The sequence below is a fragment of the Pseudomonas sp. BAY1663 genome (assembly GCF_000582595.1).
GTDB lineage: Bacteria > Pseudomonadota > Gammaproteobacteria > Pseudomonadales > Pseudomonadaceae > Stutzerimonas > Stutzerimonas stutzeri_AF.
Map to the genome: position 1 here is coordinate 1 of NZ_AZSV01000002.1, position 57671 is coordinate 57671.

Annotated in this window: 43 protein-coding genes, 3 tRNA genes and 10 pseudogenes (1 of these 56 running past the window's edge); 32 read left to right on the plus strand and 24 right to left on the minus strand. The window is 62.9% G+C overall.

From position 1 onward, the window contains the following. Together BAY1663_RS01000 and BAY1663_RS01005 are read right to left on the minus strand one after the other, a co-directional pair. A partial coding sequence (locus BAY1663_RS01000; protein WP_037037436.1) for an ABC transporter permease occupies window positions 1–1127 on the minus strand: 1127 nt, incomplete at its 3' end. Next, on the minus strand, window positions 1118–1819 hold the full coding sequence (locus tag BAY1663_RS01005; RefSeq protein ID WP_037037226.1) for an ABC transporter ATP-binding protein: 702 nt from the start codon (window positions 1817–1819) through the stop codon (window positions 1118–1120). The genes BAY1663_RS01000 and BAY1663_RS01005, both read right to left, overlap by 10 nt. 11 nt (window positions 1820–1830) lie before the next feature. On the opposite strand from BAY1663_RS01005, the gene BAY1663_RS01010 reads away from it, so the two are divergent. The 3 genes from BAY1663_RS01010 (at window position 1831) to BAY1663_RS01020 (ending at window position 3794) form a co-directional block, all read left to right on the plus strand. After that, window positions 1831–2436, plus strand: coding sequence for an arylesterase (locus BAY1663_RS01010; protein WP_037037229.1), 606 nt, complete (start codon window positions 1831–1833; stop codon window positions 2434–2436). A gap of 43 nt (window positions 2437–2479) precedes the next feature. Beyond that, the gene (locus BAY1663_RS01015) at window positions 2480–2761 is read left to right on the plus strand and encodes a hypothetical protein (protein WP_037037230.1); all 282 of its coding nucleotides are present in this window, start codon (window positions 2480–2482) and stop codon (window positions 2759–2761) included. Window positions 2762–2828: 67 nt separating this feature from the next. Next, the gene (locus BAY1663_RS01020) at window positions 2829–3794 is read left to right on the plus strand and encodes a L,D-transpeptidase family protein (RefSeq protein WP_037037232.1); all 966 of its coding nucleotides are present in this window, start codon (window positions 2829–2831) and stop codon (window positions 3792–3794) included. 80 nt (window positions 3795–3874) lie between these two features. Here BAY1663_RS01020 and BAY1663_RS01025 read toward each other — a convergent pair whose 3' ends face one another. Both BAY1663_RS01025 and BAY1663_RS24370 read right to left on the minus strand, forming a co-directional pair. Next, window positions 3875–4129, minus strand: coding sequence for an Lpp/OprI family alanine-zipper lipoprotein (locus BAY1663_RS01025; RefSeq protein WP_003294452.1), 255 nt, complete (start codon window positions 4127–4129; stop codon window positions 3875–3877). A gap of 249 nt (window positions 4130–4378) precedes the next feature. Beyond that, complete coding sequence (locus tag BAY1663_RS24370; RefSeq protein WP_164838416.1) at window positions 4379–4603, minus strand: hypothetical protein; 225 nt, start codon at window positions 4601–4603, stop codon at window positions 4379–4381. Here BAY1663_RS24370 and BAY1663_RS01030 point away from each other — a divergent pair. Then, a pseudogene (locus tag BAY1663_RS01030) lies at window positions 4535–4814 on the plus strand (GNAT family N-acetyltransferase). The gene BAY1663_RS24370 and the pseudogene BAY1663_RS01030 sit on opposite strands and share 69 nt — an antisense overlap. Window positions 4815–4862: 48 nt before the next feature. Here the strand turns inward: BAY1663_RS01030 and BAY1663_RS01035 are convergent. Then, window positions 4863–5939 carry a 3-deoxy-7-phosphoheptulonate synthase gene (locus tag BAY1663_RS01035; protein WP_037037235.1) on the minus strand — a complete coding sequence of 359 codons (1077 nt, stop codon included), beginning with the start codon at window positions 5937–5939 and terminating at the stop codon, window positions 4863–4865. A gap of 277 nt (window positions 5940–6216) precedes the next feature. Here BAY1663_RS01035 and BAY1663_RS01040 point away from each other — a divergent pair, with 277 nt between their 5' ends. After that, a complete protein-coding gene (locus tag BAY1663_RS01040) occupies window positions 6217–7167 on the plus strand; it encodes a putative 2-dehydropantoate 2-reductase (protein ID WP_037037238.1) in 951 nt (316 codons plus the stop codon). A gap of 174 nt (window positions 7168–7341) precedes the next feature. Next, window positions 7342–8316, plus strand: a complete 975-nt coding sequence (gene cysB, locus BAY1663_RS01045) for an HTH-type transcriptional regulator CysB (protein WP_037037240.1) — start codon at window positions 7342–7344, stop codon at window positions 8314–8316. 227 nt (window positions 8317–8543) lie between these two features. Here cysB and BAY1663_RS01050 read toward each other — a convergent pair whose 3' ends face one another. After that, window positions 8544–9278, minus strand: a complete 735-nt coding sequence (locus BAY1663_RS01050) for a phosphoadenylyl-sulfate reductase (RefSeq protein ID WP_037037242.1) — start codon at window positions 9276–9278, stop codon at window positions 8544–8546. Between the two features lie 193 nt (window positions 9279–9471). Here BAY1663_RS01050 and thrH point away from each other — a divergent pair, with 193 nt between their 5' ends. Continuing rightward, on the plus strand, window positions 9472–10089 hold the full coding sequence (thrH, locus tag BAY1663_RS01055; protein WP_037037243.1) for a bifunctional phosphoserine phosphatase/homoserine phosphotransferase ThrH: 618 nt from the start codon (window positions 9472–9474) through the stop codon (window positions 10087–10089). Between the two features lie 155 nt (window positions 10090–10244). Here the strand turns inward: thrH and pabB are convergent. The 4 genes and pseudogenes from pabB to BAY1663_RS01075 all read right to left on the minus strand — a co-directional run bounded on the left by pabB (window position 10245) and on the right by BAY1663_RS01075 (window position 14814). Continuing rightward, window positions 10245–11758, minus strand: a pseudogene (gene pabB, locus BAY1663_RS01060) (aminodeoxychorismate synthase component I). Beyond that, complete coding sequence (locus BAY1663_RS01065) at window positions 11759–12742, minus strand: alpha-L-glutamate ligase-like protein (RefSeq protein WP_037037246.1); 984 nt, start codon at window positions 12740–12742, stop codon at window positions 11759–11761. A 3-nt stretch (window positions 12743–12745) separates the two neighbouring features. Continuing rightward, window positions 12746–14272, minus strand: a complete 1527-nt coding sequence (locus BAY1663_RS01070; RefSeq protein ID WP_037037248.1) for an inactive transglutaminase family protein — start codon at window positions 14270–14272, stop codon at window positions 12746–12748. Between the two features lie 5 nt (window positions 14273–14277). Then, on the minus strand, window positions 14278–14814 hold the full coding sequence (locus BAY1663_RS01075) for an ATP-dependent zinc protease (RefSeq protein ID WP_037037250.1): 537 nt from the start codon (window positions 14812–14814) through the stop codon (window positions 14278–14280). 280 nt (window positions 14815–15094) lie between these two features. On the opposite strand from BAY1663_RS01075, the gene BAY1663_RS01080 reads away from it, so the two are divergent. The 5 genes from BAY1663_RS01080 to prpF all read left to right on the plus strand — a co-directional run bounded on the left by BAY1663_RS01080 (window position 15095) and on the right by prpF (window position 21900). Then, window positions 15095–15814 (plus strand): GntR family transcriptional regulator, encoded by a 720-nt coding sequence (locus BAY1663_RS01080; RefSeq protein WP_037037253.1) that lies wholly within the window; start codon window positions 15095–15097, stop codon window positions 15812–15814. Between the two features lie 3 nt (window positions 15815–15817). Next, complete coding sequence (prpB, locus tag BAY1663_RS01085) at window positions 15818–16705, plus strand: methylisocitrate lyase (protein ID WP_037037256.1); 888 nt, start codon at window positions 15818–15820, stop codon at window positions 16703–16705. A 92-nt stretch (window positions 16706–16797) separates the two neighbouring features. Next, window positions 16798–17925, plus strand: coding sequence for a 2-methylcitrate synthase (gene prpC, locus BAY1663_RS01090; protein WP_037037259.1), 1128 nt, complete (start codon window positions 16798–16800; stop codon window positions 17923–17925). Window positions 17926–18000: 75 nt separating this feature from the next. Then, complete coding sequence (acnD, locus tag BAY1663_RS01095; protein WP_037037261.1) at window positions 18001–20604, plus strand: Fe/S-dependent 2-methylisocitrate dehydratase AcnD; 2604 nt, start codon at window positions 18001–18003, stop codon at window positions 20602–20604. A gap of 114 nt (window positions 20605–20718) precedes the next feature. After that, window positions 20719–21900: a 2-methylaconitate cis-trans isomerase PrpF gene (prpF, locus tag BAY1663_RS01100; RefSeq protein ID WP_037037439.1), complete on the plus strand. Its 1182-nt coding sequence runs from the start codon at window positions 20719–20721 to the stop codon at window positions 21898–21900. A gap of 106 nt (window positions 21901–22006) precedes the next feature. On the opposite strand, the gene BAY1663_RS01105 is transcribed toward prpF, so the two are convergent. Continuing rightward, window positions 22007–22825 (minus strand): pyruvate, water dikinase regulatory protein, encoded by an 819-nt coding sequence (locus tag BAY1663_RS01105; protein WP_037037264.1) that lies wholly within the window; start codon window positions 22823–22825, stop codon window positions 22007–22009. A gap of 154 nt (window positions 22826–22979) precedes the next feature. Between BAY1663_RS01105 and ppsA the strand changes: the two are divergent. The 7 genes and pseudogenes from ppsA (at window position 22980) to BAY1663_RS01140 (ending at window position 29956) form a co-directional block, all read left to right on the plus strand. Next, window positions 22980–25347 (plus strand): annotated as a pseudogene (gene ppsA / locus BAY1663_RS01110) (phosphoenolpyruvate synthase). Window positions 25348–25498: 151 nt separating this feature from the next. Beyond that, window positions 25499–25987, plus strand: coding sequence for a ribonuclease E activity regulator RraA (rraA, locus tag BAY1663_RS01115; protein ID WP_037037266.1), 489 nt, complete (start codon window positions 25499–25501; stop codon window positions 25985–25987). 85 nt (window positions 25988–26072) lie between these two features. Continuing rightward, window positions 26073–27067 (plus strand): annotated as a pseudogene (locus BAY1663_RS01120) (zinc transporter ZntB). 56 nt (window positions 27068–27123) lie between these two features. Beyond that, entirely contained in the window at window positions 27124–27366 is a 243-nt protein-coding gene (locus BAY1663_RS01125; RefSeq protein ID WP_037037268.1) for a hypothetical protein, read from the plus strand. Between the two features lie 2 nt (window positions 27367–27368). Beyond that, a pseudogene (locus BAY1663_RS01130) lies at window positions 27369–28192 on the plus strand (mechanosensitive ion channel domain-containing protein). Between the two features lie 84 nt (window positions 28193–28276). Continuing rightward, window positions 28277–28867, plus strand: coding sequence for an RNA polymerase sigma factor SigX (gene sigX / locus BAY1663_RS01135; RefSeq protein WP_037037271.1), 591 nt, complete (start codon window positions 28277–28279; stop codon window positions 28865–28867). A gap of 99 nt (window positions 28868–28966) precedes the next feature. Then, complete coding sequence (locus BAY1663_RS01140; protein WP_037037274.1) at window positions 28967–29956, plus strand: OmpA family protein; 990 nt, start codon at window positions 28967–28969, stop codon at window positions 29954–29956. Here the strand turns inward: BAY1663_RS01140 and BAY1663_RS23195 are convergent. Together BAY1663_RS23195 and acnB are read right to left on the minus strand one after the other, a co-directional pair. Beyond that, window positions 29950–30138 carry a hypothetical protein gene (locus tag BAY1663_RS23195; RefSeq protein WP_128576017.1) on the minus strand — a complete coding sequence of 63 codons (189 nt, stop codon included), beginning with the start codon at window positions 30136–30138 and terminating at the stop codon, window positions 29950–29952. The genes BAY1663_RS01140 and BAY1663_RS23195 overlap by 7 nt on opposite strands. Window positions 30139–30148: 10 nt before the next feature. Beyond that, on the minus strand, window positions 30149–32761 hold the full coding sequence (gene acnB / locus BAY1663_RS01145; protein WP_037037277.1) for a bifunctional aconitate hydratase 2/2-methylisocitrate dehydratase: 2613 nt from the start codon (window positions 32759–32761) through the stop codon (window positions 30149–30151). Between the two features lie 407 nt (window positions 32762–33168). Between acnB and BAY1663_RS01150 the strand changes: the two genes are divergently transcribed. Beyond that, window positions 33169–33645 carry a DUF1289 domain-containing protein gene (locus BAY1663_RS01150; protein ID WP_037037279.1) on the plus strand — a complete coding sequence of 159 codons (477 nt, stop codon included), beginning with the start codon at window positions 33169–33171 and terminating at the stop codon, window positions 33643–33645. A 34-nt stretch (window positions 33646–33679) separates the two neighbouring features. Here BAY1663_RS01150 and BAY1663_RS01155 read toward each other — a convergent pair whose 3' ends face one another. After that, window positions 33680–34540 carry a universal stress protein gene (locus tag BAY1663_RS01155; protein WP_037037441.1) on the minus strand — a complete coding sequence of 287 codons (861 nt, stop codon included), beginning with the start codon at window positions 34538–34540 and terminating at the stop codon, window positions 33680–33682. 174 nt (window positions 34541–34714) lie between these two features. Between BAY1663_RS01155 and BAY1663_RS01160 the strand changes: the two genes are divergently transcribed. Further along, entirely contained in the window at window positions 34715–35320 is a 606-nt protein-coding gene (locus BAY1663_RS01160; RefSeq protein ID WP_037037282.1) for a tRNA-(ms[2]io[6]A)-hydroxylase, read from the plus strand. Here the strand turns inward: BAY1663_RS01160 and lpxH are convergent. Further along, window positions 35317–36039 (minus strand): UDP-2,3-diacylglucosamine diphosphatase, encoded by a 723-nt coding sequence (gene lpxH, locus BAY1663_RS01165; protein WP_037037285.1) that lies wholly within the window; start codon window positions 36037–36039, stop codon window positions 35317–35319. The two genes, BAY1663_RS01160 and lpxH, sit on opposite strands and share 4 nt — an antisense overlap. A 7-nt stretch (window positions 36040–36046) precedes the next feature. Continuing rightward, window positions 36047–36541 (minus strand): peptidylprolyl isomerase, encoded by a 495-nt coding sequence (locus tag BAY1663_RS01170; protein WP_037037288.1) that lies wholly within the window; start codon window positions 36539–36541, stop codon window positions 36047–36049. Window positions 36542–36887: 346 nt separating this feature from the next. Here BAY1663_RS01170 and BAY1663_RS01175 point away from each other — a divergent pair. Together BAY1663_RS01175 and cysS are read left to right on the plus strand one after the other, a co-directional pair. Next, window positions 36888–38554 (plus strand): annotated as a pseudogene (locus BAY1663_RS01175) (glutamine--tRNA ligase/YqeY domain fusion protein). Next, window positions 38554–39938 (plus strand): annotated as a pseudogene (cysS, locus tag BAY1663_RS01180) (cysteine--tRNA ligase). Before BAY1663_RS01175 ends, cysS begins: the two co-directional pseudogenes overlap by 1 nt. Before the next feature lie 63 nt (window positions 39939–40001). On the opposite strand, the pseudogene folD reads toward cysS, so the two are convergent. Next, window positions 40002–40855, minus strand: a pseudogene (gene folD, locus BAY1663_RS01185) (bifunctional methylenetetrahydrofolate dehydrogenase/methenyltetrahydrofolate cyclohydrolase FolD). Next, entirely contained in the window at window positions 40852–41157 is a 306-nt protein-coding gene (locus tag BAY1663_RS24375; RefSeq protein WP_164838418.1) for a hypothetical protein, read from the minus strand. Before BAY1663_RS24375 ends, folD begins: the two are co-directional and overlap by 4 nt. On the opposite strand from BAY1663_RS24375, the gene BAY1663_RS01190 reads away from it, so the two are divergent. The 9 genes and pseudogenes from BAY1663_RS01190 to BAY1663_RS01225 all read left to right on the plus strand — a co-directional run bounded on the left by BAY1663_RS01190 (window position 41130) and on the right by BAY1663_RS01225 (window position 50107). Beyond that, window positions 41130–41206, plus strand: a tRNA-Arg gene (locus tag BAY1663_RS01190). The genes BAY1663_RS24375 and BAY1663_RS01190 overlap by 28 nt on opposite strands. A gap of 33 nt (window positions 41207–41239) precedes the next feature. Continuing rightward, window positions 41240–41315 (plus strand) — tRNA-His (locus tag BAY1663_RS01195). A gap of 53 nt (window positions 41316–41368) precedes the next feature. Then, window positions 41369–41453: transfer RNA gene (locus BAY1663_RS01200), tRNA-Leu, on the plus strand. Between the two features lie 254 nt (window positions 41454–41707). Next, window positions 41708–43018 (plus strand): trigger factor, encoded by a 1311-nt coding sequence (gene tig / locus BAY1663_RS01205; RefSeq protein ID WP_037037291.1) that lies wholly within the window; start codon window positions 41708–41710, stop codon window positions 43016–43018. 89 nt (window positions 43019–43107) lie between these two features. Beyond that, window positions 43108–43746 (plus strand): ATP-dependent Clp endopeptidase proteolytic subunit ClpP, encoded by a 639-nt coding sequence (gene clpP, locus BAY1663_RS01210; protein ID WP_037037294.1) that lies wholly within the window; start codon window positions 43108–43110, stop codon window positions 43744–43746. A gap of 97 nt (window positions 43747–43843) precedes the next feature. Then, a pseudogene (gene clpX, locus BAY1663_RS23200) lies at window positions 43844–45123 on the plus strand (ATP-dependent Clp protease ATP-binding subunit ClpX). Between the two features lie 130 nt (window positions 45124–45253). Beyond that, complete coding sequence (gene lon, locus BAY1663_RS01215) at window positions 45254–47650, plus strand: endopeptidase La (protein ID WP_037037444.1); 2397 nt, start codon at window positions 45254–45256, stop codon at window positions 47648–47650. Window positions 47651–47782: 132 nt separating this feature from the next. Beyond that, window positions 47783–48055 (plus strand): nucleoid-associated protein HU-beta, encoded by a 273-nt coding sequence (gene hupB, locus BAY1663_RS01220; RefSeq protein ID WP_003282502.1) that lies wholly within the window; start codon window positions 47783–47785, stop codon window positions 48053–48055. Between the two features lie 195 nt (window positions 48056–48250). Then, window positions 48251–50107 (plus strand): SurA N-terminal domain-containing protein, encoded by a 1857-nt coding sequence (locus BAY1663_RS01225; RefSeq protein WP_037037297.1) that lies wholly within the window; start codon window positions 48251–48253, stop codon window positions 50105–50107. Window positions 50108–50337: 230 nt separating this feature from the next. On the opposite strand, the gene fabI is transcribed toward BAY1663_RS01225, so the two are convergent. From fabI to BAY1663_RS01255, 6 genes and pseudogenes are all read right to left on the minus strand, one after another. After that, on the minus strand, window positions 50338–51132 hold the full coding sequence (fabI, locus tag BAY1663_RS01230) for an enoyl-ACP reductase FabI (protein ID WP_037037299.1): 795 nt from the start codon (window positions 51130–51132) through the stop codon (window positions 50338–50340). Next, window positions 51113–52759 (minus strand): ABC transporter ATP-binding protein, encoded by a 1647-nt coding sequence (locus BAY1663_RS01235; protein WP_164838420.1) that lies wholly within the window; start codon window positions 52757–52759, stop codon window positions 51113–51115. The genes fabI and BAY1663_RS01235 overlap by 20 nt, the downstream gene beginning before the upstream one ends. A gap of 16 nt (window positions 52760–52775) precedes the next feature. Beyond that, window positions 52776–53794, minus strand: a pseudogene (locus tag BAY1663_RS01240) (ABC transporter permease). Between the two features lies 1 nt (window position 53795). Then, window positions 53796–54869 (minus strand): microcin C ABC transporter permease YejB, encoded by a 1074-nt coding sequence (locus BAY1663_RS01245; RefSeq protein WP_037037305.1) that lies wholly within the window; start codon window positions 54867–54869, stop codon window positions 53796–53798. Window positions 54870–54871: 2 nt separating this feature from the next. Beyond that, window positions 54872–56767, minus strand: a complete 1896-nt coding sequence (locus BAY1663_RS01250) for an extracellular solute-binding protein (RefSeq protein ID WP_037037306.1) — start codon at window positions 56765–56767, stop codon at window positions 54872–54874. Continuing rightward, a protein-coding gene (locus BAY1663_RS01255) for an extracellular solute-binding protein (RefSeq protein ID WP_037037446.1) crosses the window boundary here: on the minus strand, window positions 56764–57671 show its end. 919 nt of this gene lie beyond the right edge of the window; only the last 908 of its 1827 coding nucleotides appear in the window; its start codon lies beyond the right edge, outside the window; the stop codon is at window positions 56764–56766. Before BAY1663_RS01255 ends, BAY1663_RS01250 begins: the two co-directional genes overlap by 4 nt.

The following is a 57671-nucleotide window of genomic DNA, read 5'->3' on the forward strand; positions in this document are numbered from 1 at the left end:
CGGCCGAGGGCGGCGAGCGGCGGCAAGGCGAAGCCCGCCAGGGCCACCAGGCCGGTGGCGATGCCCGCGACGGCCGGCCAGAGCCCGCTTGGGGGGATTTCCTGGTTCAGCAGGTCGCGCAAGAGAAAGAACAGGCCATGCTGGGCGATCCAGCCGAGCAGCGCGCCGGCCAAGCTGGCCAGCAGGCCGAGCATGGCCAGTTGCAGAGCATACAGCAGCAGGGTGTCGCGTCGGGAGAGTCCGAGGCAACGCAGCAGGGCGCTGGCATCGAAACGGCGGGCGGCGAAGCGGGCGGCCGAGAGGGCGACGGCAACCCCGGCCAGGAGGATCGCTGCCAGACTGGCCAGGTTCAGGTAGCGTTCGGCGCGGCCCAGGGCGCCGCCGATCTGGCGGTTGCTGTCGCTGGCGGTCTCGATGCGCTGGTGCGCCTGCAGGTCGGTTTTCAATTCGCGCTGGTAGGCGGCCAGCGCCTCGCCTTCGCCGCGCCAGAGTTCGCGGTAGCGCACCCGGCTGCCGGGCTGGACGACGCCGGTGGCGGCCAGGTCGTCGAGGTGCATCAGTACCCGCGGTGTGAGGCTGTAGAAGTCGCCGACCCGGTCCGGCTCGTAGGTCAGCACGCGGGTCAGGCGCAGCACCTTGCTGCCGACCTCGATGCGGTCGCCGATCGCCAGGCCGAGGGCGGCGAACAGCCGGGCTTCGGCCCAGGCTTCGCCCGGACCGGGGCCGGCGCTGGCTTCTTCGGCCTGGTAGGGCTGGGCTGCGCTGCGCAGCGAGCCGCGCAACGGGTAGCGGCTGTCGGCCGCCTTGACGCTGGCGAGCTGTAGCGCCTCGTCGGTGGCGATCACGCTGGAAAATTCCACCACCTGCGCATGTTCGAGTTCGCGGCGCAGGCCGGCTTCGAGCTGCCCGGGTGCGGCGGGGGCGCTGCCGCTGAGGACCAGATCCGCACCGAGGAATTCGCTGGCGCGCAGTAGCATGGCGCCGTTCAGCCGTGCGCTGAAATAGCCGATGGCGGTACTGGCCGCCACCGCGACCAGCAGGGCGAAGAACAGTACCCGCAACTCGCCGGCGCGGGCATCGCGCAGCAGTTGCCGCAGGGCCAGGAGCGGCAGGCGGGTCATTGGCATACGGCTCGTTCGGCAGGCCTGGTGTCGACCTGCCGGCCGCCTTCCAGGCGCAGCAGGCGATGGCAGCGCTGCGCCAGCCGCTCGTCGTGGGTGACCAGGACCAGGGTGGTGCCACGCTCGCGATTGAGTTCGAACAGCAGTTCGGTGATGTGCGCGCCGGTGTGGCTGTCCAGATTGCCGGTGGGCTCGTCGGCGAACAGGACGTCAGGCTCCGCGGCGAACGCGCGTGCCAGGGCGACGCGCTGCTGCTCGCCGCCGGACAACTGGCGCGGGTAATGGTGCAGGCGTGCGCCGAGGCCGACCCGCTCCAGCAATTCGCTGGCGCGGGCCTGGGCGTCGCGACGGCCTTCGAGCTCCAGCGGCAGCATGACGTTTTCCAGCGCGTTCAGGCTGTCGAGCAACTGGAAGGACTGGAAGACGAAACCGACGTGCTCGGCGCGCACGCGGGCGCGCTGGTCCTCGTCGAGTTGCGCGAGTGCGTGGCCGGCCAGGTGCACTTCGCCCGAACTCGGCAGGTCGAGGCCGGCGAGCAGGCCGAGCAGGGTGGACTTGCCGGAGCCGGAGGTACCGACGATGGCCAGGCTGTCGCCTTTGTCCAGTTCCAGAGAGAGGTCGGCAAGGATGCTCAGCTCGCCTTCCGCGCTGGGGACCACTTTGCTAAGGTGCCGGGCGTTGAGAATGCTGGCGTTCAATGGAGAGTCCGATGCATAGGTGGCTGAAAGGCGGGGTTCTGGCGCTGCTGCTCTGGGCTCAGGGAGCCCTGGCCGGATCCGTGTTGGTGGTCGGGGATAGTATCAGCGCCGCTTTCGGCCTGGAAACCAGCCAGGGTTGGGTGCATTTGCTGCAGGAACGGCTCGCCGAGAGGGATGGCGCACGCCGCGTGGTGAATGCCTCGATCAGCGGCGACACCACGGCCGGCGGGCTCGCCAGGCTGGCCCCGCTGCTCGATGAACATCGTCCGGATGTGGTGATTCTCGAGCTGGGCGGCAACGACGGCCTGCGCGGCCAGCCCCCTGCGCAATTGAAACAGAATCTTGCCGGCATGATCGACCGGGCCCGCGAAGCCGGCGCCGAGGTGCTGTTGCTGGGGATGCGCATGCCGCCCAATCTGGGGCAACGCTACACCCGTGCGTTCGCCGACGCGTTCGACTCGCTGGCGCAGGAAAAAGCGGTGGCCTACGTGCCTTTTCTGCTCGAAGGCGTGGGTGGAGTCGACGGCATGATGCAGGCCGATGGCATCCACCCGACGGCCGAGGCGCAGGTGCGTTTGCTGGAGACCGTCTGGCCGGTGCTCGAACCCTTGCTTTGAGGCGTGCGCGCAGCTACTGTCGCGCCCTCGATTGGAGCCTCAGATGTCGCGCTCAACCAGGACCCTTTACGCTTATCGACTCATCGTGCCGGACGAGCAGTTCGACCTGTTCGCCTGCCGCGAGAATCGTCTGCACCTGGCGTTGCGACAGCTGGAGCTGAGCGGTAACGCGGACCGTACGCTGTGCGGCGGCCTGCTGCCGGCGCAGCCGCGCTGGCAGGAGCTCGAGCGCGCCACGCTGAAGGATCGGCGCCTGTGCCCGAGCTGCCGACAGTTGCTGGAGGCGCGGCGCAAGGGCCTTCCGTCTGCCGTGCTCGCCTGGTAGCTCACGGCTTGCGTGGCTTCAAGTACAATGGCCACCTCCCCATGATCCATGTTCAAGGATTTTCTGAATGCTCTCGCGCGCGTCTGCGGTCGCTTCCTGTTTGTCATTCGCTGCATTGTTCTGGGCAGGCCCCGGTGCTGCTCTCGAATTGCCGCTGCCACCCGAGGGCGACGATGTCGTGGGTCAGATCCAAGTCATCAAGGCCAAGTACGAAGACACCTTCGCCGCCATCGGTGAAACCTACGACCTCGGCTATCTGGAACTGGTGGCGGCGAACCCGGGCGTCGATCCCTGGCTGCCGGGCGAGGGCACGGACATCATCCTGCCGACGCGCTTCATCCTGCCGTCGGGGCCGCGCGAGGGTGTGGTGATCAACCTTGCCGAGTATCGCCTGTACTACTATCCGCAGGGCGAGAACGTGGTGCATACCTATCCCCTCGGTATCGGTCGTGAGGGCTGGGGCTCCCCGGTTGGTACCACGCGGATTTCCGCGATGACCAGCAACCCGGCCTGGTATCCGCCGCAGTCGATCCGCGACGAGCATGCCGCCGACGGCGATCCGCTGCCCACCGTGGTGCCGCCCGGGCCGGACAATCCCCTGGGGCCGTACAAAATGAACCTGGCGCTGTCGGGCTACCTGATTCATGGCTCGAACAAGAAGTTCGGCATTGGCATGCGCGTCAGCCATGGCTGTTTCCGCATGCTCAATCACAACGTTCTGGAATTGGCGAAGATGGTCAAGGTGGGCACGCCGGTGCGCATCATCGACGAGCCTTACAAGTTTGGTGTGAGCGACGGCAAGGTTTACCTGGAGGCCCATGCGCCGCTGGAAGACGACGAAACCAAGACGCTCACGCTGATGGACAAGCATGCAGTGGTCATCAATACGCTGCTCAAGCGTGACGATACGCTTGGCAATCTGCACCTCGACTGGGAGATGGTGCGCGAGATCATCGCCGGAGAAGATGGCTTGCCGATCCAGATTGCCGAGCAGCGAACTCAAGTAGTCGCTCATGAGGATCAGCTGTTCTGATTCCAGCTCGTCGAAGCCGAACGAACGTCCATAAAAAAAGCCGACCTGCATGCAGGTCGGCTTTTTTCATTTCTGCAAGCTTACTTGCGGCTGGCGCGTTCCAGCATACGCAGAGCACGCTCGTTGGCTTCGTCAGCGGTCTGCTGAGCCTTCTGAGCGGCGGCCAGGGCTTCGTCGGCTTTGCTGTAGGCTTCGTCGGCACGAGCCTGGGCGCGGGCGGCAGCGTCTTCGGTCGCGGTCAGGCGAGCTTCGCTTTCTTTGGTCATGCTGTTGCTGCAACCGGTAGCCAGAACTGCGGCCAGAGCCAGAGCAGAGAATTTCAGAACGTTGTTCATCTTGTTCCCCTTAGGTGGAAATCCATAAAGCAACTTCCGATATGGAAAGTTTGCGCGCACATACTACCTATAACTTTGCCTAAGTAAACTGAGCTGACAGGGGCGCTACAGGTTTTTTTTCAAACTGCCGTTGCTTTGGCTCTCATGTTCGAGAAGTTGTATAAAAAATACCCAGCGCGGTCTGCCCAAAGGCAAGTCTCATCAATGCCAGATCGTCCTGGCGGTTAAAAGTTCCCGCTGCGCCTGATGTTAATGTTTGTTGGCAAGACGCTGGCCGAAATCTGTCGAAACAGGTAGAAAAGGTATTTTCACCGGCGTTTGCATTACCCCCACTCGTGTGCCAAAGGGCCGTGCGAGCCGGCAGGCAAGAACAAGAAGACAGGAGAATCCTGCTGAGGAGTCGAAATGAGCGACAAGGTTAGCGTTCGCCATGACCGGGCCGGGCACCGCTTCGAGGCCATCGTCGATGGCCATTGCGCGTACCTGGCTACATGGATCTGGGCAAGCAGACACTGGATATGTACCGCACCTTCGTTCCGGATGCCCTGCGCGGCCGTGGCATCGCCGGGGTGCTCGCGCAACACGCGCTGGAGTATGCCGAGCGCGAAGCTATAGCGTGATTCCTTCGTGCTCCTATGTGGAGCGCTACATCGAACGCAACCGCCCGAAGCCGGAGAAGACCTAGCGCAACTCCTGAAAAAAACGCCGGCGAACCGGCGTTTTTTTTTCGTTTTCAGCCGCGCTGTCGTCCGGGCAGCACGTCCTTGAGCTTGTCGTGCATGCTCATGACCGCCTTCTCGGTGGTTTCCCAGTCGATGCAGGCGTCGGTGATGGAGACTCCGTACTTCAACTCGGAAAGGTCCTTGGGAATCGGCTGGTTGCCCCAGCCGAGATGGCTTTCGACCATCAGGCCGACGATGGAGTCGTTGCCTTCGAGGATCTGGTTGGCGACGTTGTCCATCACCAGCGGTTGCAGTGCGGGATCCTTGTTCGAGTTCGCGTGGCTGCAGTCGATCATGATGTTCGGGCGGATACCGGCCTTGTTCAGCTCCTGCTCGCACAGCGCGACGCTGACCGAATCGTAATTGGGCTTGCCGTTGCCGCCGCGCAGAACCACGTGGCCGTAGTTGTTGCCCTTGGTGGTGACGATGGAGACGCCGCCGGCCTGGTTGATGCCGAGGAAGCGGTGCGGGCTGGAGACCGATTGCAGTGCATTGATCGCCACGGTCAGGCTGCCGTCGGTGCCGTTCTTGAAGCCGACCGCCGAGGACAGGCCCGAGGCCATTTCGCGGTGGGTCTGGGATTCGGTGGTGCGCGCGCCGATGGCCGACCAACTGATCAGGTCCTGCAGGTACTGCGGGGAGATCGGGTCGAGGGCTTCCGTCGCGGTGGGCAGTCCCATTTCGGCCAGGTCGAGCAGCAGTTTGCGGCCGATGTGCAGGCCGTCCTGGATCTTGAACGAGTCGTCCATGTACGGATCGTTGATCAGGCCTTTCCAGCCGACGGTGGTGCGAGGCTTCTCGAAGTACACCCGCATGACCAGGAACAGGCTGTCGGATACCTTTTCCGCCAGTACCTTGAGGCGCTCGGCATATTCGTGCGCCGCCTTGAGGTCGTGGATGGAGCAGGGGCCGATCACCAGGAACAGGCGGTGGTCCTTGCCGTCGAGAATGTCGCGGACGACCTGGCGCCCGTGGGAAACGGTCTGCAATGCCGAGGCGGTCAGCGGGAGTTCACGCTTCAGTTGCTCCGGCGTGATCAGGGTCACGTTGGAGGCAACGTTTAGGTCGTCGATGGGTAAATCAGCCATTTGTTACTCGTCAGAGGTCGCGGGAGCCGTCCGCCAGCCATCCCGGTGCGGCGGAGCAGAGCATAGGGGCGCAGCGGGGAAACGGAACCTTAGCGCTATTGAGCGGGCTCGACAACGAGATTGATGGCGTATGGCGGCACATCTCCTGCCATTCTCCGGTGTCGGCCGCCAATGGCGGCGAGGAGCTTCCTGTGCCAGGTGTCCGGTCTGCTATCGTTCGGTTTTTTTCAATCGGTTGGCGCCCGCGCGGCAACCCATGTCCTGCCATGGAGCGCATATGACTGCAGCAAATCCACGCATTGGAATCATCGGTACCGGTGCCATCGGCGGTTTCTACGGGCTGATGCTGGCACGTGCCGGCTACGATGTGCATTTTCTGTTGCGCAGCGAGTATGCCGCGGTCGCCGAGCATGGCTTGCGGGTGAACAGCGCGGTACACGGACCGTTGCTCCTGGCGCGCCCGCAGATTTATCGCGACGCCGCGCAGATGCCGCCGTGCGATTGGCTGCTGGTCGGCGCCAAGAGCACGAGCAACCAGGCCCTGGCCCCGGTGATCGCCCAGGCGGCGGCCCCGGATTGCAAGGTGGTGTTGCTGCAGAACGGGCTGGCTGTGGAAGACGCCCTGCGTCCGCAATTGCCGGCGGACGTCCACCTGCTGGGTGGGCTTTGCGCGATCTGCGCCCATCGCTCGGCCCCGGGGGTGGTGGAGCACCAGGCGTTGGGCGGGGTGAATCTCGGCTATCATTCGGGCCCGGCGGATGACGAGGCACGCGCCGCGCTGCTGAACCAGATTGTCGAGATGTTCAGAAAGGCCGGCGTGGACTCCTCGGCGATGCCGAGCCTGGAGCAGGCGCGCTGGCTGAAGCTGGTGTGGAACGTACCCTTCAACGGGCTTTCGGCGCTGCTCGATGCCGGGACCGAGGCCTTGATCGGCAATGCCGACAGCCGCGAGCAGATCAAGGCCATCATGCAGGAAGTCTGTGACGCGGCGCGGGCCCGAGGGCTTTCGCTGCCCGAGGGGCTGCCGGAAAAGCTGCTGCTGGGTACGGCGCGAATGGCGGACTACCTGCCCAGCATGTATCACGATCATGTGCACGGGCGTCCGATGGAACTCGATGCCATCTATGCCGCGCCACTGGCGGCGGCGGCCGAGGTGGGTGTCGCGATGCCCAGGACCGAGCTGCTGTACCACGCGCTGCGCTTCGTCGAGGCGCGCGGCCGGGGCTGAGTGGCTCGGTGCAGATTACACAGCCCTGCTAAGCTCATGCTTGCCAGGCGCGACAACCTGTCTGGCAGGATCGCAAAACAAAATCGGTAAAAAGATCTATCTTCTAGTGAAGAACCGTTCATATAGTTATAAGAATGGCGGCAGGCGCAGCGGTGTGCCTTTTGAGGGATTTCTATGAAGCTTCAGCAACTGCGTTACATCTGGGAAGTGGCGCACCATGACCTCAATGTTTCGGCAACAGCGCAGAGCCTTTTCACTTCGCAACCCGGCATCAGCAAGCAGATACGTCTATTGGAGGATGAGCTCGGCGTCGAGGTCTTCGCCCGCAGTGGCAAGCACCTGACCCGCGTGACGCCGGCGGGGGAGCGGATCATCACTACGGCGGGAGAGATCCTGCGCAAGTGCGAAAGCATCAAGCAGATCGCCCAGGAGTTCTCCAACGAGAAGAAGGGCACGCTGAGCATCGCCACGACCCACACCCAGGCGCGCTATGCGCTGCCCCAGGTGATCAGCAGTTTCATCAAGCAGTATCCGGACGTTTCCCTGCACATGCACCAGGGCACGCCGATGCAGATTGCGGAGATGGCCGCCGACGGAACGGTCGATTTCGCCATCGCCACCGAAGGGCTGGAGTTGTTCGGCGACCTGGTGATGATGCCGTGCTACCGCTGGAACCGCTGCGTGATCGTGCCCCAGGGGCATCCGTTGGCGAAACTGGAGAAGCTTACGCTCGAGGCGCTGGCCGAGCATCCGATCGTAACCTACGTGTTCGGCTTCACCGGCCGCTCGAAGCTCGACGAAGCGTTCGGCCACCGGGGGTTGTCGCCCCGGGTGGTGTTCACTGCAGCCGACGCCGACGTGATCAAGACCTACGTACGGCTTGGGCTGGGTGTGGGGATCGTCGCGCGCATGGCGGTGGATGCCAAGCTCGACAGCGACCTGGCGGTGCTGGATGCCAGCGAGCTATTCGAATCCAGCGTGACCAAGATCGGCTTCCGGCGCGGTACCTTCCTGCGTGGCTTCATGTGCGATTTCATCCAGCAGTTCGCCCCGCATCTGAACCGTGAAATGCTGGAGAAAGCCATCCAGTGCCGGAACAAGGCAGAGCTGGACGAGCTGTTCGACGATGTGGTGTTGCCGACTTACTGAGCGTTGTCGCGCGTTGGGCTGCGCTCAGCTCAAATCTGCGGATGGTGGGTTGGGTTGAGGCGCGCAGCGTCGAAGCCCAACATGTGGGCCCAACGCCTCCGCTGCCTGAAGGCCTGGCTCGTTGGGCTTCGCTGCGCTCAACCCAACCTACGGATGGCAGGTAGGTTGGGTTGAGGCGCGTAGCGCTGAAGCCCAACATGTGGGCCTTGCCTGAGAGTCCCGCTTTCTCAGCTTTTCGCGATCAGGTTGCCTGCATGCAGCCCGCATTCCTTATGGGTGGCTTCTTCCCACCACCAACGGCCTTCGCGCTCGTGCTGGTTGGGCAGCACCGGGCGGGTGCAGGGTTCGCAGCCGATGCTGATGAAGCCGCGTTCGTGCAGGCTGTTGTAGGGGAGCTCGAGCATGCGGATGTATCCCCAGACCTCCTCGCTGGTCATTTGCGCCAGGGGATTGAACTTGTACAAGGTGTTTTCCGGTGTGGAGAAGGCCGTGTCGACTTCCAGCACCGAGACTTGGCTGCGCGTGCCGGGGCTCTGGTCGCGACGTTGGCCGGTCGCCCAGGCGCGGACATTGGCGAGCTTGCGGCGCAGCGGTTCGATCTTGCGGATGCCGCAGCATTCGCCGTGACCGTCGCGGTAGAAACTGAACAGGCCTTTCTCGCTGACCAGCGGCTGCAGCAGCGCCGGGTCCGGCGTCATGATTTCGATGGCGATGTCGTAGTGCTCGCGTACCTGCTCGATGAAACGGTAGGTTTCGCTGTGCAGGCGCCCGGTGTCGAGGGTGAATACCTTGACGTTCCTGTTCAGTTTCCAGGCCATGTCGACCAGCACCACGTCCTCGGCGCCGCTGAACGAGATCCACAACTCGTCGCCGAACAGGTCGAAGGCGAGTTTGAGGACGTCTTGCGGGGACTTGTCGGCATAGGCGGCGGCCAATGCGGCGACGTCGATAGCTGGGCTCATCGGGCGGCTTCCTTCATATAGGGCGTGCGGCGCTTCGGCGCTCTGAGGCCGCGGATGGTAACAAAAGCGGTTTATGCCGCTAAATAACGTTTGGGTACGTCAATCAGCTGTTTAGGGTATAAGCCTTGCGTTGCTTCGCCCGCGCCGTGCCGTTAGAGTGCCGCCTTCAATTTTCTGCTTTGAGGAGTGGCCCGTGGAAATAGCCTGTCTCGACCTGGAAGGTGTGCTGGTTCCGGAAATCTGGATCGCCTTTGCCGAGGCCACCGGAATCGAGTCGCTGCGGGCGACCACGCGGGACATTCCCGACTATGACGTGCTGATGAAGCAGCGCCTGCGTATCCTCGACGAGCATGGCCTGAAGCTGTCCGACATCCAGCAGGTCATCGCCACCTTGAAGCCGCTGGAGGGCGCGGTGGAGTTCGTCGACTGGCTGCGCGAACGCTTCCAGGTGGTGATCCTGTCGGACACCTTCTACGAATTCTCGCAACCGCTGATGCGCCAGCTGGGTTTCCCGACGCTGCTCTGCCATCGCCTGATCACCGACGAATCCGACCGCGTGGTGGATTACCAGCTGCGCCAGAAGGACCCCAAGCGCCAGTCGGTCATCGCCCTGAAGAGCCTGTACTACCGTGTGATCGCAGCCGGCGACTCCTACAACGACACCACCATGCTCGGCGAGGCCCACGCTGGCATCCTGTTCCATGCGCCGGACAATGTCATCGCCGAATTCCCGCAGTTCCCGGCGGTGCACACCTTCGATGCGCTCAAGCAGGAGTTCATCAAGGCGTCGAATCGCAAGCTGGCGCTTTAAAAAAGCAGCTGGAAGCTGGAAGCCTGAGCTAAGCCTTGACCTAGGCCTCTGCGAACCCGACGCTCAATCGCTTCCAGCTTCCAGCTTCCAGCTTCCAGCTTCCAGCTTCCAGCTTCCAGCTTCCAGCTTCCAGCTTCCAGCTTCCAGCTTCCAGCTTAAAGCGCCTCCAGCGTTCTCAGCAGAACGCTCACCTTGTCGATCGACTCCTGGTATTCCGCCTCCCAGTCGGAGTCGGCGACGATGCCGCCGCCGCCCCAGCAGCTGGCTTGCTCCTTCTGGATGAGCAGCGTGCGAATGGCGATGGAGCTGTCCATTTCGCCCCTGACATCGACATACAGCAGCGAGCCGCAATAGATGGAGCGGCAGGTGGGCTCCAGTTCGTCGATGATCTGCATGGCGCGAATCTTCGGCGCCCCGGTGATCGAGCCGCCAGGGAAGCTGCCTGCCAGCAGGTCGAAGGCGTCCTTGCCGTCGGCCAGCTGGCCGGTGACGCAGCTCACCAGATGATGCACGTTGGGGTAGCTTTCCAGTGTGAACAGCTCCGGCACGCGTACGCTGCCGATCCGGCAGCTGCGCCCGAGATCGTTGCGCAACAGGTCGACGATCATCAGGTTCTCGGCGCGATCCTTTTCGCTGGTAAGCAGCGCCTGTGCCTGTGCGGCGTCGCTGCGCTCGTCGTGGCCGCGGGGGCGGGTGCCTTGATCGGGCGGGTCTCCACTTCGCCGCCGCTCAGGCGTAGGAAACGCTCGGGGGAGAGGCTGGCGATGGCGCCATCCTCCAGCGTGACGAAGCCGGCGTAGGGTGTCGGGCAGGCCGCCCGCAGTGCACGATAGGCCGTCCAGGCGTCGCCGCTGCACGCGGCGCGAAAGCGCTGGGTGAAATTGACCTGATAGCAGTCGCCGGCCTGGATGTAGGCCTGGATACGTTCGATGGCGCGGCGATAGTCGTCGACCGGGAGGTCGGCGGTGAAACGACCGCGCAGCTCGAACGGCGCGTGTTCGTCGGCGACGGCCGAATCGAACACGTCGATCAGGCGCTGGCGCTCGGCTGCTGTCGTCGCCGGATGGAACACCAGCTGGCTGCTTTGCCGATGGTGATCGCTGATCAGTGCCCAGCCATAGAGCCCGAGGCGTGCCAAAGGCAGGCCGGTGTCGTCCTTCGCTTGATGCGGCAGGGTTTCCAGGCGCTTGCCGAAATCGTAGCTCAGCAGTCCGATCAGGCCGCCGGCGAAGGGCATTTCACAGCTTTCGGGAACGCTGGCCGGGCCGAGTCGCTGCAGGGCCTGGCGCAGGCGCTGAAAGTATGCGCTGGCGGGTTCAGCGGGGCCCGGTTCGAGCAGCTCCAGCGGCCACGCGCTCAGGATGTCGAAGCGGCCGCGTTCGGCGTTGGGGCGGCCCGAGTCCAGCAGCACCGCGCCGGGCGCGTGACGTATGCGCTCGAACCAGTGGCCGGGGTCGGCTCGATAGGGCAGTGCGTGCAGCGTGCAGGTGGGCATGGGCTGGAGTCTAGGTGTTTGTGAGGCATAAGCGCTTGTTGTAGGAGCCAGCTTGCTGGCGATCCAGTTGCAATGACGCCCGTCGATCGCCGGCAAAGACTCGGCGTCCCCCGGGCTCCTACGCTCGAAGGCCCGTTCCATTGCAGAAATCGGGCCCAGCTCGCTGCGAGTCATTCAGGCATGCGCCGGAACATGTCCGAAGAGCTCCTGGGCGAATTTCACCCGCTCCTCGAGCGTTTCCTGGATACCTTTCGCCTTGAGCTCCGCCAGCCGGTTTTCCACCGCGTGCGCCCGGTGGGTGAGGCCGCAGTCGTTGGCGATCTGGATGTTCAGGCCGGGGCGTGCGTTGAGTTCGAGGATCAGCGGGCCCTTGTCCTGGTCGAGCACCATGTCGACGCCGATGTAGCCGAGCCCGCACAGCTCGTAGCAACCGGCGGCCAGCTTCATGAAGCCGTCCCAGTTGGGCAGCTGTACGCCGTCCACCGCATTGGTGGTGTCGGGGTGCTTGGAGATCTTGTTGTTCAGCCAGGTGCCGCGCAGGGTGATGCCGGTGGCCAGGTCCACGCCGACGCCGATGGCGCCCTGGTGCAGGTTGGCCTTGCCGCCGGACTGGCGGGTGGGCAGGCGCAGCATGGCCATGACCGGGTAGCCCATCAGCACGATGATGCGGATGTCCGGTACGCCTTCGTAGCTGATGCTCTTGAAGATCGGGTCGGGCGTCACGCGGTACTCGATCAGCGCACGGTCGCGGTGGCCGCCGAGGGAGTACAGGCCGGTGAGGATGTTGGAGATCTGATGCTCGATCTCCTCGTGGGTCATGATCTTCCCGGAGACGGTCTTGTAGCGCCCCTCGAAGCGGTCGGCGATCACCAGGATACCGTCGCCGCCAGCGCCCTGGGCCGGCTTGACGACGAAGTCGGTGTGGTCCTTGACGATGTCCTTGAGCTTGTCGATGTCCTTTTCGGTCTCGATGATGCCGTACATCTCCGGCACGTGAATGCCGGCCTCGATCGCGCGCTGCTTGGTGATGATCTTGTCATCGACGATCGGGTACAGGCTGCGCTTGTTGTACTTGAGCACGTAGTCCGCGTTGCGGCGGTTGATGCCCATGATGCCCTTGGCTTCCAGGGCCTTCCACGTCTTGATCAGACCGAACATGGCTCAATCCTTCAGAAAGGCTTTGAAGCGGAACAGCTCGGTCAGGCGGTAGCCGCGATAGCGACCCATCGCCAGCATGAAGCCCACCATGATCAGCAGTACGGCCGGGAAGGTGAAGATGAAGTAGGTCAGCTCCCGGATGTTCATCAGCATGAAGGCCAGGCTCGCGGCGATCAGCGTGCCGACCGCGACCTTGAAGGCATGGCCGCCGCCGCGCTCTTCCCAGGTGATGGACAGGCGTTCGATGGTCATGGTCAGGATCACCATCGGGAACAGCGACACCGACAGGCCGCGCTCGAGGCCGAGCTTGTGGCTGAGCAGGCTGATCACCGCGATCAGCACCACGACGAAGGTCAGTACCACCGACAGGCGCGGCAGCATCTGCAGCTTGAGGTGTTCCAGATACGAGCGCAGCGACAGGCCGAGCGCGGTGATCAGCGTGAACAGGATGATGCCGAAACCGATCTGGGTTTCGCGGAAGGCCAGGGCGATCAGCACCGGGGTGAAGGTGCCGAGGGTCTGCAGGCCACCGAGGTTGCGCAGGATCAGGATCACCAGTACGCCGATCGGGATCATGATCATGATCTGGTAGGTCTGCTGGGTCTGCAGCGGCAGGCCATAGAGCGAGTATTCGAGGAAGTCCGCGTCGGTATTCTCGTCGGTCAGCTTCGCCAGGCGGATGGCGTTCATCTCGCTGTTGTTCAGGGTGAAGGTGACCTGCTGGTTGCGGCCGCCTTCCAGCGTGACCAGCGGCTCGTCGCCGGTCCACCAGACCAGGCGATCGGTCGGCAGGCCCTGTTCGCCGGTGCCGGGATTGAAGTACAGCCATTTGTCACCGTTGAAGCTGCGCAGCCAGAGCTCCGGCGTCTGCGGCTGATCGGCGTTCAGGCGGATGGTGTGCACGCGCTCCATCGGCACGTGCGCGATGGACAACAGCAGCTCGACGACGCGCGCCTTGTTCGCGATGGAGGCGTCGCCGCCCAGCAGCAGCTTGACGTTGTCGTCGTTCGGGTTGTTGGCTCGCTTGATGGCTTCGCTGATGAAGGTTTCGACGTCCGCCGAGTGCTGGCGGATGGGAGAGAGCAGGGCTTCGGCGGCGATCTTCTCGGCGCCTTCGACCGGGATGCTGTCGCGGAAGATCGGGCCGGTGGCCTTGGTCTGCTCGCCACTGTAGCGCTTGGTCAGCACCAGGCGGTAGTAGAGCGTCTGGTTGCCGCTGGCGCGGCGCGCCGACCAGGTCACGCGGCGGTTGCCGTCGACGCGGTTGACGCTGACGCCGTAGTTGTTGGAAATGAAGCTTTCGTTGAGGCTGACGAATTCCTGGTTCAGCGGCGGCACGTACATCTGCAGCTTGACCGGCTCGCGCGGGCTGGCCTGGAACTCGACCTTGGCGTCGATGTTCCACAGGTCATCGGTTTCATCCTCGGTGACCGGAATGCCGAGGATGAAGATCTGGTAGGCCGTGATCGAAATTCCCAGGGCGACGAGCAGGAAGATCAGGATTTTCAGATGCAGAGTTAGAGCGCGCATGGGTATTACTCGTCAGCGTCGGATTCGTTGAGGCAGCCGGGCTTGCCGGCAATGTAGGTGCGACTTGGATCGACCAGGGCGCCGAAGCGGCTAAGCGCGTCGGAACCGATCAGGAGCGGGTATTGGAAAGCGGTACGGTCCGTGAGGTTCACTTCTATGGTGCGTTTTGCCTTGCCCATGCACAGATCGAGTTCGATGACCGGGCGTGCGGTGTAGGTCTTTTCTTCTTCCGGATCGAAGTCGCCGGCGCGGCGCTTGATCTTGCTGATGCGTGCCAGTGGACGTTCTATAGGGTGGGTATGGGCGCTGTCCAGGGCCAGATAGAAACGCACCCAGGATTCGCCGCCGCGCTTGAAGCGGGTGACGTCGCGCGCACTCAGCGAGGCGGTCTGTGCGCCGGTATCGAGCTTGGCGGCTACCTCGAGACCGAAATCCGGCAGCGCCACATGTTCCGTCAGGCCATAGATGGCTTTCTCGGCAGCCGGGCTGGTAACAGGCAAGAGAAGTGCGCAGAGCAGCAGGGAGTAGGCTTTGACTCTCATGAAACCTGATGTCTTGAGGAGTGAGGATCGGAGTGGCCGGAGCTCGGCCCATGCGCTTTGATTGCGGCAGCAGGCGGGCGCCGACGCTGCGAAAGGCCGGCATTCTAGCATGGCAGTTTCGGGGTCGCGACAGCATTGGAGCCTGCCATCCTGCTGCAGGCCGCCAATGGGTTTGGCTACGACTTTAGTTATATTGTCGACAATCCATGGGGTGACGAATTGACGGTACGGGATTCGTAGCGTAATTTCACCGCATCGAGAAGCTCAAGTGTCGACAATCATGCTGGATTCACTCGAACTCCCACCGAGCACGCAGCAGCTGGACAGCGGAACGCTATCCGAGCACGTGTTTCGCCTGATCCAGGCGGCGATCGTCAAGGGTGACATCGCCCCGGGCAGCAAGATCTCCGAGCCGGAGCTGGCGCGTACCTATGGCATCAGCCGCGGGCCGCTGCGCGAGGCGATCCATCGGCTGGAAGGCCAGAAGCTGCTGGTGCGCGTGCCCCATGTGGGCGCGCGGGTGGTTTCGCTCAACCATGCCGAGCTGATCGAGCTCTACGAGATCCGCGAATCCCTGGAGGGCATGGCCTGCCGCCTCGCGGCCGAGCGTATGAGCGAGGCCGAGATCGACGATCTGCGCCGTGTGCTGAGCACGCACGAGCGCGATGAAGCGTTCCAGGCCGGCGTCGGCTATTACCAGCAGGAAGGCGATTTCGATTTCCACTACCGGATCATCCAGGGCAGCGGCAATCGCACGCTGGCCAAGCTGCTCTGCGACGAGCTCTATCAACTGGTGCGCATGTACCGCATTCAGTTTTCCACCACGCCGAACCGGCCGCATCAGGCCTTCGCCGAACACCACCGAATCCTCGACGCCATCGCCGACCGCGATGGCGAGCTGGCGGAGCTGCTGATGCGCCGCCATATCGCCGCTTCCAAGCGCAACGTCGAGCGCCACTTCAGTAGCGCTCTAGAGCAAACACCACACATAAAGGGGTAATGCATGACTCTTCCTACTGCCGGTCAGCGTTTCCGTGACGCCGTGGCCAGTGAGCATCCGCTGCAGGTCGTCGGTGCGATCAATGCCAATCATGCGCTGCTGGCCAAGCGCGCCGGCTTCAAGGCCATCTATCTGTCCGGCGGCGGTGTCGCGGCCGGTTCGCTGGGCCTGCCTGACCTGGGTATCACCGGGCTCGACGACGTGCTGACCGATGTGCGCCGCATCACCGACGTCTGCGATCTGCCGCTGCTGGTGGACGTGGACACCGGTTTCGGCTCCTCGGCGTTCAACGTGGCGCGTACCGTCAAGTCGATGATCAAGTTCGGCGCGGCGGCGATCCACATCGAGGATCAGGTCGGCGCCAAGCGCTGCGGCCATCGCCCGAACAAGGAGATCGTCTCCCAGCAGGAGATGGTCGACCGCATCAAGGCGGCGGTAGATGCGCGCACCGACGACAGCTTCGTGATCATGGCGCGCACCGACGCGCTGGCCGTGGAAGGCCTGAACGCCGCACTGGATCGCGCAGCCGCCTGCATCGAGGCCGGCGCCGACATGATCTTCCCGGAGGCCATCACCGAACTGGCCATGTACAAGACTTTCGCCGATCGTGTGAAGGCGCCGATCCTGGCCAACATCACCGAGTTCGGGGCGACGCCGCTGTATACCACCGAGGAGCTGGCCAGCGTCGATGTGTCGCTGGTGCTGTATCCGCTGTCGGCCTTCCGTGCCATGAACAAGGCGGCCGAGAACGTCTATACCGCGCTGCGTCGCGACGGCACCCAGAAGAACGTGATCGACACCATGCAGACCCGCATGGAGCTCTACGATCGCATCAACTACCACGCGTTCGAGCAGCACCTCGATGCGCTGTTCGCCCAGAAGAAAAGCTGATAGAGCCAATCCCGATTTGCCTTCGGGTTTTTTCCGATCCATTTTTCGACGTGATTTGCAGTATCCACAACAAATCCAAGAAGGAGATAGCAATGGCTGAAGCAAAAGTATTGAGCGGTGCGGGCCTGCGCGGTCAGATTGCTGGACAGACCGCCCTGTGCACCGTCGGCAAGACTGGCGCCGGGCTGACCTACCGTGGCTACGACGTCCGCGACCTGGCGGCCGAATGCGATTTCGAAGAGGTTGCCTATCTGCTGTTCTACGGTGAACTGCCCACCGTGGAGCAGCTGGCGGCCTACAAGAATCGCCTGAAGACCATGCGCGACCTGCCGCAGGCATTGAAGGAAGTGCTCGAGCGCATTCCGGCCAGCGCCCACCCGATGGACGTCATGCGGACCGGCGCTTCCGTGCTCGGCACGCTGGAGCCGGAGCTCAGCTTCGACCAGCAGCGCGACGTCGCCGAACGCCTGATGTCCGCCTTCCCGGCGATCATGTGCTACTGGTACCGCTTCACCCACGAGGGTGTGCGCATCGATTGCACCAGCGATGAAGACACCCTGGGCGGGCACTTCCTCGCGCTGCTGCACGGCAAGAAGCCGAGCGACCTGCACGTCAAGGTGATGAACGTCTCGCTGATCCTCTACGCCGAGCACGAGTTCAACGCCTCGACCTTCACCTCGCGGGTCTGCGCCTCGACCCTGTCCGATCTCTATTCCTGCGTGACCGGTGCCATCGGTTCGCTGCGCGGCCCGCTGCATGGCGGCGCCAACGAAGCGGCGATGGACATGATCGAGCAGTGGAAGAGCCCGGAAGAGGCCCGCGAAGCGATCCTCGGCATGCTGGCGCGCAAGGACAAGATCATGGGCTTCGGTCATGCGATCTACAGCGTCTCCGATCCGCGCAACGAGGTGATCAAGGTCTGGTCCAAGAAGCTGGCCGACGAGGTCGGCGACAGCGTGCTCTATCCGGTATCGGTTGCCGTCGACGAGACCATGTGGGAGCAGAAGAAGCTGTTCCCCAACGCGGACTTCTACCACGCTTCCGCCTACCACTTCATGGGCATCCCCACCAAGCTGTTCACGCCGATCTTCGTCTGCTCGCGTGTTACCGGCTGGGCGTCCCATGTGTTCGAACAACGCAGCAACAACCGGATCATTCGGCCGAGCGCCGATTACATCGGTCCGGAGCAGCGCAAGGTCGTGCCGGTCGCCGAACGCTGATCGGAAGAGGGGCGTCTGTGAGCGGACGCCCCCTGCCTTGCTCCTCGGAACATTACTGGATTGAGTTCTTCCGGCATGAATACAGAACACCGCAAACCTCTGCCTGGCACCCAGCTTGACTACTTCGATACCCGCGAGGCGGTCGAAGCGATCCAGCCGGGCGCCTACGACAAGCTGCCCTATACCTCCCGCGTGCTGGCCGAACAGCTGGTACGGCGCTGCGAGCCGGCCGCGCTGACCGATTCGCTCAAGCAGATCATCGAGCGCAAGCGCGATCTGGACTTCCCCTGGTACCCGGCGCGCGTGGTCTGCCATGACATCCTCGGGCAGACCGCACTGGTCGATCTCGCCGGCCTGCGCGATGCGATCGCCGAGCAGGGCGGCGACCCGGCCAAGGTCAACCCGGTGGTGCCGACCCAACTGATCGTCGATCACTCGCTGGCGGTGGAGTATGCCGGCTTCGATCCGGATGCCTTCGAGAAGAATCGCGCCGTCGAGGAGCGCCGCAACGAGGACCGCTTCCACTTCATCGAGTGGACCAAGACCGCATTCAAGAACGTCGACGTGATTCCCGCCGGCAACGGCATCATGCACCAGATCAACCTGGAGAAGATGTCGCCGGTGATCCAGGCCCGCGGCGGCGTGGCCTTCCCGGACACCTGCGTCGGCACCGATTCGCATACCCCGCATGTCGATGCGCTGGGCGTGATCGCCATCGGCGTCGGCGGCCTCGAGGCCGAGACCGTGATGCTCGGCCTGCCTTCGATGATGCGCCTGCCCGACATCGTCGGGGTCAAGCTCACCGGCAAGCGCCAGCCGGGTATCACCGCTACCGATATCGTCCTGGCGCTGACCGAGTTCCTGCGCAAGGAGCGTGTCGTCGGAGCCTGGGTCGAGTTCTTCGGCGAGGGCGCCGACAGCCTGTCCATCGGCGACCGCGCGACCATCTCCAACATGTGCCCGGAATACGGCGCCACCGCGGCGATGTTCTACATCGACCAGCAGACCCTCGACTACCTCAGGCTGACCGGTCGCGAGCCGGAGCAGGTTGCCCTGGTCGAACAGTACGCCAAGGAAACCGGGTTGTGGGCGACTGCCCTGGAAGGCGCCGAGTACGAGCGCGTGCTCGAATTCGACCTGTCCAGCGTCGTGCGCAACATGGCCGGCCCGAGCAACCCGCACAAGCGCTTGCCGACCTCGGCACTGCACGAGCGCGGCATCGCTGACGAGACCAAGCTGGCCGCTGCACGTGCCGAAGAGGCCGAAGGCCTGTTGCCGGATGGCGCGGTGATCATCGCCGCCATCACCAGCTGCACCAATACCTCCAACCCGCGCAACGTGGTCGCCGCCGGCCTACTAGCGAAGAAGGCCAACGAGCTGGGCCTGGTACGCAAGCCGTGGGTGAAGACCTCCTTCGCCCCGGGCTCGAAGGTGGCCAAGCTGTACCTGGAGGAAGCCGGCCTGCTGCCGGAGCTGGAGAAGCTCGGCTTCGGCATCGTCGCCTATGCCTGCACCACCTGTAACGGCATGTCCGGGGCGCTGGACCCGAAGATCCAGCAGGAAATCATCGACCGTGACCTGTATGCCACGGCGGTGCTGTCGGGCAACCGCAACTTCGACGGCCGCATCCACCCGTACGCCAAGCAGGCCTTCCTGGCCTCGCCGCCGCTGGTGGTGGCCTATGCCATCGCCGGTACCGTGCGCTTCGATATCGAGCAGGACGTGCTGGGCACCGACAAGAACGGCCACCCGGTCACCCTAAAGGACCTCTGGCCGAGCGACGAGGAGATCGACGCCATCGTCGCCGCCTCGGTCAAGCCGGAGCAGTTCAAGCAGGTCTACATCCCGATGTTCGACCTGGGCAGCATCGAGGAGGCCAAGAGCCCGCTGTACGACTGGCGTCCGATGTCCACCTACATCCGCCGCCCGCCGTACTGGGAAGGCGCACTGGCTGGCGAACGCACGCTCAAGGGCATGCGCCCGCTGGCGATCCTGCCGGACAACATCACCACCGACCACCTGTCGCCGTCCAACGCCATCCTGGCCAGCTCCGCGGCCGGCGAATACCTGGCGAAGATGGGCCTGCCGGAGGAGGACTTCAACTCCTACGCCACCCACCGCGGCGACCACCTGACCGCCCAGCGCGCCACCTTCGCCAACCCGCAGCTGGTCAACGAGATGGCCGTGGTCGACGGTGAAGTGAAGAAGGGTTCGCTGGCGCGCGTCGAGCCGGAAGGCCAGGTCATGCGCATGTGGGAAGCCATCGAAACCTACATGAACCGCAAGCAGAACCTGATCATCGTCGCCGGTGCCGACTACGGCCAGGGCTCCTCGCGCGACTGGGCGGCCAAGGGCGTACGCCTGGCCGGTGTGGAGGTGATCGTCGCCGAAGGCTTCGAGCGCATCCACCGCACCAACCTGGTCGGCATGGGCGTGCTGCCGGTCGAGTTCAAGCCGGGCACCACCCGCCTGACCCTCGGTCTCGACGGTACCGAGACCTACGACATCGAGGGTGCGTTGTCGCCGCGTTGCGACCTGACCCTGGTCATTCACCACAAGAACGGTGAAGAGACCCGCGTGCCGGTCACGTGCCGTCTCGACACCGCAGCCGAAGTCAGCGTCTACCAGGCCGGTGGCGTACTGCAGCGCTTTGCCAAGGATTTCCTCGGCCAGGCCTGAGTCACGCCCGCTCGGCACGCGCTCCGTGGCTTGTCCGTGGGGCGCGTGCCGAGCAGCGACATTTCATTCCTGCGCTGCCGTCCGGTGGCGCAGCTTCATGAGGACAAGATTCCCATGGCTCACCTTCCCCAGATCAGGATCCCCGCCACCTACATGCGCGGCGGCACCAGCAAGGGCGTGTTCTTCCGCCTGCAGGACCTGCCGCAAAGCTGCCAGGTGCCGGGTGCCGCGCGTGACAAGCTGTTCATGCGCGTGATCGGCAGCCCCGATCCCTACTCGGCGCAGATCGACGGCATGGGCGGCGCGACGTCCAGCACCAGCAAGTGCGTGATCCTGTCGAAAAGCAGCCGACCGGAGCATGACGTGGAATACCTCTACGGTCAGGTGTCCATCGACAAGCCCTTCGTCGACTGGAGCGGCAATTGCGGCAACCTGTCCACCGGCGCCGGCGCGTTCGCCCTGCACGCCGGCCTGGTCGACCCCGCGCGTATCCCGGACAACGGGACCTGCGTGGTGCGCATCTGGCAGGCCAATATCGGCAAGACCATCATCGCCCACGTGCCGGTGGTCAACGGCCAGGTGCAGGAGATCGGTGATTTCGAGCTGGACGGCGTCACCTTCCCGGCCGCCGAGATCGTGCTGGAGTTCCTCGATCCGTCCGATGACGGCGACGGTTCGATGTTCCCCACCGGCAATCTGGTTGACGAGCTGGAGGTGCCGGGTGTCGGCACGTTCGCGGCGACCATGATCAGCGCGGGTATTCCGACGGTGTTCGTCAATGCCGAGGAGATCGGCTATCAGGGCACCGAATTGCGCGACGACATCAACGGCGACCCTGCGCAGCTCGCTCGCTTCGAGGCGATTCGCGTTGCCGGCGCGTTGCGCATGGGTCTGATCAAGACGCCCGAAGAAGCGCTGACCCGCCAGCACACGCCGAAGATCGCTTTCGTGTCGCCACCGAAAAGCTACCGTGCCTCCAGCGGCAAGACCATCGACGCGGGTGAAGTGGATCTGCTCGTCCGTGCACTGTCCATGGGCAAGCTGCACCACGCCATGATGGGAACCTGTGCGGTGGCCATCGGCACGGCCGCCGCGGTCCCCGGCACGCTGGTGAACCTGGCCGCCGGTGGTGGCGAGCGTCAGGCCGTGCGTTTCGGGCATCCTTCCGGCACGCTGCGCGTCGGCGCCGAGGCGAAGCAGGTCGACGGAGAATGGACGGTGACCAAGGCGATCATGAGCCGCAGCGCCCGGGTGCTGATGGAGGGCTGGGTGCGCGTGCCGGCCGATACGCTCTGATGCGCGGTGCCGATGAATCGCGTTTGAGCCGCGCCGTGAATTCCCGTGGCTGAAAAGGCAAAAAGTCCGCACCAAGCGGACTTTTTGTTGTCTAGCGAAGCGGCGGTTACTTGAGTCGACGCTCGACGCCTTTCTCCACCAGGATCTTGGCGGAAATTTCCTCGACGGAGAAGTGCGTCGAGTTGATGTAGTTGATGTTCTCGCGGCGGAACAGGTTTTCCACCTCGCGGACCTCGAATTCGCACTGGGCGAAGCTGGCGTAACGGCTGTTGGGTTTGCGCTCGTTGCGGATGGCGGCCAGGCGATCGGGGTCGATGGTGAGGCCGAACAGCTTGTCCTTGTAGTCCTTGAGGGCGCTGGGCAGCTGCAGGCGCTCCATGTCGTCCTCGGTCAGCGGGTAGTTGGCGGCGCGGATGCCGTACTGCATCGCCATGTAGAGGCAGGTCGGCGTCTTGCCGCAGCGGGACACGCCGACCAGGATCAGGTCGGCCTTGTCGTAATAACGGGTGCGGGCACCGTCGTCGTTGTCGAGGGCGAAGTTCACCGCCTCGATCCGCTCCATGTAGTTGGTGTTGTGGCCGATGGAATGGGATTTGCCGACGGAATACGAGGAGCGCGACATCAATTCATGCTCCAGCGGCGCGAGGAACGAGGAGAAGATGTCGATCATGAAACCATTGGATTCGGCGAGGATGTCGCGGATTTCCTGGTTCACCAGCGTGTCGAAGATGATCGGCCGGCCGCCGTCCTTCTCCGCGGCATGGTTGATTTGCTGTACCATGGCCCGCGCTTTTTCCGCGGTGTCGATGTACGGGCGGGTCAGTTTGGTGAAGGTGATGTTCTCGAACTGGGCCAGAAGGCTCTGGCCCAAGGTTTCCGCAGTAATGCCTGTGCCGTCTGAAATGAAGAAAGCGGTTCGTTTCATGTACCTTGGGCCTTAAGTCGAGAACGGTTCCCAGCTATAGTAGGCCCTTCGCCGAGCCCGGTTGGCGGGCATTGTTACTTATTTTGCAGGGCCAGGCCACAGCCGTACGGTCTGGCTCCGGTCGAGTTTCCAACACTAATGTGGAGAGATCACCTTGGTAGAGTACGTAGTTTCCCTCGATAAGCTCGGCAATCATGACGTTGAGCGTGTAGGGGGCAAGAACGCCTCCCTGGGCGAGATGATCAGCAACCTCGCCGGTGCCGGCGTTTCCGTACCGGGCGGTTTCGCCACTACGGCCCAGGCCTATCGCGACTTTCTCGAATTGAGCGGCCTGAACGACCAGATTCATGCGCTGCTCGACTCGCTGGGCGTGGATGACGTCAATGCCCTGGCCAAGGCCGGCGCGCAGATCCGCCAGTGGGTCATGGATGCCGAGTTCCCGCCGCAGCTCGACGCCGATATCCGCAAGGCCTTCGCCGAAATGTCCGGCGGCAACGACAACATGGCCGTCGCGGTACGTTCCTCGCTACCGCCGAAGACCTGCCTGATGCCTCCTTCGCCGGCCAGCAGGAAACCTTCCTCAACATCCGTGGCGTGGACAACGTGATCCGTGCCGCCAAGGAAGTCTTCGCTTCGCTGTTCAATGACCGTGCCATCGCCTACCGCGTGCACCAGGGCTTCGACCACAAGCTGGTCGCCCTGTCCGCCGGCGTGCAGCGCATGGTGCGCTCGGAAACCGGTACCGCCGGCGTGATGTTCACCCTGGATACCGAGTCCGGTTTCCGCGACGTGGTCTTCATCACCGGCGCTACGGCCTCGGCGAGACCGTCGTCCAGGGCGCGGTCAACCCCGATGAGTTCTACGTCCACAAGCAGACGCTGCAGGCCGGCCGCCCGGCGATCCTGCGCCGTAACCTGGGCAGCAAGGCGATCAAGATGGTCTACGGCGACGAAGCCAAGGCCGGCAAGTCGGTCAAGACCGTGGAAGTCGACGCCGCCGATCGCGCGCGTTTCTGCCTGAGCGACGAGGAAGTCACCAACCTCGCCAAGCAGGCGATGATCATCGAGAAGCACTACGGCCGCCCGATGGACATCGAGTGGGCCAAGGACGGTGACGACGGCCAGCTGTACATCGTCCAGGCGCGTCCGGAAACCGTGAAGAGCCGCAGCAGCGCCAACGTCATGGAGCGTTACCTGTTGAAGGAAAAAGGCACCGTGCTGGTCGAGGGTCGCGCCATCGGCCAGCGCATCGGCGCCGGCCCGGTCAAGGTGATCCACGATGTGACCGAGATGGACAAGGTGCAGCCGGGCGACGTGCTGGTTTCCGACATGACCGACCCGGACTGGGAGCCGGTGATGAAGCGCGCCAGCGCCATCGTCACCAACCGTGGCGGCCGCACCTGCCATGCGGCGATCATCGCCCGCGAGCTGGGCATCCCGGCCGTCGTCGGCTGTGGCAATGCCACCGAGCAACTGAAGGATGGCCAGCGCGTGACCGTTTCCTGCGCCGAAGGCGACACCGGCCTGATCTTCGACGGCGAGCTGGGCTTCGACGTGCGCCAGAACTCCATCGATGCCATGCCGGAACTGCCGTTCAAGATTATGATGAACGTCGGTAACCCGGATCGCGCCTTCGACTTCGCCCATCTGCCGAACGAAGGGGTGGGCCTGGCCCGCCTGGAATTCATCATCAACCGCATGATCGGCGTACACCCCAAGGCGCTGCTGAACTTCGACGGCCTGCCGGCCGACGTCAAGAGCAGCGTCGAGAAGCGCATCGCCGGCTACAGCGATCCGGTCGACTTCTACGTCGAGAAGCTGGTCGAGGGCGTCAGCACCCTGGCTGCGGCCTTCTGGCCGAAGAAGGTCATCGTGCGTCTGTCGGACTTCAAGTCCAACGAATACGCCAACCTGATCGGCGGCAAGCTCTACGAACCGGAAGAAGAGAACCCGATGCTTGGCTTCCGTGGCGCCTCGCGCTACATCAGCGACTCGTTCCGCGACTGTTTCGAGCTCGAATGCCGGGCGATGAAGAAGGTCCGCGACGTCATGGGCCTGACTAACGTCGAGCTGATGGTGCCCTTCGTGCGTACCCTGGGCGAAGCCTCGCAGGTGGTCGACCTGCTGGCCAAGTACGGCCTCAAGCGCGGCGAGAACGGCCTGCGCGTCATCATGATGTGCGAACTGCCGTCCAACGCGCTGCTGGCCGATGAGTTCCTCGAATACTTCGACGGCTTCTCCATCGGTTCCAATGACATGACCCAGTTGACGCTGGGCCTGGACCGCGACTCCGGCATCATCGCGCACCTGTTCGACGAGCGTAATCCGGCGGTGAAGAAGCTGCTGGCCAATGCCATCCAGGCATGCACCAAGGCCGGCAAGTACATCGGCATCTGCGGCCAGGGCCCGTCCGATCATCCTGATCTGGCCAAATGGCTGATGGAACAGGGCATCGAAAGCGTGTCCCTGAACCCGGATTCGGTGCTCGATACCTGGTTCTTCCTGGCCGATCGTCAAATCTGATTATCGATAAGCGTTAAGCGAAAACGGGGCCTCAGGCCCCGTTTTCGCTAGTGATGAGGCGTCGCCTGCCTTCTCCGGGCGCATGCGCTGTATCATGACGCGCATGCATGAACCGGTATTCGAGCCGTTTTCCCAAGCAAAGGAGCTTCCCATGCAATACGTCACCCCTGATCTGTGCGATGCCTATCCGGACCTGGTACAGGTGGTCGAGCCGCTGTTCAGCAACTTCGGTGGACGCGATTCCTTCGGTGGGCAAATCGTCACCATCAAATGCTTCGAGGACAATTCCCTGGTCAAAGAACAGGTCGAAGTCGATGGTGCCGGCAAGGTGCTGGTGGTCGATGGTGGCGGCTCATTGCGGCGTGCCCTGCTGGGCGACATGCTGGCCGAGAAAGCGGCGCGCAACGGCTGGGAAGGACTGATCATCTATGGCTGCATCCGTGACGTCGATGTCATCGCGCAGACCGAACTGGGCGTCCAGGCGCTGGCCAGCCATCCGATGAAGACCGACAAGCGTGGTATCGGCGATCTCGACGTGCCGGTGACCTTCTGCGGCGCGACGTTCCGCCCCGGCGAATACGTATACGCCGACAACAATGGAATCATCGTGTCGCCCCAGCCACTGTCCATGCCGGAGTAACTGCCTTCGGCAACAGCGGGGGCGTTCGCTGTACTTCTGAGCCCGGCCCTGCCGGGCTTTTCGTGAACATCGACGGAACAGACTGATGCTGGTGACTGACAGCGAGCAGCGGGGGCTGATTCATGCCTTCCTCCTCGACGGCAGTGGTGGCGCCCGGGTTATCGCCTACGATGACCTGGCTGGCCTGCAACTCTCCGAGAACGAGAGTCTCTGGTTGCACTGGGATCGCAGCCATGAAAAGGCGCAAGCCTGGTTGCGTACGCAAAGTGGCCTGAGCGCGTTCGCCTGCGACGTGCTGCTCGAGGAAAATACCCGTCCACGCATGCTGACCTTGCCGCGCGAGGAGCTGTTGTTGTTCCTGCGCGGGGTGAACCTGAACCCGGATGCCGAGCCGGAAGACATGGTGTCGGTGCGCGTGTTCGCCGATCCGCGTCGCGTGATTTCCCTGCGACTCAGGCCGTTGCGTTCCATCGAGGTGGTGATCCAGCTGCTGGCGGAGGGCAGGGGGCCGAAGACCGCCTCCGAGCTTCTGCTGTACCTGGCCGAATCGATGACCGATCGTGTCGACGACCTGGTTGCCCAACTGGCCGAGCGGGTCGATGCGGAAGAGGAAGAGCTGGAGGGCAACGAGCGTTATACGCCGGAGCATGATTCGATGCTCGCTTTGCGGCGGCGTGCCGCCGGCCTGCGGCGCTTTCTGCTCCCCCAGCGCGAACTCTACGGCCAGCTGACGCGCAGTCGCCTGAGCTGGTTCGCTGACGACGATGCCGAGTATTGGAACGAGCTGAGCAACCGCCTGATGCGCTATCTCGAAGAGCTCGACCTGGTTCGCGAACGGATCAATCTGGTGCTGGAGTCGGAGCAGCGCAGGCTCAGCGAACGGATGAACCGGACGATGTACCTTCTGGCGATCATCACCGGCTTCTTCCTGCCCATGAGCTTTCTGACCGGCCTGCTCGGCATCAATGTTGGCGGCATTCCGGGAGCGAGAATCCCTATGGGTTCATCCTGGCCTGCCTGATCATCGGTACCGTTGCACTGTGCCAGTGGTGGGTGTTCCGCCGTCTGCGCTGGCTCTGAATGTGACTCTCAACCGCCCACAGGCCGTCTAGACGGAATACTCCAGCGAGGTTTGCATGCGCGATCCCTTCGAAGAATCCCTGCGAGATCTCCTCAACAAGCCATCGATTCACGATGACGATGCTTGTCTGGGGCGCGTCCTCAAAACGGCCAACCGGCAGGTGGGAGCCGGCGATCTGTTCGGTCTGATCGGCCAGTGGCTGCCGGCGCTGATGATGGCGTTCAACAGCGGCTCGCGGCATCTCTCCCCGGTTTCGCGCCGAGAACCATCCAACCCTTCGTTCGATAAGGCTGATTGATCATGGAATTCGATCCCTGGACCCAAAGTCTGCTGTCGGCGATGAGCTCGCTCTGGGCTTCTGTCGCGGCCTTCATTCCTCGTCTGTTCGGCGCCCTGGTCGTGGTACTGCTCGGCTTCGTGGTAGCCAAGCTGCTCGATACGCTGCTTTCCAAGGTGCTCGCCAAGGTCGGCCTCGATCGGTTGATGGCCGGTACGGGGCTCACCAAGCTGCTGGGACGTGCGGGCATCCGCATTCCGGTTTCCGCCTTGATCGGCAAGGTCGTCTACTGGTTCGTACTGCTGATCTTCCTGGTCTCGGCCGCCGAATCGCTGGGGCTGGAGCGCGTTTCCGCAACGCTCGACATGCTGACTCTCTATGTGCCCAAGGTGCTCGGTGCGGCGTTGATTCTGCTGGCGGGCGTTCTGCTTGCGCAGCTGCTCAGCGGGCTGGTGCGCGGCGCCGCGGAAGGGTGGGGCTGGATTATGCGAACGGGCTCGCCCGGATGGCGCAGGGGCTGGTCATCATCATCAGCATCTCCGTGGCCATCGGGCAACTCGAGGTCAAGACCGAGCTGCTGAACTACGTGATCGCGATCGTGCTGATCACCGTTGGCCTGGCGGTCGCGTTGGCATTCGGTTTGGGCAGTCGCGAACTGGTTGGGCAGATTCTTGCCGGCATCTACGTGCGTGAGCTCTACGAGGTGGGCCAGCGCGTGAAGCTGGCGGATGTCGAAGGGCAGATCGAGGAAATCGGGACGGTCAAGACCCTGCTGCTTACCGATGATGGCGAACTCGCTTCGGTAGCCAACAAAGTGCTGCTGGAACAGCGTGTTGCCAGCCGTTAGCACTGCATTTCTGGTAAAGTACGTCGCCTTTTTTCGGTTTCCATGATTTGGCGGCCGTGACCATGTCTGCCGGCTCGAAGCGTCTTGACTAAAACCCAAACGTCCATTCCGCGCTACGACCCTCGCCAGCTCACCGATGAGGAGCTGGTGCAGCATGCCCATGGCGAACTGTTTCATATTACCCGTGCATATGAAGAGCTCATGCGGCGCTATCAGCGCACGTTGTTCAATGTATGTGCACGGTATTTGGGAAACGAGCGTGACGCCGACGATGTATGTCAGGAAGTAATGCTCAAGGTTCTTTATGGCTTGAAGAACTTCGAAGGTAAATCCAAATTCAAGACCTGGCTCTACAGCATCACGTATAACGAGTGCATCACTCAATATCGCAAGGAGCGTCGCAAGAGGCGTTTGCTCGATGCCCTGAGCCTCGATCCGCTTGAGGAGGCTTCCGAGGAGAAGGCGCCTAAGATCGAGGATAAAGGCGGACTGGATCGCTGGCTGGTCCATGTCAATCCGATTGATCGGGAGATATTGGTGTTGCGTTTCGTCGCCGAATTAGAGTTCCAGGAAATTGCCGACATCATGCATATGGGGCTAAGCGCAACGAAGATGCGTTACAAACGTGCACTCGATAAGCTCCGGGAAAAATTTTCCGAGAAGATTGAAACTTAATGACAAGAAGCTGTCTTATGCCAGACGAACAGCTTGGGCATACAGACAGCCGGTTTCCTTAGATTGTTCTGATATCAACCACCAGATGGGGATTTACGGATGAAACTTAAAAACACTTTAGGCGTTGTAATCGGTTCGATGGTTGCCGCCACTTCTGTCGGCGCGCTGGCCCAAGGGCAGGGCGCCGTTGAAGTGGAAGCGTTCGGCAAGCACTACTTCACCGATAGCTCGCGTGATGTACAGCGCGACGGTGAACTCTATGGCGCAGGCGTCAGCTACTTCCTCACCGATGACGTCTCGCTGGGCCTTTCCTATGGCGAATACCACGACCTGACCTCCGAGGATCCGGTTGGCGCGGACGGCCACAAGAACATCAAGGGCAGCCTGACCTCCCTGGATGCCGCTTACCACTTCGGCGCTCCGGGTGTCGGCCTGCGTCCGTACGTCTCCGCCGGTGTCGCGCACCAGAGCATCGGCCAGGCTGCCCGTAGCGGCCGTGACAGCAGCACCTTCGCCAACGTCGGTACCGGCCTGAAGTACTACTTCACCGAGAACTTCTTCGCCAAGGCCAGCGTCGACGGCATGTACAACATCGATGCCGACGAAGCCGAATGGATGGCAGGTGTTGGCGTTGGTCTGAACTTCGGCGGCGGCGCCCGTCAGGTTGCAGCCGTCGAGCCGACTCCGGAGCCGGCTCCGGCACCGATCGTCGACACCGAGCCGGAACCGGCTCCGGAAGTGGTCCGTGTCGAGCTGGACGTCAAGTTCGACTTCGACAAGTCGCGTGTCCGCGAAGAAAGCTACAGCGACATCCGCAACCTCGCTGACTTCATGCAGCAGTACCCGCAGACCACCACCGTGGTTGAAGGTCACACCGACTCCGTCGGTACCGACCAGTACAACCAGCGCCTGTCCGAGCGTCGTGCCGAAGCTGTGCGCAACGTTCTGGTCAACGAGTATGGCGTGGAAGGCGGTCGCGTGAATTCGGTAGGTTACGGTGAATCCCGTCCGGTGGCCGACAACTCCACCGAGGAAGGTCGTCAGATCAACCGTCGCGTGGAAGCCGAAGTGGAAGCTCAGGTTCAGTAACCCGAGAATTCCGCTGCGAGAAAAACCCGGCCTTGGCCGGGTTTTTCTTTGTCTGCAGGAAAACCGATCCGCTCGCAGGAACGGGTACGTTTTCTGCTGGCTGAAGAGGTCGCCACCGCGCCTTGAGCATTGGTGGAAAAGTGTTGTGCATAAAAAACCCCGCCGAAGCGGGGTTCTTTCATTGCGTCACCGTCAGACGACTTCGACGACCTGGATCTTGGCCTTTTCCGCAGCTTCACGGAACTCGGCGATCTGGTCGAAGGACAGGTAGCGATAGATATCGGCAGCCATGCTGTCGATGTTCTGCGCGTAGGCCATGTACTCCTCGACGGTCGGCAGCTTGCCGATGATGGAGGCTACGGCCGCCAGTTCGGCAGAGGCGAGGTAGACGTTGGTGGCGTCACCCAGGCGGTTCGGGAAGTTACGGGTCGAGGTGGAAACCACGGTCGAACCGGTCTGCACGCGAGCCTGGTTACCCATGCACAGCGAGCAGCCCGGCATTTCCATGCGCGCACCGGCCTTGCCGTAGATGCCGTAGTAGCCTTCTTCGGTCAGCTGGTGAGCGTCCATCTTGGTCGGCGGAGCCAGCCACAGGCGGGTCGGGATGCCGCCCTTGACCTTGTCCAGCAGCTTGCCGGCAGCGCGGAAGTGGCCGATGTTGGTCATGCAGGAACCGATGAAGACCTCGTCGATCTTCTCGCCGGCAACGGTGGACAGCAGGCGAGCGTCGTCCGGGTCGTTCGGTGCGCAGAGCACCGGCTCCTTCACGTCGGCCAGGTCGATTTCGATCACGGCGGCGTATTCGGCGTCCTTGTCGGCTTCCAGCAGTTGCGGGTTGGCCAGCCAGGCTTCCATGGCCTGGGCGCGGCGCTCCAGGGTGCGGGCATCGCCGTAGCCTTCGCTGATCATCCAGCGCAGCATGGTGATGTTGGACTTCAGGTACTCGGCGATCGAGTCTTCCGGCAGCTTGATGGTGCAACCGGCAGCCGAACGCTCGGCGGAGGCGTCGGACAGTTCGAATGCCTGCTCGACGGTCAGCTGGTTGAGACCTTCGATCTCGAGGATGCGGCCGGAGAAGATGTTCTTCTTGCCCTTCTTCTCGACGGTCAGCAGGCCCTGCTGGATGGCGTAGTAGGGGATGGCATGGACCAGGTCACGCAGGGTGATGCCCGGCTGCATCTGGCCCTTGAAGCGCACCAGGACGGATTCCGGCATGTCCAGCGGCATGACGCCGGTGGCGGCGGCGAAGGCGACCAGGCCGGAACCGGCCGGGAAGGAGATGCCGATCGGGAAGCGGGTGTGCGAGTCACCACCGGTACCGACGGTGTCCGGCAGCAGCATGCGGTTCAGCCAGCTGTGGATGATGCCGTCGCCCGGACGCAGGGACACGCCGCTGCGGTTCATGATGAAGTCCGGCAGGGTGTGGTGGGTGTTGACGTCGATCGGCTTCGGATAGGCCGCGGTGTGGCAGAACGACTGCATGACCAGGTCGGCGGAGAAGCCCAGGCAGGCCAGGTCCTTCAGCTCGTCGCGGGTCATCGGACCGGTGGTGTCCTGGGAGCCGACGGTGGTCATCTTCGGCTCGCAGTAGGTGCCCGGGCGCACGCCCTGGCCTTCCGGCAGGCCGCAGGCACGACCAACCATCTTCTGCGCGAGGGTGAAGCCCTTGCCGCTGTCGGCCGGCGCTTCCGGCTTCTTGAACAGGGTGGACGGCGCCAGGCCCAGTTCGGCACGAGCCTTCTCGGTCAGGCCACGGCCGATGATCAGCGGAATGCGGCCGCCGGCGCGGACTTCGTCCAGCAGGACTTCGGTCTTCAGTTCGAAGGTGGTGATGACTTCATCGGTGCCGTGCTTGCAGACCTTGCCTGCGTACGGGTAGACGTCGATGACGTCGCCCATGGCCAGGTTGGTGCAGTCGAATTCGATCGGCAGGGCGCCGGCGTCTTCCATGGTGTTGTAGAAGATAGGGGCGATCTTGGTGCCGAAGCAGAAACCACCGGCGCGCTTGTTCGGAACGTTCGGGATGTCGTCGCCGAAGAACCACAGCACCGAGTTGGTGGCGGACTTGCGCGAAGAGCCGGTACCGACCACGTCACCGACGTAGGCAACCGGGAAGCCCTTGGCTTTCAGCGCTTCCATCTGCTTGATCGGGCCGACCGAGCCCGGAGCGTCCGGGTTGATGCCGTCGCGGGCCATCTTCAGCATGGCCAGGGCGTGCAGCGGGATGTCGGGGCGCGACCAGGCGTCCGGAGCCGGCGACAGGTCGTCGGTGTTGGTTTCGCCGGTCACCTTGAAGACCGACAGGGTCACTTTCTCGGCAACGGCCGGACGGTTGGTGAACCATTCGCCTTCGGCCCAGGATTGCATCACGGCCTTGGCGTGCTCGTTGCCGGCCTTGGCCTTCTCGGCGACATCGTGGAAGGCGTCGAACATCAGCAGGGTGTGCTTCAGCTGCTCGGCGGCCACGGCGCCCAGTTCGGCGCTGTCCAGCAGTTCGACCAGGGTGGCGATGTTGTAGCCGCCCTGCATGGTGCCCAGCAGTTCCACGGCGCGCTGCTTGCTCAGCAGCGGGGAGGAGGTTTCACCTTTGGCCAGGGCGGACAGGAAGCCGGCCTTGACATAGGCAGCTTCGTCGACGCCTGCGGGGACGCGGTTGGTGATCAGGTCAACGAGGAATTCTTCTTCGCCGGCCGGCGGGTTCTTCAGCAGCTCGACCAGGCCTGCGGTTTGCTCGGCGTTCAGCGGCTGGGGCACGACGCCCTGGGCGGCACGCTCTTCTACGTGTTTGCGATAGGCTTCAAGCACAGTTTTTACCCTCATCATTGGTCCCATGGGTGTTTCGGGACGCGCATCCGGAAGCTGTTTTCAAAGTTTTACGCCGGATGGGCGAGGCCGGATGGGCAGGGAACGGGCGGTTCCGCGCACCCGGCACGCGGCCGGTTCAACTGTGCTCGTGACGCTTTGAAAACAGCTTCGTATGGAATGTGGCGCCAAAAACGGCGGGCCGATTCTACTGGAACGGGCCCGTAAAGTTAAGTCGAGCACCCGCATCGGCTGGCGCCGTCTCGCTACGCAGGGCTGCTGCGGGTAAGGTCTGGAGGCCGGCTGGGCTGGGCTGCAGGCGGTCGCGGCTGGTCATCGAGGATGAAGGCGGGTGACCCTGGTTGGACAAAAGTCTAAGATGCGCGGCTGATCAATAGCCCGTCCTGCCCATGTCCAACCAGCGCATACAGACCCCCTGCATCGGCCTCTGCTCGACCGTTTATGGCGACAACGTCTGCCGCGGCTGCAAGCGCTTCCATCATGAGGTGGTGAACTGGAACGGCTATGGCGACGAGGAGAAGCGCGCGGTATGGCGGCGCCTGGAGATTCTGCTGGCGCAGGTGATGGCGGCGAAGCTGGAGGTCTTCGATGCCCAGTTGCTGCGTCAGCAGCTGGAAACACGGCAGATCCGCTTCGTGCCCGAACAGTCCCCCTATTGCTGGGCCTACCAGCTGATCGCCCGTGGCGCCCGGGTCATCCAGCAACTGGACGCCTACGGGGTGATGCTGCTTCCCGAATTCCGTGGATGGCCGCTGCCACAGCTGAGGGATGCCATCGATCGCGAGTTCTTCCTGCTTTCCGAGGCACACTACGAACGCTACATGGCGCCGCGATTCCTCGCCGAGGGTAGGAATATCCTCGGCTGAGAGCGCAGGCCGCCGAAAGCTTCCGCCCGGCAGGTCAGTGGCGAACCAGATCTTCCAGGTGATCGATGATGTCGTCGGGTTTCAACACCAGGACATCGCTTTCCAGCGTATCGAGCACCACTTCCGCGGTATTGCCCATCAGTGCGCCGGAGAAGCCGGTACGGGCCACGGTGCCGATGACCGTCACCACCGCCTTGAGCCGCTGGCAGACCCGGGGGATCAGGGCGTCGGCCGGGCCTTCCTCGACATGCAATTGCGCATCGGGAATGCCGTACTCGGCCTGGAACTGCCTGCAGGCCTCGCGATAGCGCGCCTCGATGGTTTCCTTGAGCTGGAAGGCCGGGTCGGCCGCCGAAAGCATGGCGGAGGGATGGGCGCTGATGACGTGCAGCTTGCCATCGGCCAGGCTGGCTATTTCATAGCCGTGGTTGACGATGGTGGCATGCAGGGTGCGATGCTCCAGGTCGGAGTTGCCGACATCGACTGCCGCGAGGATGTTGCCACCCGTCCAAGGGGTGTCGGTTTTCACCATCAACACCGGGCATGGGCAGTAGCGCAGCAGCTTCCAGTCCTCGGGGGTGAGCAGGGCGCGCTTCAGCGGGTTGTCCGGCACGTGCTGTTTGATCACCAGGCCGCAGCCTTCCTCCTGTTGCACGGTGATGATGGTCTGGTGGAGATTGTCATGCCAGGCCTGTTGTGTGGTGACCTGATGCCCTTCGCTTTCCAGCTGCTCGCGTAGCGAGTCCAGGTAGGCGTCGTGATCATGCTTGCCGTCGCACACCAGCAGGTGCAGGCGAGACTGGCTCACGCTGGAAATCAGGCGTGCGCGCTTCAGGGCCAGCGCTTGTGGCTGGTTCGGGTCGATTACCACGAGGATGCAGCGAATGGCTTGCATGATCGGCTCCATTTCCTTTACGGGTTGCTCAACTATAGACAAGCCTGCGACACGGGCCGTGATGTAAATCAAACCAGGCTGGCCGGGACGCGTGGCATTCGTATAATGCCGCCCGCGGCGAATCCCCTCATGTTCGCGCTGGCTTATTTTGTTTGTGAATACCAAGGATTCGCCATGCTTCCTGATCTGAACGACTTTCTCGGTTGTGCCACGCCCGCCGCCTGGGTGGATGCTGCGTTGCAGAACCAGGACGTGATGCTGATCGATCACGGCAACTGCGAGAAGAAGGCCGCCGGCACGGCATTCCAGTTGATGTTCCGCTATGTCGACAAGCCCGACCTGCAGAACAAGATGTCGCGCCTGGCGCGCGAGGAGCTGCGCCATTTCGAGCAGGTGCTGGCGATCATTCGCACGCGTGCGATCGCCCTGCGCAACGTCGGTTCTTCCCGCTATGCGGCGGGGTTGCGTGAGCTGGTACGCAATCATGAACCCTATCGGCTTACCGATACCCTGGTGATTGGCGCCTTCATCGAGGCGCGCTCCTGCGAGCGCTTCGCCATGCTGGTGCCGCATCTGGATGAAGAGCTGGGCAAGTTCTACAGCGGCTTGCTCAAGTCCGAGGCGCGGCACTTCCAAGATTACCTGAAGCTGGCCTACCTCTATGGCGCTGCGACGGATGTGGACGCGACCATCCTGAAGGTGCGCGAGCGCGAGCGTGAACTCATCGAAAGCCCCGACAGCGAGTTCCGCTTTCACAGCGGGGTGCCGCTGGCGGCCTAATTCAGCTCGAACGGCGCCTGGTGAAAGCCGCTGGCGTCCACCTGCAGCGCCCAGCCCTGGCGGTCCCAGTCGCCGAGCACGATGCGCCGGGCCGGCTGTCCGTCGAGCTCCAGCTCATGTACTGCCGGACGATGGGTGTGGCCGTGGATCAGTGTGCGGACACCGTATTCGCTCAGGGTGCGTGGAATCTCGTCGGGCGTGACGTCGACGATGTCGCTGGCCTTCATGCGGGTTTGCGTACGGCTTTCGCTGCGCAGCTTGCGTGCCAGTTTCTTGCGCGTGGCCAACGGCAGGTTGCGCAGGATGAACAGACTGAGCGGGTTGCGCAGCAGACGGCGCAGGCGCATGTAGCCCAGGTCGCGGGTACACAGGCTGTCGCCATGCATCAGCAGGACGCGCTCGCCATCGAACTCGACCACGCTGGGGTCGGCCAGCAATTCGCAGCCGGCCTCGCGGCAGAAGCCTTTGCCGAGCATGAAGTCGCGATTGCCGTGCATCAGGTAGATGCGCGTGCCGCGATCGCTCAGGGCGCGCAGCGCCTGGGCGATCGAGCGCTGGAAGGGCGTCATGGCGTCGTCGCCGATCCAGACCTCGAAGAAGTCGCCGAGGATGTACAGCGCTTCGGCCTGGCTGGCACGCGCCTCGAGAAAATGCAGAAACGCCCGGGTGATGTCCGGGCGTTCCTCTTCGAGATGCAGATCCGAGATCAGCAGGATCACTCGCAGGTCACTCGACGATCTCGGCCTTCTCGATCACCACGTCGTCCACCGGAACGTCCTGGTGGCCGGACTTCATGGTGGTGGCCACGCCCTTGATCTTCTCGACCACGTCCATGCCGTCGGTCACTTCGCCGAACACCGCGTAGCCCCAGCCCTGGACGGTGGGCGCGCTGTGGTCGAGGAAGTCGTTGTCCTTGACGTTGATGAAGAACTGCGCGGAGGCCGAGTGCGGCTCCATGGTACGGGCCATGGCCAGGGTGCCGGTCTTGTTCGACAGGCCGTTGTTGGCCTCGTTCTTGATCGGTGCGCGGGTTGCCTTCTGCTTCATGCCGGGCTCGAAACCGCCGCCCTGGATCATGAAGTTGCTGATCACGCGGTGGAAGATGGTGCCGTCGTAGTGGCCGCTCTTCACGTATTCCTTGAAGTTGGCGGTGGTTTCCGGGGCCTTGTCTTCGAACAGCTGGACGGTGATGACGCCGTAGTTGGTGTGCAGTTTGATCATCGGGGAGGGATTCCGTTTTCGTTGGGCAGGCCAAGTGCGGGACGGGCCGCTGCAAGGGTCGTCGATACCGGGTGCCGCCAGCCGCCGGTGGCATCCGCTGGTGGGCGCTTTGCTCTGTCAGGGGGTTGACGGGTCCGCTATGATAGGCGCTTTGATTTGGTCGGCCTACCCTGAGAGAGTATTTACAAACTACTGCGCTCGGCCATGCGGCGTTGAACTCAGCCTCAAAATGCTCATGTACAACTTGTACATTCCGCTTTTTCGGCTGATTTCGCCTTGCCTGACCATCGCTCGCTACGTTTGTAAACCTCTCTAAGCCGCACATTCGCTGATCGTTAAGGACACCATGAGCAAGCCCGAGACTCCTGCCGCAAGCAACTTTCTTCGTCCGATCGTCCAGGCCGACCTGGATTCCGGCAAACATGCCAAGATCGTCACCCGCTTCCCGCCGGAGCCCAACGGCTACCTGCACATCGGCCATGCCAAGTCGATCTGCCTGAACTTCGGCCTGGCGCAGGAATTCGGTGGCGAGTGCAACCTGCGCTTCGACGACACCAATCCGGCCAAGGAAGACCAGGAATACATCGACGCGATCAAGAGCGACGTGCAGTGGCTGGGCTTCCAGTGGGCGGGTGAGGAGCGTTACGCCTCCGATTATTTCGATCAGTTGCACGCCTGGGCGGTTCACCTGATCGAGAGCGGCAAGGCCTACGTCTGCGACCTGACGCCCGAACAGGCGCGCGAGTACCGCGGCAGCCTGACCGAGCCGGGCAAGAACAGTCCGTTCCGCGAGCGTAGCGTGGCGGAGAACCTCGACCTGTTCGCGCGGATGAAGGCTGGCGAGTTCCCGGATGGCGCCAGGGCGCTGCGGGCGAAGATCGACATGGCCTCACCCAACATGAACCTGCGCGACCCGATCCTCTACCGCATTCGCCACGCCCATCACCACCAGACCGGCGACAAGTGGTGCATCTATCCGAGCTACGACTTCACCCACGGCCAGTCGGACGCCATCGAGGGCGTCACCCACTCGATCTGCACCCTGGAGTTCGAGGATCACCGTCCGCTCTACGAATGGTTCCTGGCCAACCTGCCGGTGCCGGCCCAGCCGCGCCAGTACGAATTCGCCCGGCTCAACCTGAACTACACCATCACCAGCAAGCGCAAGCTCAAGCAGCTGGTCGACGAGAAGCACGTGAGCGGCTGGGACGATCCGCGCATGTCGACGCTGTCGGGTTTCCGCCGCCGCGGCTATACGCCGGCCTCGATCCGCAATTTCTGCGACATGATCGGTGTGAACCGCGCCGGCGGCGTGGTGGACATCGGCATGCTGGAATTCGCCATCCGCGAAGACCTCGACGCCAATGCGGCGCGGGCCATGTGCGTGCTCAAGCCGCTGAAGGTGGTGATCACCAACTACCCGCAGGGCCAGGTCGAGAACCTCGAACTGCCGCGTCATCCCAAGCAGGACATGGGGGTGCGCGTGCTGCCGTTCGGTCGCGAGATCTACATCGACGCCGGCGACTTCGAAGAGGTCCCGCCGGCCGGCTACAAGCGCCTGGTCCCGGGCGGCGAGGTACGCCTGCGCGGCAGCTACGTGATTCGCGCCGACGAGGCGATCAAGGATGCCGAAGGCAATATCGTCGAGCTGCGCTGTAGCTATGACGAGAACACCCTGGGCAAGAACCCCGAGGGGCGCAAGGTCAAGGGCGTGATCCACTGGGTGCCGGCCGCCGAGAGCGTCGAGTGCGAGGTGCGCCTGTACGATCGGCTGTTCCGTTCCGCCAATCCAGAGAAGGACGAGGAGGGCGGCAGCTTCCTCGACAACATCAACCCCGAGTCGCTGGTGCTGCTGCGCGGCTGCCGCGCCGAGCCGTCGCTGGCCAATGCCGCCCCGGAAGAGCGCTTCCAGTTCGAGCGCGAAGCTACTTCTGCGCCGACCTCAAGGACAGCCGGCCCGGCGCTCCCGTGTTCAACCGCACCGTCACGCTGCGTGACTCCTGGGGTCAATGATGGCGTTGACGATCTACAACACCCTGAGCAAGAACAAGGAAGTCTTCAAGCCGCTGGAAGATAACCGGGTGCGCATGTATGTGTGCGGCATGACCGTCTACGACTTCTGCCATATCGGCCACGCGCGGGTGATGGTGGCTTTCGATGTGGTCACTCGCTGGTTGCGCCATCGCGGCTACAACGTCACCTATGTGCGCAATATCACCGACATCGATGACAAGATCATCCGCCGTGCCAACGAGAACGGCGAGCCGTTCGAGGCGCTGGTCGAACGCATGATCGCCGCCATGCACGAGGACGAGGCGCGCCTCAACGTGCTGCGCCCGGACCTCGAGCCGCGAGCCACGGCTCATATCGGCGGCATGTTCACTATGATCCAGACCCTGATCGACAAAGGCTATGCCTATGCGCCGGGCAATGGCGACGTCTACTATCGCGTCGGCAAGTTCGCCGGCTACGGCAAGCTGTCGCGGCGCAGGATCGAGGACCTGAAGATCGGCGCGCGCATCGAGGTCGACGAGGCCAAGGAGGATCCGCTCGATTTCGTCCTGTGGAAGGGCGCCAAACCGGGCGAGCCGAGCTGGCAGTCGCCTTGGGGGCTCGGCCGGCCGGGCTGGCATATCGAATGCTCGGTGATGTCCACCTGCTGCCTGGGCGAGACCTTCGACATCCATGGCGGCGGCCCGGACCTGGTGTTCCCGCACCACGAGAACGAGATCGCCCAGAGCGAGGCAGCCACCGGCAAGTTGTATGCCAACGCCTGGATGCACGCCGGCGCGGTGCGCGTCGACGGCGAGAAGATGTCCAAGAGCCTCGGCAACTTCTTCACCATCCGCGAGGTGCTGGAGAAGTACCACCCGAGGTGGTGCGCTACCTGCTGGTGTCCAGCCACTACCGCAGCCCGATCAACTACTCCGAGGACAGCCTGCGCGAGGCCAAGGGCGCCCTGGAGCGCTTCTACAACGGCCTCAAGGGGCTACCGTTGGCCGAGCCGGGCGGTGGCGACGAGTTCGTCGCGCGCTTCGGCGCGGCGATGGACGATGACTTCAACTCGCCGGAAGCCTGCGCGGTGCTGTTCGAGATGATCCGCGAGGTCAACCGCCTGCGCGAGACCGACCTCGCCGCCGCCGCCGCGCTGGCCGCGCGCCTGAAGGAGCTGGCCGGGGTGCTGGGTGTGCTGCAGCTCGAGCCGGAGGCTTTCCTGCAGGCCGGTGCGGCAGGGAAGGTCGATGCGGCCGAGATCGAGCGTCTGATCGCTGCGCGCCTGCAGGCGCGTGCCGAGAAGAACTGGGCGGAATCCGACCGTATTCGCGACCAGCTCACCGCCATGGGCGTAGTGCTGGAAGACGGCAAGGGCGGAACGACCTGGCGCCTGGCCGAATGAATTGAATGCAAACAAGAACGGCACCGAAAGGTGCCGTTCTTGTTTCTGGCGTCTGGCGCCGGTTTAGCCGTGCAGGTGCTCGGCTGCGTGCAGAGTGTTTTCCAGTAGGCAGGCGCGGGTCATCGGGCCGACACCGCCCGGCACCGGCGTGATCCAGGCGGCGCGTTCACGGGCCGGATCGAACTCCACGTCGCCCAGCAGGCGGCCATCGGCCTGGCGGTTGATGCCGACGTCGATGACGATGGCGCCAGGCTTGATCCATTCACCCTTGACCAGACCGGTGATGCCGGTGGCCACCACGACCAGGTCGGCACGCTTGACGTGCTCGGCAAGGTCGCGGGTGAAACGATGGGTTACGGTGGTGGTGCAGCCGGCCAGCAGCAGCTCCAGCGCCATGGGCCGGCCGACGATGTTCGAAGCACCGACAACGACCGCGTCCAGGCCATGCAGGTCGATCCCGGTGCTTTCCAGCAGGGTCATGATGCCTTTCGGCGTGCAGGGGCGCAGCAGCGGCATGCGCTGGGCGAGGCGACCGACGTTGTAGGGATGGAAACCGTCCACGTCCTTGTCGGGGCGGATACGCTCCAGCAGTTGCGAGGCGTCGAGCTGCCGGGGCAGTGGCAGTTGAACGAGGATGCCGTCGATGGCCGGGTCGTCGTTGAGCCGATCGATCAGTGCCAGCAGGTCTTCCTGGCGGGTATCGGCGGGAAGGTCGTGGGCGATGGAGTTGAAGCCACTTCTTCGCAGTCCTTGCGCTTGTGCGCTACGTATACCTGGGAGGCTGGGTCGCTACCTACCAGGATCACCGCCAGGCCCGGCGCGCGAAGCCCCTGAGCGCGGCGCTCGGCAACACGGCTGGAGATTTGTTGGCGAATATTGGCAGCGATCGTTTTACCGTCGATCAGTTGTGCGGTCATGACGCTTGGTTAACCACCGGAAAGGATTTAGAAAGGACGCGTATTCTCGCATGCCGTGGCGAGACGGCAAAGGCGAAGCGCTGGGTAGCATTCGTAACTCCTTTATCTAACTGAAATTTTTTTAATTCTGGTGTTGACGAGTGTGCGCCGCCTCTATAACATTCGCCCCGCTTGTCGAGCACAGCCTGCTGCTGGGTAAGATGGCTTTCGAAGAGGGTGACTTCTTCTACGGCCGGAGCTTCAAGTCTGCGCTCCGCACAGAATGCAGATAAGAGCGCCCGTAGCTCAGCTGGATAGAGCATCCGCCTTCTAAGCGGATGGTCGCAGGTTCGAGTCCTGCCGGGTGCGCCATTTCGGGCTCTGGCACAAGCAAAGTGAAATATGGTGGGCGTAGCTCAGTTGGTAGAGCACAGGATTGTGGCTCCTGGTGTCGAGGGTTCGATCCCCTTCGTCCACCCCATATTCCAGAAAACGCCAGGCGCTGCCTGGCGTTTTCGTTTGAAACCCCGCTTGGCGGACGTGGTGAAATTGGTAGACACACCAGATTTAGGTTCTGGCGCCGCAAGGTGTGAGAGTTCGAGTCTCTCCGTCCGCACCATGTAATCAGCTGAAAGCCCCGGATTCCGGGGCTTTCGCGTTTCTGGGGCAGGCGAATGGGCCTGGAGGGCGTCGCGGTTCGCTCGGCAGGGGCGGTGAGCCGCTTTTGCGCGGCGCGCGGCCTTGTCGAGCCTGTCGGCGGCCTCTCTTCGTTCTTCTCCGGGGCGGGGTGACTTCTGTCAATCGAGCTACTAGAATGCTTGCCCATTCTGGGGCCGGAACGCCCGGCTTATGTCTGTGCAACGAGGAAAATCCATGCAAGTTTCTGTTGAAAGCACCTCCGCTCTTGAGCGCCGCATGACCATTGGCGTGCCGGTCGAGCGCATCGAGACCGAAGTCAACAAGCGTCTGCAACAGACCGCCAGCCGTGCCAAGATTCCAGGTTTCCGCCCCGGCAAGGTGCCGATGAGCGTGATTCGCCAGCGTTACGAAGAGGCCGCTCGTCAGGAAGCCCTGGGTGATCTGATCCAGGCGACCTTCTATGAAGCCATCGTTGCCGAGAAGCTGAACCCGGCCGGTGCGCCGTCCGTCGAACCGAAGGTGTTCGAGAAGGGCAAGGATCTCGAGTACGTCGCGACTTTCGAAGTGTTCCCCGAGTTCGAAGTCGCAGGCTTCGAGGCCATCGAGATCGAGCGTCTGCAGGCCGAGGTGGCCGACGCCGACGTCGACAACATGCTGGAAATCCTGCGCAAGCAGAACACCCGCTTCGAGAACGTCGAGCGTGCCGCCGAAAACGGCGACCAACTGAACATCGACTTTGTCGGCAAGATCGACGGTGAGGTCTTCGCCGGTGGTTCGGCCAAGGGCACCCAGCTGGTGCTGGGCTCGGGGCGCATGATCCCTGGTTTCGAAGAGGCGCTGGTCGGTGCCAAGGCCGGCGAAGAGCGCGTGATCACCCCGACCTTCCCCGAGGATTACCAGAACCTCGACCTGGCCGGCAAGACCGCCGAGTTCACCGTGACCGTCAACAGCGTCGCGGCTCCCCAGTTGCCGGAACTGAATGATGACTTCTTCGCCCAGTTCGGCGTTCAGGAAGGCGGCGTCGAAGGCTTCCGTGCCGAAGTGAAGAAGAACATGGAGCGCGAACTGCGCCAGGCCATCAAGACCAAGGTGAAGAACCAGGTGATGGAAGGGCTGGTCGCCGGCAACCCGATCGAAGTGCCCAAGGCGCTCATCGACAACGAGGTCAACCGTCTGCGTGCGCAGGCCGTTCAGCAGTTCGGTGGCAACATCAAGCCCGACCAACTGCCGGCCGACCTCTTCCAAGAGCAGGCCAAGCGCCGTGTGGTGCTCGGCCTGATCGTCGCCGAAGTGGTCAAGCAGAAGGAACTCAAGCCCGACGAGGCGCGTGTTCGTGAGCTGATCGAGGAAATGGCTTCGGCCTATCAGGAGCCGGAGCAGGTCATCGCCTGGTACTACAAGAACGACGAGCAACTGAACGAAGTCCGTTCTGTTGTGCTCGAAGAACAAGTTGTGGATACTGTTCTGCAGCAGGCCAAGGTGACCGACAAGTCGGTCTCCTACGAGGAAGCCGTCAAGCCTGCGGAAGCCCCGCAAGCAGCCTGATTTCTTCAAACGTTCGAGTGCACAAACATAAGCCAGCCTCGCGCTGGCTTATGTCTTTTGAGGCATGACATAGGGAGTATCGTTGGAACATGTCCCGCAATCCTTTTATGCAAGTTCCGGACATTCAGGCCGCAGGTGGCCTGGTCCCGATGGTGATCGAGCAGTCCGCACGTGGTGAGCGCGCCTATGACATCTACTCCCGTCTCCTGAAGGAGCGGGTGATCTTCATGGTTGGCCAGGTCGAAGACTACATGGCCAACCTGATCGTCGCGCAGATGCTGTTCCTCGAGGCGGAAAACCCCGAGAAGGACATTCACCTCTACATCAACTCCCCGGGCGGCTCGGTGACTGCCGGCATGTCGGTCTACGACACCATGCAGTTCATCAAACCGGACGTGTCGACCATCTGCATCGGCCAGGCCTGCTCCATGGGTGCCTTGCTGCTGGCCGGTGGTGCAGCCGGCAAGCGCTACTGCCTGCCGCACTCGCGCATGATGATCCACCAGCCGCTGGGTGGCTTCCAGGGCCAGGCTTCGGACATCGAAATCCATGCGCGTGAAATCCTCACCATCCGCGAGCGGCTGAACAAGGTGCTGGCCCATCACACCGGTCAGCCGCTGGACGTGATCGCCCGCGACACCGACCGCGACAACTTCATGAGTGGCGACGAGGCCGTCAAGTACGGGCTGATCGACCAGGTCCTGACGCAGCGCCAACTGGCCGTCTGATCTCCACAGCCTGCGATATCCGGCTGCCCCGTGGGCTTGAAAAAGCCCACGATTGCCTTCATCTTGTGTTTCAAGCCTTCCCGATTGGATCGATCGAATGACTGACACCCGCAACGGCGAGGATTCCGGCAAACTGCTCTATTGCTCTTTTTGCGGCAAAAGCCAGCATGAAGTACGCAAGTTGATCGCCGGGCCCTCCGTTTTCATCTGCGACGAGTGCGTCGACCTGTGCAACGACATCATCCGCGAGGAGGTGCAGGAGGCACAGGCCGAGAGCAGCGCGCACAAACTGCCCGCGCCCAAGGAGATCAGCGGCATTCTCGACCAGTACGTCATTGGTCAGGAACGCGCGAAGAAGATCCTGGCGGTGGCCGTTTACAATCATTACAAGCGCCTGAACCAGCGCGACAAGAAAGAAGAAGTCGAGCTGGGCAAGAGCAACATCCTGCTGATCGGTCCTACCGGTTCGGGCAAGACGCTGTTGGCCGAAACGCTGGCTCGCCTGCTCAACGTTCCGTTCACCATCGCCGATGCGACCACCCTCACCGAGGCGGGCTACGTGGGCGAGGATGTCGAGAACATCATCCAGAAGCTGCTGCAGAAGTGCGACTACGATGTCGAGAAAGCCCAGATGGGCATCGTCTACATCGATGAAATCGACAAGATCTCACGCAAATCCGACAACCCCTCGATTACCCGTGACGTCTCGGGCGAAGGCGTGCAGCAGGCATTGCTCAAGCTGATCGAGGGCACCGTGGCTTCCGTTCCGCCGCAGGGCGGGCGCAAGCATCCCCAGCAGGAGTTCCTGCAGGTCGATACGCGCAACATCCTGTTCATCTGTGGCGGTGCCTTCGCCGGCCTGGAGAAGGTGATCCAGGGGCGTTCGACCCAGGGTGGCATCGGTTTCAATGCCGAGGTGCGCAGCAAGGACCCGGGCAAGAAGATCGGCGAGGCGCTGCGTTCCGTCGAGCCGGACGACTTGGTCAAGTTCGGCCTGATCCCGGAATTCGTCGGCCGCCTGCCGGTGATCGCCACGCTCGACGAACTCGACGAGGCGGCATTGATTCAGATCCTTACCGAGCCGAAGAACGCGCTGACCAAGCAGTATGCCAAGCTGTTCGAGCTCGAAGGGGTGGATCTGGAGTTCCGTCCGGACGCGCTCAAGGCTGTGGCTCAGCGTGCTCTGGAGCGCAAGACCGGTGCTCGTGGCCTGCGTTCGATTCTCGAGGGCGTGCTGCTGGATACCATGTACGACATTCCTTCGCAGAAGGATGTCAGCAAGGTGGTCATCGATGAAAGCGTGATCGAGGGCACGTCCCAGCCCCTGCTGATTTACGAGAACAGCGAACCGCCCGCCAAGCTGCGCCTGAGGCGTGATAGAACGAAGGGGCCTGCGGGCCCCTTTGTATTTGTACCGTCTCCTTGTTTTTTGCAGGGCATGCCCTCATCTTTGCAGCAAGGGTATTCCGTCCGTTTACCGCCGTATGGCCGTCGTAGAGCAGAATTTATGAAGACAACCATCGAATTGCCCCTCTTGCCGCTGCGCGATGTGGTGGTCTATCCACACATGGTGATACCGCTTTTCGTTGGCCGTGAAAAATCCATCGAAGCGCTCGAATCCGCCATGGCCGGCGATAAGCAAATCCTCCTGCTGGCCCAGAAGAACCCGGCCGACGACGATCCCGTCGAGGACGCGTTGTACCGTGTCGGTACGGTGGCCACCGTGCTGCAACTGCTCAAGCTGCCCGACGGCACGGTCAAGGTGCTGGTCGAGGGCGAGCAGCGCGGCGTCATCGAGCGTTTCCTCGAGGTGGACGACCATTGCCGTGCGGAAGTGGCGCTGATCGAGGAGTCCGAGGTCGAGGCGCGCGAGTCCGAAGTCTTCACTCGCAGCCTGCTCAGCCAGTTCGAGCAGTACGTGCAACTGGGCAAGAAGGTTCCGGCCGAGGTGCTGTCGTCCCTCAGCAGCATCGACGAACCCGCGCGCCTGGTGGATACCATGGCGGCGCACATGGCGCTGAAGATCGAGCAGAAGCAGGAAATCCTCGAGATTACCGAGCTGCCCGCTCGCGTCGAGCATGTCCTGGCGTTGCTGGATGCCGAGATCGACCTGCTGCAGGTCGAAAAGCGCATTCGCGGGCGCGTGAAGAAGCAGATGGAGCGCAGCCAGCGCGAGTACTACCTGAATGAGCAGATGAAGGCCATTCAGAAGGAGCTGGGCGACATCGACGAAGGCCACAACGAGATCGATGACCTCAAGAAGCGCATCGAGAATGCCGGCTTGAGCAAGGATGCCTACGCCAAGGCCCAGGCCGAACTCAACAAGCTCAAGCAGATGTCGCCGATGTCGGCCGAGGCGACGGTGGTCCGCACCTATATCGACTGGCTGGTGAACGTGCCGTGGAAGGCCGCGAGCAAGGTACGCCTGGACCTGGGCAAGGCCGAGGAAGTGCTCGATGCCGACCACTACGGCCTGGAAGAGGTCAAGGATCGCATCCTCGAATACCTCGCGGTGCAGAAACGGGTCAAGAAGCTCAAGGGGCCGGTGCTCTGCCTGGTTGGCCCGCCCGGTGTCGGCAAGACCTCGCTGGCCGAATCCATCGCGCGCTCGACCAATCGCAAGTTCGTGCGCATGGCCCTGGGGGGCGTGCGTGACGAGGCCGAGATCCGCGGGCACCGGCGCACTTATATCGGCTCCATGCCGGGGCGCCTGATCCAGAAGATGACCAAGGTCGGCGTGCGCAACCCGCTGTTCCTGCTCGACGAGATCGACAAGATGGGCAGCGACATGCGTGGTGATCCCGCCTCGGCGCTGCTCGAGGTGCTCGATCCGGAGCAGAACCACAATTTCAACGACCACTATCTGGAGGTCGATTACGACCTTTCGGATGTCATGTTCCTCTGTACCGCCAACTCGATGAACATTCCGGCGCCGTTGCTCGATCGCATGGAAGTCATTCGCCTGCCGGGCTACACCGAGGACGAGAAGGTCAACATCGCCACCCGCTACCTGGCGCCCAAGCAGATCCAGGCCAACGGCCTGAAGAAGGGGGAGGTGGAGTTCGAGGAAGCGGCGATTCGCGACATCATCCGCTACTACACGCGCGAGGCCGGTGTGCGCAGCCTGGAACGCCAGCTCGCCAAGGTCTGCCGCAAGGTGGTCAAGGAGCATGCTGCGCAGAAGCGCTTCCAGGTGACGGTGGGGGCCGACTCGCTGGAGCATTTCCTCGGCGTGCGCAAGTTCCGCTATGGACTTGCCGAGCTTCAGGATCAGGTGGGGCAGGTGACCGGGTTGGCCTGGACCCAGGTCGGTGGCGAACTGCTCACCATCGAGGCGGCAGTGGTGCCTGGCAAGGGGCGGCTGACCAAGACCGGCTCGCTCGGTGAAGTCATGGGCGAATCGATCACCGCGGCGCTGACCGTGGTGCGTAGCCGCGCGACGAGCCTGGGAATTGCCGTGGACTTCCATGAAAAGCAGGACATCCACATTCACGTTCCCGAAGGGGCCACTCCGAAAGACGGGCCGAGCGCGGGTATCGGCATGTGTACCGCGCTGGTTTCTGCATTGACTCAGATTCCGGTGCGCGCCGATGTCGCAATGACAGGCGAAATCACCTTGCGTGGGCAAGTCCTGGCCATTGGCGGATTAAAGGAAAAATTACTTGCCGCGCATCGTGGCGGTATCAAGACGGTGATCATCCCGGAAGAAAATCAGCGTGATCTGAAAGAGATTCCTGAAAATATTAAGCAGGACCTGCAGATTAAACCGGTGAAGTGGATTGACGAGGTCCTGCAAATTGCGCTGCAATACGCGCCGGAGCCCTTGCCCGATGCGGCTCCTGAGATTGTTGCAAAGGACGACAAGCGCGAGCCTGATTCCAAGGAGCGAATCAGCACGCATTAGTCTGGGAGGTATCGTTGACACATTTTCGAGGCCCTTGTTTAATCGGCCTCTTGTGTCAGTGCCATTCCAGCACCGCTTTGCTTACACCCGAAAATTAAAGATACGACTCAACAGAAATTAAGGGGACTTAGAGTGAACAAGTCGGAACTGATCGATGCCATCGCTGCATCTGCTGATATCCCAAAAGCTGTTGCTGGCCGCGCGCTGGATGCAGTGATCGAATCCGTCACCGGCGCCCTGAAGGCTGGTGATTCCGTGGTACTGGTTGGTTTCGGTACTTTCGCCGTCAAGGAGCGCGCTGCACGCACCGGCCGCAACCCGCAGACCGGCAAGCCGATCAACATCGCTGCTGCCAAGATCCCGGGCTTCAAAGCTGGCAAGGCTCTGAAAGACGCCGTCAACTAAGCGTTTTTCTACCCGGCCAGTCAGCTAGCGCTGCTCTGGCGGGGCGGTTGTCGAACAGGCTCTGCCTGTTCAGTCCGGCTTGGGGGAATAAGCCCAACCGCTCCAAAAGCTCCGAGAAGGCGCATCCCTGGATGCGCCTTTCTTTTATCCGGTTTCCACCGCGTTGCGCACGCGCCGCAGACTCCTGGGGGTCGCATGCTTCAGAACATCAGGGACAATTCACAAGGCTGGATTGCCAAAACCATCATCGGCGTCATTGTGGTGCTGTTGGCGCTGACCGGCTTCGACGCCATCTTCAACGCTGTCAGTAATGGCCAGAATGCCGCAGAGGTCAACGGTGAGGAAATCTCCCGCTATGACCTCGAGCAGGCCATGAACATGCAGCGCCGCCAGTTGGCCCAGCAACTGGGCAGGGACTTCGATCCCTCCTTGCTGGACGACAAAATGCTGCGTGATTCGGCACTGGGTTCGCTGGTCGATCGCATGCTGCTCTTGCAAGGCGCCAAGCGCGCAGATTTTGCATTCTCCCGTGAGGCGCTGGATCAGCTGATCCTGCAGACGCCCGAGTTCCAGGTCGATGGGACGTTCAATTCAGCGCGCTTCGATCAGGTGATCCAGCAGATGGGGTATTCGCGTCTGCAGTTCCGCCAATTGCTCGAACAGGAAATGCTGATCGGGCAGCTGCGTGCCGGCATCTCCGGCACCGGTTTCGTGACCGATCAGCAGGTCGAGGACTTTGCCCGCCTGGAAATGCAGACCCGTGATTTCGCCACGCTGACCGTGCCGGCCCAGCATGAGGCGGTGGAAGTCGGCGACGAGCAGATTCGCGAGTATTACGAGGCGAACGCCGAGCGTTTTCGTACGCCGGAACAGGTCGTCGTCGAATACGTCGAGCTGAAGAAAGAGGCCTTCTTCGACCAAGTCGAGGCTTCGGATGAGGAGCTGCAGGAGCTCTATCAGAAGCAGATCGCCAACTTGGCCGAGCAACGCCGGGCCGCGCACATTCTCGTCGAGACCGGCGGCGAGCTGAGCGACGCCGAGGCCAAGGCGAAGATAGAGGAGATTGCCGCGAAGGTTCAGGCTGGCGAAGACTTCGCCGCGCTGGCCAAGCAGTATTCCCAGGATCCGGGTTCTGCCAACGAAGGAGGAGATCTGGGCTTCGCCGGCCCGGGCGTCTACGATCCGGCGTTCGAAGAGGCGCTTTATGCGCTGCAGGAGGGTGAGGTTTCCGCGCCGGTACAGTCGGAGTTCGGCTGGCACATCATCAAGCTGCTGGGCGTCCAGTCTCCGGAAGTCCCTTCGTTCGAGAGCATGAAGCCGGAGCTGGTACGCGAGCTCAAGGCCCAGCAGGTCGAGCAGCGTTTCGTCGAAGTCAGCAAGCAGCTGGAAGACTCCGCATTCGAGGCCTCCGACCTGGCCCAGCCGGCCCAGGAACTGGGACTCGAGGTGCAGACCACGGCAGCCTTCGGGCGTGAGGGTGGCGACGGCATTGCCGCCAACCGCCAGGTCATCCAGGCGGCGTTCAGCGAGGAGGTACTGGTGGATGGGGCCAACAGCGGCGTCATCGAACTGGACCCCGATACCGCCATCGCGCTGCGCGTCAAGGAGCACCTGGAGCCTGCGCCGATACCGTTGGCCGACGTGCGCGACAGCATCGTCCAGCAACTACAGCGCGCCCAGGCTGCCGATAAAGCTCGCAGCGCAGGCGAAGAGTTGCTGGCGCAACTCCGCGAGGGGCAGCAGCCCGAGGGGCAATGGCAGGCTGTCGAAGCAGCTACCCGTAGCCAGGAGGGTGTCGCCCCGGCATTGCTCCAGGCCGTATTCCGCATGCCTCGTCCCGAGCAACAGGACAAGCCGAGCTATGCCGGTGTGTCCCTGGGCAATGGCGACTACGTCGTGGTGCGTCTGAGCGGCGTCAACGAGCCCGAGGCGGCGCTGTCGGAGGCGGAGAAGCAAAATTATCGCCGCTTCCTGGCTTCGCGTATCGGGCAGCAGGATTTCGCGTCCTATCGCCAGAAGCTGCATGCCGAGGCGGATATCGAGCGATTCTGAGTCGGCTATGCCCCGATAGCCTGCTGCATGCGCAGTAGGTCGGGGCAGGGCGTTAGCTGAGGCGCGAAGCGACCAAGCCCGACACATTCATGCCGTACCCGTTGGGCTTCGCCATGCTCAGCGCCAACCTGCCGGTGCGTAACGTTTGGCCATGGGCGAGAGCTCAACACCAGGAATCCCCATAAAAAACCCGCATGAGAATGCGGGTTTTTTCGTTTGCGTGAAGACTGTCAGTCTTCCAGCGAGCCCATCGCGGTGGTGTTGAAGCCGCCATCCACGTAGAGGATTTCGCCGCTGATGCCCGAGGCCAGGTCGGAGCAGAGGAAGGCGCCGGCGTTGCCGACTTCCTCGATGGTGACGTTGCGGCGCAGCGGGGTCTGCTTCTCGTTGGCGGCCAGCATCTTGCGGAAGCTGGCGATGCCGGAAGCGGCCAGGGTGCGGATCGGGCCGGCGGAGATGCAGTTGACGCGGGTGCCTTCCGGACCGAGGCTGCCGGCCAGATAGCGTACGCCGGCTTCCAGCGAGGCCTTGGCCATGCCCATGACGTTGTAGTTCGGCATGGTGCGCTCGGCGCCCAGGTAGGAGAGGGTCAGCAGGCTGCCGTTGCGGCCCTTCATCATCTCGCGGCCAGCCTTGGCCAGGGCGACGAAGCTGTAGGCGCTGATGTCGTGGGCGATCTTGAAGCCTTCGCGGGTGGTGACTTCGGTGAAGTCGCCGTTCAGCTGGTCGCCCGGGGCGAAGCCGACCGAGTGGACGATGCAGTCCAGGCCGTCCCACTTCTTGCCCAGCTCCTCGAACACACGGGCGATGTCTTCGTCATTGGCGACGTCGCAGGGGAAGCACAGCTCGGGGCCCGAGCCCCAGCCGGCGGCGAATTCTTCTACGCGGCCCTTGAGCTTGTCGTTCTGGTAGGTGAAAGCCAATTCTGCACCTTCGCGATGCATGGCGGCGGCGATGCCCGAGGCGATCGACAATTTGCTGGCGACGCCGACGATCAGTACGCGCTTACCGGTGAGAAATCCCATGTGCTTGTCCCTCTTCTGGTTGTTCGGCAGTGCCGGGCGCCATGAAGGCGGATTCCAGCAACTGCTGTGTATACGGATGTTGCGGTGCGGCGAAAATCGCAGCGGCCGCCCCCTGTTCCACCACCTGGCCCTGCTTGACCACCATCATCTGGTGGCTCAAGGCCCTGACCACCGCCAGATCATGGCTGATGAACAGATAGGTCAGGTTGTACTTGGCCTGCAACGAGCGCAGAAGCTCCACCACCTGGCGCTGTACCGTGCGATCGAGCGCCGAGGTCGGCTCGTCGAGCAGGATCAGCGCCGGTTTCAACACCAGAGCCCGGGCAATGGCAATGCGCTGCCGTTGTCCGCCGGAAAATTCGTGGGGATAGCGATGCCGGGTATCCGGATCGAGACCTACCTCCACGAGTGCATCGATGATTGCCTGTTCCTGCTCCGCCGCGGTTCCCATCCGATGGATGCGCAACCCTTCGCCAATGATCTGCCCGACCGACATACGCGGGCTCAGGCTACCGAAGGGGTCCTGGAAGACCACCTGCATCTGCCGACGCAACGGCCGCACGGCGCGCTGCGACAGGCCCTGCAACTGCTGGCCCTGGAAGCGGATGTCCCCGCGGCTGGCGAGCAAGCGGAGGATAGCCAGGCCCAGCGTGGACTTGCCGGAGCCGCTTTCGCCGACGATACCCAGCGTCTGCCCCCTGGGCAGGCTGAAGTTCACGCCGTCGACCGCCTTGATGTGGTCGACGGTGCGCCGCAGCAGACCCTTCTTGATCGGGAACCATACGCGCAGGTCATCCACTTCCAGCATCGGCGCCGCATCTTCTACCGCGATGGGGCCGCCACTGGGCTCGGCCGCGAGCAGTTCCTGGGTGTACGGATGTTTGGGCGAGCGGAACAGTTCTTCACACAACCCCTGTTCGACGACGCGACCGCGCTGCATGACACATACCCGGTGCGCGATGCGCCGGACCAGATTGAGATCGTGGCTGATCAGCAGCAGCGCCATGCCCAGGCGCGCCTGCAGTTCCTTCAGCAGTTCGAGGATCTTCAACTGCACGGTGACGTCGAGCGCCGTGGTCGGTTCGTCGGCGATCAGCAGCTCCGGCTCGTTGGCCAGGGCCATGGCGATCATCACCCGCTGCCGCTGGCCGCCGGACAGCTCGTGCGGATAGGCGCGGATGCGCTTGCGTGGTTCGGGGATGCCGACCAGTTCGAGCAGTTCCAGCGTGCGGGCGGAAGCGGCCTTGCCGCGCAGTCCCTTGTGGATCTCCAGCACCTCGTTGATCTGCTTGCCTACGGTATGTAGCGGGTTGAGCGAGGTCATCGGTTCCTGGAAGACCATGGCGATGCGGTTGCCGCGGATACCGCGCATGGCCTTTTCGCTGGACTGCAGCAGATCCCGGCCGTGGAACTGGATCTGCCCCTGTGGATGCCGCGCCAGCGGGTAGGGCAGCAGGCGCAGGATCGAATGCGCGGTGACCGATTTGCCCGAGCCGCTTTCGCCGACCAGCGCCAGGGTCTCGCCCTTGCGGATGTCGAAGCTCACGCCCTCGACGACGCGCTGGAGCTGATCGCCGCTGACGAACTCGACGGCCAGGTCGCGAACCTCGACCAGGTTCTCGCCAATCGAATGCTCGGTCATGTCATTTCCTTGGGTCGAAGGCATCGCGCGCCGCCTCCCCGATGAACACCAATAGGGTCAGCATCATCGCCAGCACCAGGAAGGCGCTGATACCGAGCCAGGGCGCCTGCAGGTTGGCCTTGCCCTGGGCGACCAGTTCGCCCAGCGACGGCGCGCCGGCCGGCAGGCCGAAGCGAGGAAGTCCAGCGCAGTGAGGGTGCCGATGGCGCCGGTGAGGATGAAGGGGATGAAGGTCATGGTGGAGACCATGGCATTGGGCAGGATATGGCGGAACATGATGGCGCCGTTCTGCATGCCCAGCGCGCGGGCGGCGCGCACGTACTCGAGGTTGCGTCCGCGCAGGAATTCGGCGCGCACCACGTCCACCAGGCTCATCCAGGAGAACAGCAGCATGATGCCCAGCAGCCACCAGAAGTTCGGCTGCACGAAGCTGGCGAGAATGATCAGCAGGTAGAGCACCGGCAGGCCCGACCAGATCTCCAGCAGGCGCTGGCCGACCAGATCGACCCAGCCGCCGTAGAAGCCTTGCAGCGCCCCGGCGATCACGCCGATGACCGAGCTGATCAGCGTCAGCGTCAGGGCGAACAGCACCGAGATGCGAAAGCCGTAGATGACCCGGGCCAGCACGTCGCGGCCCTGGTCGTCGGTGCCCAGCCAGTTGGCCAGCGAAGGCGGCGCCGGCGCGGGGACCTGCAGCTCGTAGTTGATGCTCGAATAGCTGAAGGGAATGATCGGCCAGATCATCCAGCCGTCCTTCGCGGCGATCAGCTCCTGGATGTAGGGGCTCTTGTAGTTGGCCTGCAGCGGGAATTCGCCGCCGAAGGCGGTCTCCGGATAGCGCTTGAACACCGGGAAGAACCATTCGCCGTCATAGCGCACCACGATCGGCTTGTCGTTGGCGATGATCTCCGCGCCGAGGCTGAACACGAACAGCGCGAGGAAGATCCACAGCGACCACCAGCCGCGCTTGTGCGCCTTGAACAGTGCCAGCCGTCGCCGGTTGAGGGGGGACAACTGCATCTCAGGCCTCCCTGCTTTCGAAATCGATGCGCGGGTCGACCAGCGTGTAGGTCAGGTCGCCGATCAGCTTCACCACCAGGCCGAGCAGGGTGAATAGGAAGAGGGTGCCGAACACCACCGGATAATCGCGGTTGATCGCCGCCTCGAAGCTGAGCAGGCCGAGGCCATCGAGGGAGAAGATCACCTCGATCAGCAGCGAGCCGGTGAAGAACATGCCGATGAAGGCGGCCGGGAAGCCGGCGATGATGATCAGCATGGCGTTGCGGAAGACGTGGCCGTAGAGCACGCGATTCTTGCTCAAACCCTTGGCGCGTGCCGTGATCACGTACTGCTTGTTGATCTCGTCGAGGAAACTGTTCTTGGTCAGCAGCGTCAGGGTGGCGAAGTTGCCGATCACCAGGGCGGTGACGGGCAGCGCCAGGTGCCAGAAGTAATCGATGATCTTGCCGCCCAGGGTCAGGTCGTCGAAATTGGCTGAGGTCAGCCCGCGCAGCGGAAACCAGTTCCAGTAGCTGCCGCCGGCGAACAGCACGATCAGCAGGATGGCGAAGAGGAACGCCGGGATGGCGTAGCCGACGATGATCGCCGAACTGGTCCAGACGTCGAACTTGCTGCCGTGGCGGGTGGCCTTGGCGATGCCCAGCGGAATCGACGCCAGGTACATGATCAGCGTGCTCCACAGTCCCAGCGAGATGGAGACCGGCATCTTCTCGACGATCAGGTCGGTGACCTTGGCGTCACGGAAGAAGCTTTCGCCGAAATCCAGCCGCAGGTAGTTGCTGAGCATGATCCAGAAGCGCTCGGCCGGCGGCTTGTCGAAACCGTACAGGCGCTCGATCTCGGCGATCAGTTCGGGATCCAGGCCCTGTGCGCCGCGATAGCTGGTGCCGCCCACGGCGACTTCCGAGCCGCCGCCGGCGATACGGCTGGTGGCACCCTCGAAGCCCTCGAGCTTGGCGATAGCCTGTTCCACCGGACCGCCCGGCGCGGCCTGGATGATGATGAAGTTGATCAGCAGGATGCCGAACAGGGTAGGGATGATCAGCAGCAGTCGGCGAAGGATATAGGCCAGCATGCTCAGCGCTCCGCCTCGGCGTCATCGGGCACCGCTGCAGGCGCGGGGGCGCCGGCTTTCTCGGCCTTCTGGGCTTCTGCCGGATCGGCGACGGGTACGGCCGCATCCGGCTTGCGCCACCAGGTCATCAGGCCGATGTCCTGTTTCGGCGTGACGGCCGGGTGGGCTAGGTGGTTCCAGTAGGCCACGCGCCAGGTCTTGATGTGCCAGTTGGGTACCACGTAGTGGCCCCAGAGCAGCACGCGATCCAGCGCACGGGTGTGGCTGATCAGCTCCTGGCGCGAGTCGGCGGCGATCAGCCCCTCGACCAGAGTGTCGATCGCCGGGTCCTTGAGACCGATGAAATTACGGCTGCCGGGATTGTCAGCGCTCGCCGAATGCCAGTATTCGCGTTGCTCGTTACCCGGCGAGTTGGACTGGCCGAAGCCGCTGACGATCATGTCGTAATCGCGCGAGCGCAGCCGGTTGATGTATTGCGAGACGTCCACCCGGCGGATCTCCAGCTCGATGCCGAGGTCCGCCAGGTTGCGCTTGTAGGGCAGCAGGACCCGCTCGAACTCGGCCTGCACCAGCAGGAATTCCAGCTTTACCGGCTTGCCGTCGGCATCGACCATGCGATCGTTCTCGACCCGCCAGCCGGCCTCGGTGAGCAGGCGGTAGGCCTGGCGCTGCTGCTCGCGAATCACGCCGTTGGCCTGGGTGCGGGGCAGTTCGAACGGTTTTTCGAAAACCTCGTCCGGGATCGTGCCGCGCAGCGGCTCCAGCACCTTGAGCTCTTCCTTGTCGGGCAGCCCGGAAGAGGCGAGTTCGGAGTTGTCGAAATAGCTGCGGGTGCGGCTGTAGGCACCGTTGAACAATTGGCGGTTGGTCCATTCGAAGTCGAACAGCAGCCCCAGCGCCTCCCGCACGCGACGATCCTGTAGTGTCGGGCGACGGATGTTGAAGATGAATCCCTGCATGCCGGTGGGGTTGTGGTTGGCGATCTCTTCCTTGACGATCCGGCCGTCCCTGACCGCGGCGATGTCATAGGCGGTTGCCCAGCTCTTCGCGGCGGTCTCGAACCAGTAGTCGAAATGCCCGGCCTTGAAGGCCTGCAGTGCCACGGTATTGTCGCGGTAGTAGTCGAAGGTCAGGTGGTCGAAGTTGTAGAAGCCGCGGTTCACCGGCAGGTCCTTGCCCCAGTAGTCCTCGACGCGCGCATAGCGAATCGACCGCCCGGCCTGGACGCGTTCCACGCGGTATGGTCCGCTGCCCAGCGGTGGCTCCAGGTTCCCCGAGGTGAAGTCACGTTCGGCCCACCAGTGCTTGGGCAGCACCGGCAGCTGGCCGAGAATCAAGGGCAGTTCGCGATTGCCGGCATGCTTGAAATCGAAGCGCACGCGCCGCGGGCTTTCCGCCACGACCTTTTCCACGTCGGCATAGTAGCCGCGGTAGTGCGGAGCACCTTGCGTCATCAGGGTTTCGAAGGTGAAGACCACGTCCTCGGCCTTGACCGGCTCGCCGTCGTGGAAGCGCGCTTGCGGGCGCAGATGGAAGCGTACCCAGCTGTTGTTCGGGCCTCTCTCGATCTTCTCGGCCAGCAGGCCGTAGACGGTGAAGGGTTCGTCCAGGCTGTTGGTCGTGAGGGTGTCGTAGACCAGACCGATGTCGTCCGCCGCGACGCCCTTGTTGATGAAGGGGTTGAGCGAATCGAAGCTGCCGAAGCCGGCCTGGCGCAAGGTACCGCCCTTCGGGGCATCCGGGTTGGCGTAGTCGAAATGGCTGAAATTGGCCGGGTACTTGGGTTTCTCGTCGTACAGCGTCAGGGCGTGGCGGGGTGCCGCCTCGATCAGGCCGGCCAGGCAGAGCAGGCCCAGCAGGCCGGCGCGAAGCAGCGGATGGCGCTTGTGGTCGTTCATTTGGCCTTCTCCAAGCTCTTCAGCCACCAGGTGTGCAGCCCCAGCGTGTAGGGCGGTGTGGTGACGTGGGCGAACCGATTACGATACGCCAGGCGATGGTTACTGATGAACCAGTTCGGAATCGTGTAGTGGTTCCACAGCAGTACGCGGTCGATGGCGCGGGCCGCAGCCACCTGTTCGTCACGAGTCTGCGCGGCCAGCAGTTTGGCCAGCAGTTCGTCGACGATCGGGTTGGCGATGCCGGCATAGTTGCGACCGCCCTTGACGTCGACCTGGCTGGAATGGAAGTACAGGTATTGTTCGATGCCCGGGCTCAGGCTTTGTGCCAGGGTCATCAGGATCATGTCGTAGTCGTAATGATCGAGTCGCTGCTTGTACTGTGCACTGTCGATGGTGCGCAGGTAGGCCTGGATGCCGATACGGGCCAGGTTCTCCACGTAGGGCTGGAGAATGCGCTCCAGGCGCGGGTTGACCAGCAGTATCTCGAACTGCAGCGGCTGCCCGGCAGCATTCAGCAGGCCGGCATCCGAGGGCTTCCAGCCGGCTTCGGCAAGCAGGCCGAGTGCACGACGCAGGGCTTCGCGCGGGATTCCACGCCCGTCGGTTTTCGGCAGCGCGAAGGGCTCGCTGAACAGCTTCGCCGGCAACTGATCGCGATAGGGCGAGAGCAGCAGCCACTCGCCGCCTTCCGGTTTGCCGGTGGCGGTGAAGTCGCTGTTGGGGTAGTAGCTCTCGCTACGGCGATAGGCGTCGTAGAACAGCGCCCGGTTGGTCCATTCGAAATCGAACATCAAGCCCAGGGCTTCGCGTACGCGGATATCGGCGAAGACCGGGCGGCGGTTGTTCATGAACAGCGCTTGCGTCTGGGTCGGAATCTGATGGGGGATTTCGGCGCGGATGACGT

Coding starts and splice junctions, on each gene's coding strand:
- BAY1663_RS23195 (WP_128576017.1), bottom strand. CDS start 30,138: ATGAAAGAACCCCGCTTCGGCGGGGTTTTTTATGCACAACACTTTTCC.
- BAY1663_RS01015 (WP_037037230.1), top strand. CDS start 2,480: ATGTCGCGCTCAACCAGGACCCTTTACGCTTATCGACTCATCGTGCCG.
- acnD (WP_037037261.1), top strand. CDS start 18,001: ATGAATACAGAACACCGCAAACCTCTGCCTGGCACCCAGCTTGACTAC.
- BAY1663_RS01245 (WP_037037305.1), bottom strand. CDS start 54,869: ATGCTGGCCTATATCCTTCGCCGACTGCTGCTGATCATCCCTACCCTG.
- BAY1663_RS01010 (WP_037037229.1), top strand. CDS start 1,831: ATGCATAGGTGGCTGAAAGGCGGGGTTCTGGCGCTGCTGCTCTGGGCT.
- BAY1663_RS01035 (WP_037037235.1), bottom strand. CDS start 5,939: ATGGCTGATTTACCCATCGACGACCTAAACGTTGCCTCCAACGTGACC.
- prpC (WP_037037259.1), top strand. CDS start 16,798: ATGGCTGAAGCAAAAGTATTGAGCGGTGCGGGCCTGCGCGGTCAGATT.
- BAY1663_RS01155 (WP_037037441.1), bottom strand. CDS start 34,540: ATGCAAGCCATTCGCTGCATCCTCGTGGTAATCGACCCGAACCAGCCA.
- BAY1663_RS01025 (WP_003294452.1), bottom strand. CDS start 4,129: ATGAACAACGTTCTGAAATTCTCTGCTCTGGCTCTGGCCGCAGTTCTG.
- BAY1663_RS01250 (WP_037037306.1), bottom strand. CDS start 56,767: ATGAACGACCACAAGCGCCATCCGCTGCTTCGCGCCGGCCTGCTGGGC.
- BAY1663_RS01170 (WP_037037288.1), bottom strand. CDS start 36,541: ATGATCAAACTGCACACCAACTACGGCGTCATCACCGTCCAGCTGTTC.
- BAY1663_RS01140 (WP_037037274.1), top strand. CDS start 28,967: ATGAAACTTAAAAACACTTTAGGCGTTGTAATCGGTTCGATGGTTGCC.
- BAY1663_RS01150 (WP_037037279.1), top strand. CDS start 33,169: ATGTCCAACCAGCGCATACAGACCCCCTGCATCGGCCTCTGCTCGACC.
- BAY1663_RS01070 (WP_037037248.1), bottom strand. CDS start 14,272: ATGCGCGCTCTAACTCTGCATCTGAAAATCCTGATCTTCCTGCTCGTC.
- prpB (WP_037037256.1), top strand. CDS start 15,818: ATGACTCTTCCTACTGCCGGTCAGCGTTTCCGTGACGCCGTGGCCAGT.
- BAY1663_RS24370 (WP_164838416.1), bottom strand. CDS start 4,603: ATGGCCATCGACGATGGCCTCGAAGCGGTGCCCGGCCCGGTCATGGCG.
- clpP (WP_037037294.1), top strand. CDS start 43,108: ATGTCCCGCAATCCTTTTATGCAAGTTCCGGACATTCAGGCCGCAGGT.
- BAY1663_RS01020 (WP_037037232.1), top strand. CDS start 2,829: ATGCTCTCGCGCGCGTCTGCGGTCGCTTCCTGTTTGTCATTCGCTGCA.
- BAY1663_RS01080 (WP_037037253.1), top strand. CDS start 15,095: ATGCTGGATTCACTCGAACTCCCACCGAGCACGCAGCAGCTGGACAGC.
- rraA (WP_037037266.1), top strand. CDS start 25,499: ATGCAATACGTCACCCCTGATCTGTGCGATGCCTATCCGGACCTGGTA.
- BAY1663_RS01105 (WP_037037264.1), bottom strand. CDS start 22,825: ATGAAACGAACCGCTTTCTTCATTTCAGACGGCACAGGCATTACTGCG.
- BAY1663_RS01065 (WP_037037246.1), bottom strand. CDS start 12,742: ATGTTCGGTCTGATCAAGACGTGGAAGGCCCTGGAAGCCAAGGGCATC.
- BAY1663_RS01225 (WP_037037297.1), top strand. CDS start 48,251: ATGCTTCAGAACATCAGGGACAATTCACAAGGCTGGATTGCCAAAACC.
- BAY1663_RS01050 (WP_037037242.1), bottom strand. CDS start 9,278: ATGAGCCCAGCTATCGACGTCGCCGCATTGGCCGCCGCCTATGCCGAC.
- fabI (WP_037037299.1), bottom strand. CDS start 51,132: ATGGGATTTCTCACCGGTAAGCGCGTACTGATCGTCGGCGTCGCCAGC.
- BAY1663_RS01160 (WP_037037282.1), top strand. CDS start 34,715: ATGCTTCCTGATCTGAACGACTTTCTCGGTTGTGCCACGCCCGCCGCC.
- prpF (WP_037037439.1), top strand. CDS start 20,719: ATGGCTCACCTTCCCCAGATCAGGATCCCCGCCACCTACATGCGCGGC.
- cysB (WP_037037240.1), top strand. CDS start 7,342: ATGAAGCTTCAGCAACTGCGTTACATCTGGGAAGTGGCGCACCATGAC.
- tig (WP_037037291.1), top strand. CDS start 41,708: ATGCAAGTTTCTGTTGAAAGCACCTCCGCTCTTGAGCGCCGCATGACC.
- lon (WP_037037444.1), top strand. CDS start 45,254: ATGAAGACAACCATCGAATTGCCCCTCTTGCCGCTGCGCGATGTGGTG.
- BAY1663_RS01075 (WP_037037250.1), bottom strand. CDS start 14,814: ATGAGAGTCAAAGCCTACTCCCTGCTGCTCTGCGCACTTCTCTTGCCT.
- BAY1663_RS01040 (WP_037037238.1), top strand. CDS start 6,217: ATGACTGCAGCAAATCCACGCATTGGAATCATCGGTACCGGTGCCATC.
- BAY1663_RS24375 (WP_164838418.1), bottom strand. CDS start 41,157: ATGCTCTATCCAGCTGAGCTACGGGCGCTCTTATCTGCATTCTGTGCG.
- BAY1663_RS01125 (WP_037037268.1), top strand. CDS start 27,124: ATGCGCGATCCCTTCGAAGAATCCCTGCGAGATCTCCTCAACAAGCCA.